Annotated in this window: 46 protein-coding genes and 2 pseudogenes (1 of these 48 running past the window's edge); 31 read left to right on the forward strand and 17 right to left on the reverse strand. The window is 54.2% G+C overall.

The features are described 5' to 3' along the window. Positions 1-463, forward strand: the 3' portion of a protein-coding gene (locus RYH74_RS08135) for an OprD family porin (protein WP_317409253.1). It extends 821 nt beyond the left edge of the window; the window shows 463 of its 1,284 coding nt (coding positions 822-1,284); the start codon falls outside the window, past its left edge; the stop codon is at positions 461-463. Between the two features lie 239 nt (positions 464-702). Here RYH74_RS08135 and RYH74_RS08140 read toward each other — a convergent pair whose 3' ends face one another. After that, positions 703-2,340 (reverse strand): IclR family transcriptional regulator C-terminal domain-containing protein, encoded by a 1,638-nt coding sequence (locus RYH74_RS08140; RefSeq protein WP_317409223.1) that lies wholly within the window; start codon positions 2,338-2,340, stop codon positions 703-705. A 98-nt stretch (positions 2,341-2,438) separates the two neighbouring features. Between RYH74_RS08140 and RYH74_RS08145 the strand changes: the two genes are divergently transcribed. From RYH74_RS08145 to RYH74_RS08190, 10 genes are all read left to right on the forward strand, one after another. Further along, positions 2,439-3,248 carry a demethylmenaquinone methyltransferase gene (locus RYH74_RS08145; protein WP_023663170.1) on the forward strand — a complete coding sequence of 270 codons (810 nt, stop codon included), beginning with the start codon at positions 2,439-2,441 and terminating at the stop codon, positions 3,246-3,248. A gap of 3 nt (positions 3,249-3,251) precedes the next feature. Then, the gene (locus RYH74_RS08150) at positions 3,252-3,698 is read left to right on the forward strand and encodes a nuclear transport factor 2 family protein (protein ID WP_023663169.1); all 447 of its coding nucleotides are present in this window, start codon (positions 3,252-3,254) and stop codon (positions 3,696-3,698) included. Positions 3,699-3,784: 86 nt separating this feature from the next. Then, positions 3,785-5,191, forward strand: coding sequence for an aldehyde dehydrogenase (NADP(+)) (locus RYH74_RS08155; RefSeq protein ID WP_317409224.1), 1,407 nt, complete (start codon positions 3,785-3,787; stop codon positions 5,189-5,191). A 13-nt stretch (positions 5,192-5,204) separates the two neighbouring features. Then, positions 5,205-5,498 (forward strand): Dabb family protein, encoded by a 294-nt coding sequence (locus RYH74_RS08160; RefSeq protein ID WP_023663167.1) that lies wholly within the window; start codon positions 5,205-5,207, stop codon positions 5,496-5,498. An 87-nt stretch (positions 5,499-5,585) separates the two neighbouring features. Then, positions 5,586-6,875: an MFS transporter gene (locus RYH74_RS08165; RefSeq protein ID WP_023663166.1), complete on the forward strand. Its 1,290-nt coding sequence runs from the start codon at positions 5,586-5,588 to the stop codon at positions 6,873-6,875. A 67-nt stretch (positions 6,876-6,942) separates the two neighbouring features. Further along, positions 6,943-7,752 carry an NAD-dependent epimerase/dehydratase family protein gene (locus RYH74_RS08170; protein WP_023663165.1) on the forward strand — a complete coding sequence of 270 codons (810 nt, stop codon included), beginning with the start codon at positions 6,943-6,945 and terminating at the stop codon, positions 7,750-7,752. Next, a complete protein-coding gene (locus RYH74_RS08175) occupies positions 7,749-8,837 on the forward strand; it encodes a mandelate racemase/muconate lactonizing enzyme family protein (protein ID WP_317409225.1) in 1,089 nt (362 codons plus the stop codon). The genes RYH74_RS08170 and RYH74_RS08175 overlap by 4 nt, the downstream gene beginning before the upstream one ends. A gap of 92 nt (positions 8,838-8,929) precedes the next feature. Continuing rightward, a complete protein-coding gene (locus tag RYH74_RS08180) occupies positions 8,930-9,799 on the forward strand; it encodes an aldose 1-epimerase (RefSeq protein WP_317409226.1) in 870 nt (289 codons plus the stop codon). Between the two features lie 52 nt (positions 9,800-9,851). After that, positions 9,852-11,132, forward strand: a complete 1,281-nt coding sequence (locus RYH74_RS08185) for an OprD family porin (protein ID WP_317409227.1) — start codon at positions 9,852-9,854, stop codon at positions 11,130-11,132. A 66-nt stretch (positions 11,133-11,198) separates the two neighbouring features. Then, positions 11,199-12,122 carry an alpha/beta hydrolase gene (locus RYH74_RS08190; protein ID WP_023663161.1) on the forward strand — a complete coding sequence of 308 codons (924 nt, stop codon included), beginning with the start codon at positions 11,199-11,201 and terminating at the stop codon, positions 12,120-12,122. Positions 12,123-12,134: 12 nt separating this feature from the next. Here the strand turns inward: RYH74_RS08190 and RYH74_RS08195 are convergent, their stop codons facing one another. Continuing rightward, positions 12,135-13,172, reverse strand: a complete 1,038-nt coding sequence (locus RYH74_RS08195; RefSeq protein WP_031325750.1) for a LacI family DNA-binding transcriptional regulator — start codon at positions 13,170-13,172, stop codon at positions 12,135-12,137. Between the two features lie 281 nt (positions 13,173-13,453). Between RYH74_RS08195 and RYH74_RS08200 the strand changes: the two genes are divergently transcribed. The 7 genes and pseudogenes from RYH74_RS08200 (at position 13,454) to RYH74_RS08230 (ending at position 20,859) form a co-directional block, all read left to right on the forward strand. Continuing rightward, positions 13,454-14,839 (forward strand): MFS transporter, encoded by a 1,386-nt coding sequence (locus RYH74_RS08200; protein ID WP_317409228.1) that lies wholly within the window; start codon positions 13,454-13,456, stop codon positions 14,837-14,839. A gap of 16 nt (positions 14,840-14,855) precedes the next feature. Next, positions 14,856-16,043 carry an L-talarate/galactarate dehydratase gene (locus RYH74_RS08205; RefSeq protein ID WP_397461222.1) on the forward strand — a complete coding sequence of 396 codons (1,188 nt, stop codon included), beginning with the start codon at positions 14,856-14,858 and terminating at the stop codon, positions 16,041-16,043. A 63-nt stretch (positions 16,044-16,106) separates the two neighbouring features. Then, entirely contained in the window at positions 16,107-17,639 is a 1,533-nt protein-coding gene (locus RYH74_RS08210) for an altronate dehydratase family protein (protein ID WP_317409229.1), read from the forward strand. A gap of 108 nt (positions 17,640-17,747) precedes the next feature. Next, the gene (locus tag RYH74_RS08215; protein ID WP_317409230.1) at positions 17,748-18,992 is read left to right on the forward strand and encodes an OprD family porin; all 1,245 of its coding nucleotides are present in this window, start codon (positions 17,748-17,750) and stop codon (positions 18,990-18,992) included. A gap of 363 nt (positions 18,993-19,355) precedes the next feature. Continuing rightward, positions 19,356-19,646, forward strand: coding sequence for a hypothetical protein (locus tag RYH74_RS08220; protein WP_128637372.1), 291 nt, complete (start codon positions 19,356-19,358; stop codon positions 19,644-19,646). A 325-nt stretch (positions 19,647-19,971) separates the two neighbouring features. Further along, positions 19,972-20,511: pseudogene (locus tag RYH74_RS08225) on the forward strand (DUF4113 domain-containing protein); the annotation flags it as partial. A 138-nt stretch (positions 20,512-20,649) separates the two neighbouring features. Further along, on the forward strand, positions 20,650-20,859 hold the full coding sequence (locus tag RYH74_RS08230) for a hypothetical protein (RefSeq protein WP_139657732.1): 210 nt from the start codon (positions 20,650-20,652) through the stop codon (positions 20,857-20,859). Positions 20,860-20,897: 38 nt separating this feature from the next. Here RYH74_RS08230 and RYH74_RS08235 read toward each other — a convergent pair whose 3' ends face one another. Genes RYH74_RS08235 through RYH74_RS08245 form a run of 3 tightly spaced genes read right to left on the reverse strand, consistent with a single transcriptional unit; the run spans position 20,898 to position 24,249 of the window. Next, a complete protein-coding gene (locus RYH74_RS08235; RefSeq protein ID WP_023663152.1) occupies positions 20,898-21,803 on the reverse strand; it encodes a plasmid partitioning protein RepB C-terminal domain-containing protein in 906 nt (301 codons plus the stop codon). Further along, positions 21,800-22,696, reverse strand: a complete 897-nt coding sequence (locus RYH74_RS08240) for a ParB/RepB/Spo0J family partition protein (RefSeq protein ID WP_023663151.1) — start codon at positions 22,694-22,696, stop codon at positions 21,800-21,802. The genes RYH74_RS08235 and RYH74_RS08240 overlap by 4 nt, the downstream gene beginning before the upstream one ends. Beyond that, positions 22,696-24,249 (reverse strand): recombinase family protein, encoded by a 1,554-nt coding sequence (locus tag RYH74_RS08245; RefSeq protein ID WP_280044337.1) that lies wholly within the window; start codon positions 24,247-24,249, stop codon positions 22,696-22,698. Before RYH74_RS08245 ends, RYH74_RS08240 begins: the two co-directional genes overlap by 1 nt. Positions 24,250-25,057: 808 nt before the next feature. Between RYH74_RS08245 and RYH74_RS08250 the strand changes: the two genes are divergently transcribed. Beyond that, positions 25,058-25,267, forward strand: coding sequence for a hypothetical protein (locus RYH74_RS08250; protein WP_135192852.1), 210 nt, complete (start codon positions 25,058-25,060; stop codon positions 25,265-25,267). A 210-nt stretch (positions 25,268-25,477) separates the two neighbouring features. On the opposite strand, the gene RYH74_RS08255 is transcribed toward RYH74_RS08250, so the two are convergent. Next, positions 25,478-25,810 (reverse strand): hypothetical protein, encoded by a 333-nt coding sequence (locus RYH74_RS08255; RefSeq protein ID WP_280044338.1) that lies wholly within the window; start codon positions 25,808-25,810, stop codon positions 25,478-25,480. Positions 25,811-26,098: 288 nt separating this feature from the next. On the opposite strand from RYH74_RS08255, the gene RYH74_RS08260 reads away from it, so the two are divergent. The 3 genes from RYH74_RS08260 (at position 26,099) to RYH74_RS08270 (ending at position 28,092) form a co-directional block, all read left to right on the forward strand. Next, complete coding sequence (locus RYH74_RS08260) at positions 26,099-26,425, forward strand: hypothetical protein (RefSeq protein ID WP_317409231.1); 327 nt, start codon at positions 26,099-26,101, stop codon at positions 26,423-26,425. A 258-nt stretch (positions 26,426-26,683) separates the two neighbouring features. Further along, positions 26,684-27,049, forward strand: coding sequence for a histone-like nucleoid-structuring protein, MvaT/MvaU family (locus RYH74_RS08265; RefSeq protein ID WP_121161486.1), 366 nt, complete (start codon positions 26,684-26,686; stop codon positions 27,047-27,049). Positions 27,050-27,858: 809 nt separating this feature from the next. Beyond that, positions 27,859-28,092: a hypothetical protein gene (locus RYH74_RS08270; protein ID WP_317409232.1), complete on the forward strand. Its 234-nt coding sequence runs from the start codon at positions 27,859-27,861 to the stop codon at positions 28,090-28,092. A gap of 83 nt (positions 28,093-28,175) precedes the next feature. Here RYH74_RS08270 and RYH74_RS08275 read toward each other — a convergent pair whose 3' ends face one another. Then, a complete protein-coding gene (locus RYH74_RS08275; protein WP_317409233.1) occupies positions 28,176-28,511 on the reverse strand; it encodes an XRE family transcriptional regulator in 336 nt (111 codons plus the stop codon). 634 nt (positions 28,512-29,145) lie between these two features. Between RYH74_RS08275 and RYH74_RS08280 the strand changes: the two genes are divergently transcribed. Both RYH74_RS08280 and RYH74_RS08285 read left to right on the forward strand, forming a co-directional pair. Further along, positions 29,146-30,504, forward strand: coding sequence for a DUF4041 domain-containing protein (locus RYH74_RS08280; protein ID WP_317409234.1), 1,359 nt, complete (start codon positions 29,146-29,148; stop codon positions 30,502-30,504). Between the two features lie 20 nt (positions 30,505-30,524). Then, the gene (locus RYH74_RS08285) at positions 30,525-31,700 is read left to right on the forward strand and encodes a restriction endonuclease (RefSeq protein WP_317409235.1); all 1,176 of its coding nucleotides are present in this window, start codon (positions 30,525-30,527) and stop codon (positions 31,698-31,700) included. Positions 31,701-31,858: 158 nt separating this feature from the next. On the opposite strand, the gene RYH74_RS08290 is transcribed toward RYH74_RS08285, so the two are convergent. Further along, positions 31,859-32,506, reverse strand: a complete 648-nt coding sequence (locus tag RYH74_RS08290; protein ID WP_317409236.1) for a hypothetical protein — start codon at positions 32,504-32,506, stop codon at positions 31,859-31,861. Beyond that, on the reverse strand, positions 32,507-33,706 hold the full coding sequence (locus tag RYH74_RS08295; protein WP_317409237.1) for an ATP-binding protein: 1,200 nt from the start codon (positions 33,704-33,706) through the stop codon (positions 32,507-32,509). Positions 33,707-34,826: 1,120 nt separating this feature from the next. On the opposite strand from RYH74_RS08295, the gene RYH74_RS08300 reads away from it, so the two are divergent. Together RYH74_RS08300 and RYH74_RS08305 are read left to right on the forward strand one after the other, a co-directional pair. Further along, entirely contained in the window at positions 34,827-35,219 is a 393-nt protein-coding gene (locus RYH74_RS08300) for a hypothetical protein (RefSeq protein ID WP_317409238.1), read from the forward strand. Then, positions 35,219-35,770: a hypothetical protein gene (locus tag RYH74_RS08305; protein ID WP_317409239.1), complete on the forward strand. Its 552-nt coding sequence runs from the start codon at positions 35,219-35,221 to the stop codon at positions 35,768-35,770. The genes RYH74_RS08300 and RYH74_RS08305 overlap by 1 nt, the downstream gene beginning before the upstream one ends. A gap of 232 nt (positions 35,771-36,002) precedes the next feature. Here RYH74_RS08305 and RYH74_RS08310 read toward each other — a convergent pair whose 3' ends face one another. Beyond that, the gene (locus tag RYH74_RS08310) at positions 36,003-37,610 is read right to left on the reverse strand and encodes a hypothetical protein (RefSeq protein ID WP_317409240.1); all 1,608 of its coding nucleotides are present in this window, start codon (positions 37,608-37,610) and stop codon (positions 36,003-36,005) included. An 831-nt stretch (positions 37,611-38,441) separates the two neighbouring features. Here RYH74_RS08310 and RYH74_RS08315 point away from each other — a divergent pair. Both RYH74_RS08315 and RYH74_RS08320 read left to right on the forward strand, forming a co-directional pair. Continuing rightward, positions 38,442-40,595, forward strand: a complete 2,154-nt coding sequence (locus RYH74_RS08315) for an AAA family ATPase (protein WP_317409241.1) — start codon at positions 38,442-38,444, stop codon at positions 40,593-40,595. Positions 40,596-41,060: 465 nt separating this feature from the next. Continuing rightward, positions 41,061-42,059 carry an abortive infection family protein gene (locus RYH74_RS08320; protein ID WP_317409242.1) on the forward strand — a complete coding sequence of 333 codons (999 nt, stop codon included), beginning with the start codon at positions 41,061-41,063 and terminating at the stop codon, positions 42,057-42,059. 356 nt (positions 42,060-42,415) lie between these two features. Here the strand turns inward: RYH74_RS08320 and RYH74_RS08325 are convergent, their stop codons facing one another. The 6 genes from RYH74_RS08325 to RYH74_RS08350 all read right to left on the reverse strand — a co-directional run bounded on the left by RYH74_RS08325 (position 42,416) and on the right by RYH74_RS08350 (position 48,292). Beyond that, positions 42,416-43,117 (reverse strand): HEPN domain-containing protein, encoded by a 702-nt coding sequence (locus RYH74_RS08325; protein ID WP_317409243.1) that lies wholly within the window; start codon positions 43,115-43,117, stop codon positions 42,416-42,418. A gap of 249 nt (positions 43,118-43,366) precedes the next feature. After that, positions 43,367-43,918 (reverse strand): hypothetical protein, encoded by a 552-nt coding sequence (locus RYH74_RS08330; RefSeq protein ID WP_317409244.1) that lies wholly within the window; start codon positions 43,916-43,918, stop codon positions 43,367-43,369. 43 nt (positions 43,919-43,961) lie between these two features. Further along, positions 43,962-45,134 (reverse strand): phospholipase D family protein, encoded by a 1,173-nt coding sequence (locus RYH74_RS08335; RefSeq protein WP_317409245.1) that lies wholly within the window; start codon positions 45,132-45,134, stop codon positions 43,962-43,964. A gap of 647 nt (positions 45,135-45,781) precedes the next feature. Further along, positions 45,782-47,002 (reverse strand): hypothetical protein, encoded by a 1,221-nt coding sequence (locus tag RYH74_RS08340; RefSeq protein ID WP_317409246.1) that lies wholly within the window; start codon positions 47,000-47,002, stop codon positions 45,782-45,784. Between the two features lie 214 nt (positions 47,003-47,216). Then, on the reverse strand, positions 47,217-47,966 hold the full coding sequence (locus RYH74_RS08345) for a hypothetical protein (RefSeq protein WP_317409247.1): 750 nt from the start codon (positions 47,964-47,966) through the stop codon (positions 47,217-47,219). Positions 47,967-48,097: 131 nt separating this feature from the next. Next, positions 48,098-48,292, reverse strand: a complete 195-nt coding sequence (locus RYH74_RS08350) for a hypothetical protein (RefSeq protein WP_317409248.1) — start codon at positions 48,290-48,292, stop codon at positions 48,098-48,100. Positions 48,293-48,475: 183 nt separating this feature from the next. Between RYH74_RS08350 and RYH74_RS08355 the strand changes: the two genes are divergently transcribed. Further along, a complete protein-coding gene (locus RYH74_RS08355) occupies positions 48,476-49,159 on the forward strand; it encodes a metallophosphoesterase (protein WP_317409249.1) in 684 nt (227 codons plus the stop codon). A 123-nt stretch (positions 49,160-49,282) separates the two neighbouring features. Continuing rightward, the gene (locus RYH74_RS08360) at positions 49,283-49,570 is read left to right on the forward strand and encodes a hypothetical protein (protein WP_317409251.1); all 288 of its coding nucleotides are present in this window, start codon (positions 49,283-49,285) and stop codon (positions 49,568-49,570) included. Between the two features lie 400 nt (positions 49,571-49,970). Here RYH74_RS08360 and RYH74_RS08365 read toward each other — a convergent pair. Further along, a pseudogene (locus RYH74_RS08365) lies at positions 49,971-50,224 on the reverse strand (IS30 family transposase); the annotation flags it as partial. Positions 50,225-50,846: 622 nt separating this feature from the next. Here RYH74_RS08365 and RYH74_RS08370 point away from each other — a divergent pair. Then, positions 50,847-52,394: retention module-containing protein (locus RYH74_RS08370; RefSeq protein ID WP_317409252.1), on the forward strand; the 1,548-nt coding region annotated here is incomplete at its 3' end.

The raw sequence follows: 52,394 nt of genomic DNA on the forward strand, positions 1-52,394 counted from the left end.
CTTGAGCACCAACTTCGGCTACAGCTGGCACGGCCATACCTTCAGCGGCGGCTACCAGAAGGTTATTGGCGATACCGCCTACGCCTACGTAGGCGGTACCGATACCTACCTGTTCAGCGAACAGCAGGTTAGCACCTTCGCCCTGGCCAAAGAGCGCGCCTGGATGTTGCGCTATGACTACAACTTTGCTGCCTTGGGCATTCCGGGTCTTACCTTTAACGTGCGATACGTGAAGGGTGACCAGGTTGATCCGCAGCGCATTGCCACAGCCAAGGGCAGGGCGCTCAAGGCGCGCGGTGGGGAGGGCGAGGAATGGGAGCGCACCACAGATATCACATATGTGGTGCAGTCAGGAGCCTTGAGAAATTTATCCCTACGTTGGCGCAATGCAAGCATGCGCTCAAACTTTGCCGACGCAGCGGATGAAAATCGGTTGATCCTTGGTTACCTGATCGAATTCTGATGATATTGCCGTGTACCATGGACGATGCGTGTTTGCTGACAAAAGCAGCGCAGGAGGGCCTGGAGCTGGTGTATCGGAAGGGCTTCCGCTGTAGCAAGGCGGAAGTGTTGCTGCTCGACCTCAGCCAGCGGAACGAAATTACCTTAGACCTATTCGGTGGAGAGCTTTGACCGACAGAATCGAGCTACTCCAGAGCGTTGATACCACTTATAACAAAATCGCACACACGCGCCGCTCGCTCAGAGCTGCATTTGCAGCAGACAACCAGCATCTGGAGCACTCGCAAGGGCTTCCAACTGCAGCGAGTGCCGGGCACTGGTGATGTAGAGCGTTTTTCCATCTACACCACCTATGCACAGATCGGTAGGGGTGGGTACTGGTAACCCAACCATGCGATCCAGGTTCCCATCAGCATCGAAATGAGCAAGGCTCCAACCGTCTAACTGAGTTGTCCAAACCCCGCCGGCACTATCTATCGTCAACCCTCCAAGCCGACCCCCGCCTCGGGGAAGGGAGGCTAATCTGCGCACATGGCTACTCCCAGTGTTCAACATCAGAATATTGCCCGACGCTGATGCCAAGGCGTACACAGATCGGCCTGACGCGTCCCAACTGAACGCACTTACCAGCTCAGGAACGGCCCAACCATGCCGTAATTCACCCTCAGCGCTGAGTTCGCCAATCAGGCACCCGTTTGCCGCCTTGGCGCAGGCCCACAGTGCACCGGAAGGATGGCTGGCTAACGCGAGTAGACGGCTACCCATTAGGTCTTGACGTGGATGCTCCTGGCCTTTCCAGTCAACCAACGACCAGCCACCAGTTTGTGCCACCAATAATCCATCCGGGTGTAGCTCCATGCCACGTATTGGAAGGTCGAGCCTGGCCACCTGGCGGCTGACGTGCCCGTCCCAACAGTGAATCGCCGGTGCTAGGGTATCGGCCCAGTACAAACGTTTCTGTTCGGCATGCCAACGCGGAAAGGCACCATGAAAAGCCCAAGGCCCTGGCACCACCCCAAGTTCGGTGGCAGCTTGTGGTACGTGATCGGGGCGTAACTGCTCGCCTACCCGACGCGCTGCTTCAGCCAGCTCCGGGCCAAGCAGATTCAACCGCTCCAACGTCAAACGGTAGGCGGGGCCAGCTACGCTGAGCGCACCTCGTACATGTCCTTGCTTATCGATGATTGGAGCGGCAACACATCGCACCCCTAAGCGAATTTCTTCATCATCCAGCGCATAGCCTCGTGCTTGAGTGATCTGTAACTCGGCCAACAATCGACGGCGGTCGGTGATGGTCAATGGCGTTAGGGGCGTCAGCACCAAACCTTTGAGGATCTCGTCGCGCGCTGTAGGAGAAAGCGCTGAGAGGATCGCCTTGCCTTGCCCGGTACAATAAACGGGCTTGGCCTGACCGAGGCTGGCTGCTGAACGCTGCGTATGGGCTCCGTCGCACCGCTCCAGGGAGAGGACTTGGTTGCCATCGAGCACAGCCAAGTAAGACGTTTCGCCGGTCAAATCCCGCAGGGCCCGAAGTTCTTCACTGGCCGCAGATACCAGATCAGGCTCCAAGTAAGCGTTACGCACCATTTCCAGGTAGTTGAATCCCAGCCGGTAGACCTTACGTGTCGGATCGCGGCGGATCATGCCGCGATCAACGAGCGTGGCGATGATGCGGTACAGAGTCGTACGGGGAAGGGGAACCTGTTCGGCCAGCTGAGCCTGGCTGATGCCGCTCGCGCTCGCGCCGATGGCCTGCAACACATCCAAAGCCTTCTCTAAGGCGGCTGTCCCTTCACCTGTTTTCACAAATTTCCCACCATTTGGAACTGCAAGTTGTAGGAGCGCATTCTGGCCCTTTTTCGAGCAGATTTCTCCCATAAGATCGCTAGCAGCAGGGCCTCTAATCGATATGTTTCCCACATCATGGGACTTGCCCTGGTCACTAATTGGATGAACCGCGAGGAGAACCTAGAACAATGTCCGTCATCCACAATTATGCCGATGCTCATGAAAGCGTTTCGGGGAAGCAGATCGAAGTCAGCGACGAAGTGCTGGCCAAGCTGGCTACGTGCAGCAGCGGCTCGCTGACCACCCAGTTATTCAAGCGCGGTTTCCGCCAACCGGCGCTTGTCGGTCTGCGCAACATGACCCGTGACATCAAGCCGTTCGCGGGACGTGCATTCACCATGCGTTTCATCCCGGCGCGTGAAGACATCGACACCTATTCGACCATGACCACCAAGCCCAACGATGACAACCTGCAATGGGTTGGCGTTGAACAGATCAAGCCGGGCGACGTGCTTGTGATCGACAGCCGCAATGACCCGGCAGCCGCTTCGGCTGGCAATATCCTCGTTACGCGTTTGCTCGCCCGTGGCGCCAAAGCCATTGTCACAGACGGTGCCCTGCGTGACGGCAGCGAGATTGCCGCCATGAGCCTGCCGGCCTATGCCCGCGAAATCACGGCAACCACGCGCATTTCCTACCACCACGTGGCCGACCTGCAAGTGCCAATCGGCTGCGCCGGGGTAGCCGTCTACCCCGGTGACATCATCGTAGGCGACGCCGATGGTCTGACTGTTGTGCCTGCTCACCTAGCCGAAGAACTGGCCGAAGTCTGCAGCGTCCAGGACGACATCGAAAACTACCTGGCCATGCGCATTGCCTCGGGCGAAGCCCTGTGGGGTGTGTATCCACCGAGCCCGGCGTCGGTATCCGATTACCACGCCTGGGTTGCTGCCGGTCGCCCGCCAATCCCATCGATCATCGACAAGAAGGAGAGCTGATTAATGGCTGAGCACAAGCATGCGCAACTGATCCGCCGCTACTTCGACGCCTGCAACGAAGGCAACTACGAAAAGCTGGTGTCGTGCTTTACCCCCGACGCGGTGCACTACTTCCCCGCAGGTCTACCCGAGGTGCCATGGCGCACGGCCGACACCATTGCTCGTAAATGGGTTTGGTGTGTGGAAAACCTGGGCTCGCAGTGGACGATCGAGAAGATCTTGGTAAGCCACGACAGTAACGAAGCAGTTATCGAGTGGACGCACTGGAAAAGCAAGCTCGGCACGGCACTGCGCGGGGACGAGTGGTATGTCTTCGATGAGCAGAGCGGGCTGATCAAGGAAATCCGCGCCTACTACGCATCGCCTGCCGACAAAGAAGTGCCCATCAACGAACTGGTTGATTTCGACTACGTGGGCCGGGGGTATCACTTGGAGCCCAGGGCGCGCTAACGCCTTAGGTCGTTTACCTGGCGAGATCGCCTCTACTGAGGCGAGCTTGCTCGGGATCGCCACCTCGTAATAATCAAGGAATTCCGATGAGCACCCCGCATAATCACGATTTCGCTGCCGTTGATGCAGTCGTTGCCAAATCAGCTTCCACTGCCGACTTCTGGGCCGAGTCCAGCGCCGACCAGCGCGCAACCTTGCTGCGCGGCCTGGCCACGGCCCTCGAACGGAACCAAGTTGAACTGGTCGCCATCGCCGACCGCGAAAGCGGCTTGGGCGATGGGCGTTTGAACGGCGAAGTGGCACGCACCGCCTTCCAGCTGCGCGGTTTTGCTAGTGAAGTGGAGGCTGGCGTGCCGTATCGCCAGGTCGATGATCAGGCCATCACGGGCGCGCCGCCTGCAGGTCGCCCACGCTTGACCCGCATCCAGCGTTCACTGGGCCCGGTGGCCATGTTCTCGGCCAGCAACTTCCCATTCGCCTTTTCGGTACTGGGCGGTGACACCGCCTCTGCGTTAGCTGCAGGTTGCCCGGTTGTTATCAAACCACACTCCGGCCACCCTGAACTCTCTCGCGCGGTTTTCGATCTGGCTGCAGGCGTCGTGCAAGCCCAAGGCCTGCCAGAAGGGCTGCTGACCTTGGCTGAGGCTCCTAATCGCACCGCTGGCACCTATCTTGTGCAGCATCCGTCCATTGCCGCTGTGGCGTTCACTGGTTCATATCAAGGTGGCAAGGCTTTGTGGCAGGCAGCCAATGCTCGTTCCCGTCCGATTCCATTTTTCGGCGAGCTGGGCTCGATCAATCCCCTGGTTGCTTTGCCCGCAGCGTTGGAGAAGGACAGCGAGAATCTGGCCAAAACCTTGGCTGCGTCGATCACTCTGGGTTGTGGCCAGTTCTGCACTAGCCCTGGCGTAATCGTGCTGCTCGAGTCACCGCACAGCCAGCTGTTTGTCGCTCAACTGGCGGAGGCCATCGCGCCAATAGCCACCCACCGTATGCTCACACCGGGGATGCAGCAGGGCTTCGAAGCCGCCGCTGCCACGGTAGCCGCCAACGCTACACCTCTGTTCATCCCTCAGGCCGATGGCGCAGGCCCGGCGCCGCGGCTGTACGCGACAGATGCCGCCTCGTTCATCGCCAACGCTCATCTGCGTGAAGAGATGTTCGGCCCAGCAGCCTTGATCGTCACCGCCAAATCGGTTGCCCAAGTTGTCGAAGTCCTCGACGCCGTAGCCGGCACCCTGACCACCACGCTGTGGGGGCTGGACACTGACAGCGATGATAACCGCCAGCTGCTGCGCGCGGCCCAGCGGGTCTCGGGACGGGTGCTATTCAGTGGCGTTCCAACCGGCGTTGCCGTATGTCACGCCCAGCAGCATGGCGGGCCATGGCCGGCTTCAACCGCACCGCAGACCACCTCGGTGGGCTACGCCGCCATCGAGCGCTTCCTTCGCCCCGTGGCTTTGCAAGACGCCCCGAACTGGGTGCTGGATTGAGGAGAACAGTACGATGATGCGACATATCGTGATGTTTCGCCGTCTGCCCGGCGTCGAATTCCAACCAGAGCGGGAAGCAGGGTTGGTGGCGCAGATGCGCGACCTCAGGGAAGAAATCGACTTCATTCGCGACTGGCGAGTTGCTGCGAACGAGCTGGATCGGCCCATTTGCTGGGATTACATCCTGGAATCCAGTTTCGACGACGCAGATGCGGTTGCGCGTTACCTGCCACATCCAGCGCACCAAGCGCTGGTTGCCGACCTCAAGCAGTACTTTGAGTGGGTGGCGGTCGATTACAGCGTTTGATTGACCCCGGAGGTGCTTGACCCTCTGGCAGGGTCAGGCGCTATAACAAAAAAGATCCGGCATCACGTGTGCCGGACGGAGTCGCACATGAACAAGAAAAAAAATTATCGCTGGACGATCCTGACCATGTTGTTCTTGGCCATGATCATCAATTACGTCGATCGGGCTGCCCTGTCGATCGCCATGCCTTTCATCACGCAGGAATACCACCTCACGCCTGCTGAAAAGGGCATGATCTTCAGCAGTTTCTTCTTCGGTTATGCCCTGTTCTGTTTCGTCGGTGGCTACTTGGCTGACCGTTTCGGCCCCAAGCGCGTGCTGACCTGGTCGATGAGCTTCTGGTCAGTGCTCTGTGGCTCTACAGCGCTGGCCTTTAACTTCTGGTCGCTGTTGATCGTGCGTGCACTGTTTGGCGTAGGCGAAGGGCCGGTGTCGACCACCGCCAATAAGACCGTGAACAGCTGGTTCCCAATCAAGGAGCGTGCCCGCGCTATCGGTATTAACCAGGCCGGCGGCCCTCTGGGTGGTGCATTGGCAGGCCCAATAGTGGGCTTCCTTGCCTTGTGGCTCGGTTGGCGCGTTGCATTTGTCGTTATCGCCGTGATCGGCGTGCTTTGGGCCATCGCCTGGTGGCGCATGTCGGCCTCCACACCGAAGGAACACCCTCTCGTGTCCGAAGAAGAGCTGGCGCTGATCAACGAAGGGCGCGAGGTGCCGGTTACTGCTGCGCAAGACGCGCCTCGCACGCCGGTCTTGCAGATCATCCTGCAGCGCTCCGTACTGGTCACCGGTGTTTCGTTGTTCTGCTACAACTACATCCTTTACTTCTTCATGACTTGGTTCCCGAGCTACCTAATTGATGCCAAGGGCATCGACTTGAAATCCATGAGTATCGTCACCGCGTTGCCATGGTTGGTGGGCACGGTGGGCTTTGTTTGCGGCGGTCTGCTGATCGACTGGGTGTTCAAACGCACCGGCAAGCAATTGTTCTCGCGCAAAGTGGTATTGGTGACCTGCCTGCTCGTCGCAGCGGTCTGCATCGGTCTGACTGGTCAGGTGCAGAGCGTGACCAACACGGTGGTTGTGATGACCGTGGCCATTGGCTTCCTGATGCTGACAGCTCCGGCGTACTGGTCACTGATTCAGGACGCCGTGCCAGATCACCAGGTAGGCACTGCAGGTGGCTTTATGCACGGCCTGGCCAACCTCAGCGGCATCGTCGCGCCAACGGTCACTGGCTTCATCATTCAGTCCACCGGCACGTACGCCAGCGGCTTCGGCTTGGCGGCGGGGCTCGGCATCCTGGGGGCTCTCATCGTTGCTTTGTTTGTCGGCAAGAAGCCGGTTAACCACGCTCCCGTGGCAGCCACCGCCTGACTTGCCCTGGCCTGGCGGCTAATCACCGTCAGGCAGTCGCACCACACCTGATCGCTGAGAATTTGCTATGCCTACGCTTCTTGTCACCGGCGCCGCCGGTATCGTTGGAACCGCACTGCGTCCTTATCTGCGCGAGCGCTTCAACTTACGTCTGTTGGATCGCCGACCTGTCACTGACTTGGTGAACGGAGAAACGGCGCTCGTTGGCGACCTGACCGACCCAACCTTTGTCAGCCAGGCAGCCGAAGGAGTTGATGCAGTACTTCACCTAGCCTGCGCTCACGGAACAGATATTCATTTCCAGAGCACGGTAGAGCCCAACTACCACGCCACTTTGTACCTCTTGGAAGCTGCTCAGCGCGCGGGTGCCAAGCGCTTCGTATTTGCCAGTAGCCACCACGTACTAGGGCAGTATCACAGTCAGGCGGCTACCCACTTCGATGACAGCCCTGTGGCGCCTGATAGCTATTACGCCCTGAGCAAGGTGTTTGGTGAGGCCGCGTGCGCCACGTTCTCGCAGCGCAGCGAGCTGGCCACCTTTGTTGTACGCATCGGCAATGCCGATCCTAAGGTTGCCGATGCCCGCCGCCTGCGTTTGTGGACGAGCGCCCGCGACCTTGCACAACTGGTGCTGATCGGCTTGGAGCACCCAGACGTGCGTCACGAGATCGTATACGGGGTGTCGGAGTGCCCGAATGCTTTCTTTCACAACCGTCGTGCCCGAGCGCTGGGCTATCGCCCTCAGGACAACGCTTCGGATCATTTGGCTGACAACTTCCTTCCCTATGAAGCCATGGCACCGGTCGGCTCTGGCCGCGACCACGTCGGCGGCGCATACGCCGGAGTTCCATTGGCAAGCGTCCTGGAGCAAGCATGAAAATCGTCCGTATCGATACTCAAGTTGTCGAAATCCCGTTCCAGGACGGCGGCCAAGGCAAGGGTATTACACCGACTACCTGGCACACGCTGGAAAACGTGCTGATCCGTCTGGAAGACGAACACGGAAACGTCGGCTGGGGCGAAGCATTCGGTTACTTTGTCGCCGATGCTACCAAGGCCCTGATTGACCGCTTGATTGCGCCATTGCTTCTCGATCGGCAAGTTGAAGATATTGCTGCATTCAACCGCGAGCTGCAGCTGCGCTTGCACCTGTTTGGCCGCTACGGGGTGACGATGTTTGCTATCTCGGGCGTTGACATCGCACTTTGGGATCTAGCTGCCCGTCGCCAGAACGTGCCGTTGCATGCGCTGCTAGGCCAAGCCAAGCGAGAGGAAGTACCAGCCTACGCTAGTCTGGTGCGCTATGCCGACGATGTCGTTGCTCCGGCAATCTGCGAGAAAGCGTTAGCGATGGGCTTCAGTGATATCAAGCTTCATGAAGTGAGCTTGCCAGAAATTGCCGCCTGCCGCCGCGCGGTTGGCTTCGATGTGCCCTTGGCGACCGATGTGAACTGCTCTTGGACTGTAGAGCAGACGCGCGAGTGGATCCCTGCGCTGGCAGACCTGCAGCTGGCTTGGCTGGAAGAGCCCATCTTCCCCCCAGAGGACTTCGCCACTCTCGCCAGCTTGCGAGGGCAGGGCGTGGCGCTGTCTGCAGGCGAGAACTGGTGCACGGCGTTGCAGTTCGAACAGGCGCTGTTGGCGGGTGCGGTGGACTCGATCCAGCCGAGCGTGACCAAGGTTGGCGGCATTTCTGAGTGCTTGCGCATTGCCGCACTGGCCGATCAGCACGATGCTGTCGTGCTTCCACATTGTCCGTATTTCGGCCCCGGTCTAATCGCGACCTTGCACCTGGCCGCGGTGCAGTCACGTGTACCACAAGTGGAGTATCTGTTTGTCGAGCCGGCGGGCTATTTGTATCCGTTGGATCAGCTGCGTCGGGGGAATCTGTTGCATATCCCGCAGGGCCCTGGGCTAGGCCTGGATATCGACCTCGCCGTGGCTGAGCGCTTCCACCGCTAACCCATACGCAGTTCCCGTTCTGCTTCCCTCCGCCGCGCTCCGCCGTGGCGGCTGGGCTAAGTCGCGTCTGAAATAGGGCCATAGGAGGTTTCATGCAACCGTTGCTGCTCACCAACGTCACCTGGTCAATTGGCTTGCTGCCCGCTTGGGGAGGACGAATTGCTCATCTGCAGGCCGACGGACTTGACGTACTGTTGCCGATCAACGCCGAAACGTTCGACCCGCTCGATTGGCCGAGGGCCGGCGCTTACCCGCTGATCCCTTACTCCAACCGCATCCGCAATGCCCATTTGCACTTTGCAGGGTGCGACTACTCTTTGCCAGCTCATCCAGCTGCACGGCCGCACACCTTGCACGGTGTGACTCACACGGTGCCATGGCAAGTGGTGGAGCAGGGCGATCAGCAGTTAACGATTGCCTGCAACTACCAAGGCGAGCACTGGCCTTGGGCGTTCCGTGCAGAGCAACGCTACCTGCTTGATGGGCACCGTCTGCGTATCGAGCTGGTGTTGATCAACCTAGGCAATTCGACAATGCCCGCTGGCCTAGGGCTTCACCCGTATTTTCAGCGTCACTCAGGATTGAAGGTGCGCTATCAGGCGGGCCGTGAATGGCAGATCGATGACCATTATCTGGCGACCGGCGTCTCCCGCGAAGTGTCACAAGCGCAGCTGATTGATGCCGATGACACCCAGGCAATGGCGCATTACCAATCAGGCTGGGATGGCCTACTGCAGCTCGACTATCTCAGCGGCACTCTGTTGCTGAAGGCGAGCGAGCCGTTGAGCCACTTCGTAGCTTTCGCTCCCGCCGGCAGCCCGTCTCTCTGCCTTGAGCCGGTGTCACACCTCGCTGATGCATTCAACCAACCGTCGAATAGCTGGGCAGACAACGGCACCCTGGAACTGGCACCTGAGGGACGCCTGCAGGCCACGCTCGAATTTACCTGGCAAGGACGCTGAGTTTCGACTCGATTGCTGTACCCGATACAACCAATAACTGAGAACAACAATAATGAAAGACTCCTCGACTGGAGCGGGCTTCGCTCGCGCTGCAAAACCCTTGTCGCTGCTGTTGGGCCTGGGGCCGTTGTGTGCTCAAGCGGCCCTGCTGGACGATAGCAAAGCCAATCTAACGTTTCGCAATTTTTACTATAACCATGACTTGCGCGACTCAACCAAGCCTGCGCAGTCCAAGTTGGAGGAGTGGGCTCAAGGTTTCATCTTCAAGGGTGAGTCCGGTTATACCGACACCACGGTCGGCGTGGGGCTGGATGTTTACGCAGGGCTTGGCTTGAAGCTCGATTCGTCGCCATCGCGTAGCGGTACTGCACTGCTCCCGGGCGCTTACGACCGTGCCGGGGGGCCGCGGAATGCCGACCCGCGCTCGGTGGACGAATACTCTGAAGCTACGGCTGCGATTAAGCTCAAGTATTCGAAAAGCGAGCTGAAAGTGGGCGGTCTTTTTCCGAAGATTCCTCTGGTGAGCTCTGGCGATGCGCGCTTGCTGCCCCAATTCTTCGAAGGCGCCATGCTGGATATCCGCGAATTCGCCGATTTGGATCTCGGTGTGGGTCAAATGCGCAAGGTGAATCAACGCGAGTTCGCCGGCGCTCGCGATATCCAGGTCGGCAACTATTACAGCGTTTTCAGTGATCGCTTCGACTACTTGGGTGGAACCTGGCGCGCTACTCCGCAGACCTCGCTGGGACTGTGGACGGGCCGCCTGCAGGATGTCTATCAACAGACACTGTACACAGGCACCCAAAGCCTGCAGGCAGGTGATTGGAAACTGTCCGGCACCCTTAATTATCTCGACACCGGCGAGTCCGGGAGCGAAGAGGCCGGCAAGCTAGATAGCCGCATGACCTCGGCGATGCTCAGTGCCAACCTTCGAGCGCATACCTTCCGCTTGGGTTACCAGTACAACGCTGGCGACAGTGCATTGCCGTTCATTCATGACACCGATCTGCCAGGGGTGGCCAATGCCGTTCAGGTACTGCGTTTCGATCGCGCCCAGGAGCGCTCCTGGCAGGCTCGTTACGATGTGGATTTCGCGGCGTTTGGCGTGCCGGGTTTAACGGCGTTCGCCCGCTATGTGCGCGGAGACAACTTCAAGGTGGGCGGAGAGGATGGGAGTGAATGGGAGCGCAACCTCGATGTCACTTATGTAATCCAGAGCGGCCCGCTGAAAAACCTAGCGCTGCGCTGGAGAAACGTCGAGTTACGCGGCGATGCAACCGGGCGACGGGATGAGAACCGCGTAATCGTTGCCTATACCCTACCGTTGTTCTGAGACCACGCCGGGATGCAATGCACCCCGGCAACTTATCACCACGAATTGATGACGAGGAACCCAACGATGCCTCCCCAATTAAATCCAGCCATGCAGGCCTACATCGACAGCGGCCAACGTTTTGCCCCCAAGGCGAACACACTGGCTGCTCGCCGTGCGGCATTTTTGCAGGCTTGCCGACATTGCACTCCACCGGTACCTAAGGGCTGGCGCATTGACGATATAGATGTTGAAGGCCTTCGCTTGCGTTGCTATCAACCTACTGGTGAGGTACCGGAAGGTGGCTGGCCAACCCTGTTATACCTGCACGGTGGTGGCTGGGACTTGGGCAACCTCGATACTCACGACTGGTTCGCATACGCCCTGGCTCAGCGGGCACAACTAGCCATTGTGGCCGTGGAGTATCGACTTGCACCCGAACATCCTTTTCCCGCACCACTACATGACTGCATCAAAGCTTGGACGGCACTGCGTAACGGCGAGGTAGATGCCAACCTAAGCCAGAGTGCGTTGATAGTTGCCGGCGACAGCGCGGGGGGCACCTTGGCAGCCGGGCTGTGTAGAGCGCTGCTTGAGGCTGGCCAGCCGCAACCGTTGGGCCAATTGCTAGTTTATCCGGTACTTACTGCACGCCAGGATCTCGCGTCGATGCGGGAACATGCCCAGGCTCCGATGATGACCGTGGCGGGCTTGATGCAATCACTGCAAGGCTTTCTTCCCGATGAATCCGAACGAAGCGACCCACAGGCGATGCCACTGGAGGCCGATGATTTTGGGGGGCTGGCACCGGCGCTGGTGATCGTCGCGCGGGTAGACCCACTGTGCGACCACGGAATCGCCTATGCCGCTTCACTGAGGGCGAGCGGCGTGCCCGCCGAAGTGTGGGTGGGAGAGGGCATGGTGCATTCGAGCCTACGCGCGTTTGGGGTGGCCGAGGTTGAGCAGGCTTGGGATCGTATGGCTGCGCAATTACAGCGCTGGATCGACTGACGATCACAGCGTTCAGGTGCTCTCGCGCACCACAAGATTGAAGCCTACATCTTCTGCACATTCGCCGCGCGCCAGGCTGCCGTCTATACGTTGGAGCAGCAATTCCGCTGTACGCAAACCGATCCGCCCGCCGTCTATGTTTACTGTGCTAAGACGCGGGTGAGTGTGGGCAGCAAATTCCAGGTCACCAAACCCCATCACCGCAATATCGGTGGGAATGCTCAGTCCTTGAGCCTGTGCCTCGGCCATGACCCCTTGGGCCAACAGGTCGATGCTGCAGATCACAGCATCCATCTTCACATTCGCGGCCAATAGTCGAGCCATGGCCTGACGGCCATTACCCATGTTCACCGGCGCGGACTCCAGTTCCGACGCAACAATCTCGACTGCTGCGTGCTGCAAGGCGGCGATACAGGCCTGGCGACGCCGGCTGGCACGGTCGTCATCGCTCCAGATCAGGCCGACTCGGCGGTAGCCACGGCTAATGATGTGATCGGCCATGGCTGTGCCAACCGCCTCATGCGAAAAACCCACCACGGTATCAATCGGCTGATCGCTTAGCTCCCAGGTTTCGACCACTGGGACACCCCGAATCACAAGCTTCTCCCGCGCGGCCTCGCTTCGCAGTCGGCGTGTGAGCACGATGCCATCGGGACGCCGGGCAAGAATGGCATCAATCAGCTCGGACTCGTGGCTTTCACTGAGGTCAGACTGGCTTAGCAGCAGTTGGTAGCGCGCGGTTGCCAAGCGCTTGCCCAGCTCGGTAACGGTATCGACAAAAGCGCGGTTCGACAGGTTGGGTACGACCACTATGACCAGACGGCTGCGCTGCGAGACGAGGGCGCCGGCGAGCATGTTGGGCACGTAACCGGTCTTGCGGATAGCACTGCGTACCTTCTTCTGAGTTTTCTCCGACACTAGCTCCGGTCGGTTGATGACTCGCGAAACAGTGATGGGGGATACCTTGGCCATTTTGGCCACATCATCGAGGGTGGCAGGCGCGACGACGAGGGGCTTCGGGTCGGCTTCGGTAGTGGGCGTTTCCAGCATCGGGGGCCTCTGAACTGGCGCGTTAAGCGTGATGGCAAGTGTACCGGATTGGCCCTTTTTTTCGCACTTCTTCCCCATTCCCAATCTATGGGAATAAGCACCTTTAGACGATTTGCAAAGCTTATACGATCAGGCCTAGGATGAATGACAGCGCTGTCATTTGCTAGCGCTGTCATTGGTCTTAAGCGGCCCGAAGAGGGGCTGCGAAATGCCAGAATTCGAAGCAGGTGCCAGTAAGAGACTCTGCACGACATCAATATAAAAACAATGAGGCAACCGCGATGCACAACCACGATACCTACGCCGCCGGGCCTGCCCCTGGCGCCGTGGCCGCGTCCTCGACAGCCACCCGTTACCGCTATTTGATACTGGCCCTGATTACCATGGTCTTGGCCCTAAGCAGTGGTGATCGCGCGGCTCTGTCGGTAGCAGGGTCGGACATGAGCAAAGAGCTGGGCATTAGTTCGGTGGAAATGGGCTACCTGTTCTCCATCTTCAGCTGGGCCTACGTTATCTTCCTGATCCCGTCGGGTTGGCTGGCCGACCGCTTCGGCTCGAAGAAAACCATGGCCCTTGCAATCTGCGTCTGGTCAGCTTTCACCTTGTGCATGGGCCTGGTTCATTTTGTCGGAATGATAGTGCCGCTGCTGCTGGGCCTGCGTTTTCTGCTCGGCGTAGCCGAGGCTCCGGTGGGGCCTGCATCCACCCGTGTGATCGCGTCCTGGTTCCCGTCGGCGGAGCGGGGCATGGCCGGTGCCATTTTCAACAGTGCGCAATACATCTCGCTGGCCTTCTTTACGCCGTTCATGGGCTGGCTCTGCTTCGCCTTCGGCTGGGAATACGTGTTCATTGTCATGGGAATTGTCGGCTTCGGCATTGCTGCGATCTGGTGGAAGAACTATTACCTGCCAGTCAATCATCCGAAGATGAACAGCGACGAGCTCGACTATCTGCGCAAGGGCGAGGCCTTGGTCGACCTTGAAGCCCAGGCCGCACTGCCCAAGGAAGATCGGCGCAGCTCGCTGGCCGAAGTAGGCTTGCTGTTCAAGAGCCGCATGCTGCTGGGCATGTTCATCAGCCAGTACTGTGTCAGTGCGGTCACCTGGTTCTACGTAACATGGTTCCCGATCTACCTCGTGAAGGAGCGAGGCTTCGACATCCTGCAGGCTGGCCTCGTGGCATCGATCCCAGCCTTGTGCGGTTTGATTGGCGCCGTCTCTTCGGGCTTCTTCTCCGATTACCTGTTACGCCGTACCAAGTCTCTGAGCATCGCCCGTAAGACGCCGATAATCACCGGCGTGCTGCTGAGCTCGACCATGATGCTCTGCAACTACGTGGATGCCCAATGGCTGGTTATCGCCGTGATGAGCCTAGCCTTCTTCGGTAAAGGCTTCGGCAATCTCGGATTCAGCGTGGTGGCCGACACCGCCCCGCGGGAAATGATCGGGATGACTGGCGGCGTGTTCAACGCCCTGGGCAACACCGCCGGCATCGTCACCCCCGTGGTTATTGGTTACCTGCTGCACTCCAGCGGCTCGTTCAATAGCGCACTGATCTACGTCGGCGCCCACGGTTTGCTCGCTGCTTTCTCCTACCTGGTCATTGTTGGTCGCATTCAGCGTCTGCAGCTGTCTGACCTAACTGGCAAACGTTCCGACGCTCAGTGATAACGAGGGCTTACTCATGATCAAAAGCAACGTTTACATCGACCCCAAGATTGCCGCAATGCAACCTGGCCCAGCCACCACCGACAGCATCGAATGGATCAAGCTGTCTTACACCGTACTGCCGTTGGGGGCGCCGATCAGCGATGCCAAGGTACTGACCGGGCGGCAGAAGCCGCTGACGGAAATCGCCTTCATTTTTGCCGAGATCCGCACCCGTGAGGGCCATGAAGGCATCGGTTTCGGCTACTCCAAGCGTGCCGGCGGCCCAGGCATGTACGCCCACGCCCAGGAAATTGCGCCAACGCTGTTAGGTGAAGATCCGAACGACATTGCCAAACTATATAACAAACTCATGTGGGCCGGCGCTTCGATGGGTCGCAGCGGCCTCACTACTCAAGCCATTGCCCCGTTCGACATCGCTCTGTGGGATTTGAAGGCCAAGCGCGCCGATCTTCCGTTGGCCAAGCTGCTGGGAGCACACCGCGATTCGGTACAGTGCTACAACACCTCCGGCGGCTATCTGTCGACGCCGCTGGAAAAGGTGCTGGAGAATGTGCAGACCTCCCGTGCCAATGGCATCGGCGGCATCAAGATCAAGGTTGGCCAGCCCGACACCAGCATCGACTTCAAGCGTGTGCAAGCGGTTCGCGAGCAACTGGGCGAAGGTTTCCCACTGATGGTCGACGCCAACCAGCAGTGGGATCGTGTCACCGCTCAGCGTTTCTGCCGCAAGCTTGAGCAGTTCGATCTGACTTGGATCGAAGAGCCGCTAGACAGCGCTGATGTCGAGGGCCATGCCGCCCTCGCTGCTTCGCTGGATACCGCCATCGCCACCGGCGAGATGCTGACCAGCTTCAGCGAGCACGCTCAATTGATCACGGCCAATGCCTGCGACTTCATTCAGCCTGATGCACCTCGGGTTGGCGGCATCACGCCGTTCCTGCAGATCATGAATCTGGCCAGCTTCAAGGGCTTGAAACTAGCGCCACACTTCGCCATGGAGATTCACCTCCACCTTGCAGCGGCTTACCAGCAAGAGCCTTGGCTGGAGCATTTCGAGTGGCTCGAACCGATGTTCAACGAGCGCCTGGAACTACGTGAGGGTCGTATGTGGGTACCAAATCGTCCGGGCTTGGGCTTCTCCCTCAGCGAGCAGGCACTGGCGTGGACTGAACACAGCTGCGAATTCGGTAAGCGTCCCTGAGTAATCGTGGCGGCGGTGCTTATGCAACCACTGCCATGTCTGTTGCCATAATAGGAAAACACCATGAGTCACCGTGAAGCCAGCCCTGTCATTCGCCTGGATGCAGCCGACAATGTTGTAGTCGCTCGCATCGAGATTCCCGCCGGTACCGCCATCCCTAATGAAGGCGTCACCACCCAGCAGCCTGTTCCACTGGGGCATAAGGTTGCCGCCCGGCTGATCGCCAAAGGTGAGCCGGTGCTCAAGTTCAACACGGTGATCGGTTATGCCTCCGAAGACCTGCAACCAGGTACATGGATGCACAGTCACAATATCGTTTTTGGAGAGACCGGTCGCGACTACCGCTACGGTTTGGATTACGTTCCGACTGATTTACTTCCGCCTGATCAGCGTGCAACTTTTCAAGGCATTGTTCGCGAGGATGGTCGGGTCGCCACGCGTAATTATCTGGGGGTCTTTGTAGTAGGTAACTGTGGCGCCACTGTGGCGCGAAAGATTGCCAACCACTATGACGAACGCCGGTTGGCTGGCTTCCCGAACGTTGATGGCGTGGTGCCGTTCGTTCATGAGATTGGCTGCGGGATGGAAATGACCGGTGAGCCGATGGATTTGTTGCGTCGCACCATCGGCGGCTACATCAAGCATCCCAACACTGTCGGGGCAGTGGTGATTGCTTTGGGTTGCGAGCGAAACAACATTCACGGGTTCTTCGAGCAGGAAGGTTTGGTCGAAGGCGACATGTTGAAAAAGCTGGTGATCCAGGACGTCGGTGGTGTGAAAAGCGCTACTGATCAAGGCATCGCACTGATCAAGAGCATGCTGCCCAAGGCCAACGAAGTGCGACGCCAACCCGTATCGGCTGAACATCTCATGATCGGTATGCAGTGTGGTGGTTCAGACGGTTTCTCAGGTCTCTCGGCCAACCCAGCCTTGGGTGCAGCAGTCGATATCCTGGTGCGTCATGGCGGCACCGCGATCCTCTCAGAAACCTCGGAAATCTTTGGTGTCGAACACACCCTAACCGCGCGCGCTGCAACGCCGGAAATAGGGCGCAAGTTGATCGACCGCATCGAGTGGTGGCTGGAGTACAACCGTGGTCGAGACACCCAGATTAATGGTCGTGTCAGCCCTGGCAACAATGCAGGGGGGCTGGCCAACGTACTGGAGAAGTCGCTGGGCGGTGCCAAGAAGGGCGGTAATGCGCCTCTGATGGATGTGTATGAATACGCACACCCGGTCAAAACCCGCGGCTTGGTGTTCATGGACACCCCAGGATATGACCCGGTTTCAGCCACAGGCCAGATCGCTGGCGGCGCGAATATGATTGCGTTCACCACAGGCCGTGGCTCGTGCTTTGGCTCAGTACCGGCGCCTACTTTCAAACTTGCCAGTAACTCACCGATGTACAACCGCATGGCAGACGATATGGACATCAACTGTGGCCAAATCATTGATGGTGACAAGACTATCGCTGAAATGGGCCAGGAGATCTTCGAGCGGCTGCTCGCCCATGCCTCGGGAGAGCCGACCAAGAGTGAAGAGAATGGCTTGGGTGAGGACGAATTCTGCCCATGGCAGATTGGCGTCCTTGCGTGAGTTGAACCTGCATTAGCCGCCTTTGGGTAGAGACGTCTCTGTCCAACGCGCTCCACCCATTAACATCAAGGAAACCGGCTCGTGCTCAGCGGGCCGTGTGGATCAGTCATGCACAAAAACAACAAAATGCTTCCGACTGCAGTCCTGTTGTCGTTCACCTTACCAGCGCAGGCCGAAGGCTTTTTCGAGGACAGCCAAGCCTCCCTCAAAGCCCAGAATTTTTATTTGAACCGGGACTTTCGCGAAGACCCAGGTGTGTCAAAGCGCGAGGAGTGGGCCCAAGGCTTCGTCCTCGACTTCCGCTCGGGTTACACCCCGGGAGTGGTTGGCTTAGGCGTTGATGCCATCGGCATGCTTGGCATCAAGCTCGACTCCTCTCCCGATCGCAGTGGTACAGGTCTGCTCCCGGTAGGTGCCGATGGTCGTGCCCCCGACGAATACAGCAAGTTCGGTCTGACTGCTAAAGCGCGGCTGTCCAAGACAGAGCTCAAGATCGGTACGCAATTGCTCAAATACCCTACTATCGCATCTAGCACCGGACGGATTCTGCCGCAGACCTTCCAGGGCGGCGTGCTGACCTCTAAAGAGTTTGACCGTCTGACATTTACGTATGCCCAAATAGACCGCACCACTAAGCGCGATTACTCCCATAGCGAGGCGATGAGTCTAGTCAACAAGAATCGACGCTTCAGCGGCACGCCGCAAACAGACGACTTTCGCATGGGCGGTGTCGACTACGTGGTCAATCCCAACCTAAGCCTGAGCTACCAATACGGCGAGCTCGACGGTATCTATGGTCAGCACTACCTCGGTGTCATCGGCAATACCGCCATGGGCCCAGGCAGGTTGGCTTTGGACGCACGCTATTTCGCCAGTAACGACTCAGGTCAGGCTCGGGCGGGCGAGGTCGATAATCGCACCGTCAACGCGCTGCTTACATACAGTCAGGCTGGCCACAGCGTTGGCGTCGCTTATCAAGGGTTGTCTGGTTCGACCGCCATGCCTTACCTCATAGGTACCGATGCCTACCTTACTAACTACATGATGGCAGCCGACTTCATGGAGGCTGAAGAGCGCACTTGGCAGCTGCGGTATGCCTACGACTTCGTTGCGCTAGGTATTCCAGGGTTAACCTTCTCCACACGCTACAACCGAGGCGACCATGCCAATCCGGCTACCTATGCGGGTGAAGGGCGAGAGTGGGAGCGTGACACCGATCTGGGCTACATCATTCAGTCTGGCCCACTCAAGAATGTCAGCATGCTCTGGCGCAACGCCTCGCTGCGCTCCAATTACCAGCGCGATATCGATGAGAACAGATTGATCCTGAGCTACACGCTGCCATTGTTCTAGACGTCTAAGTCATGTGCGAGGAGTGACCGCTTATCATTGGCGGTAAGGCCTGCAAGGAATTGTCGGCCTTTTTTTATTTTCACTAGCCGACGGACAGCCGGAAAATGAAGTTCCTGCATGCGTGAGGGGGCTTTGATATGAGCTGGCTAGATCAGCAGGCTCACTCACTGGACAAGTTTGTCGATTACCTGCTCTGTCCGCCTGACCACAGCTGGAAAGATGTACAAGAAAATTTATTTGTATCGAAAATCAGGCCGGTTGTCTGATACTCGCGTTACTACCTCCTAAGTCATTGAACTCCCTCTTTGCTTTGCTTTGCTATGGTTAGGTCTCCGTATAAGACTAAAGTCGAAGGAGGGCGGCATGCGTATTCGAGGTGATGTTTTTTGGGATTGGGCGGATCCAGTGCTTCATCATCGTATCCATGACGAGGAGCTCGATGACGGCACCACGATTGATGTCCAGGTCAGGCTCTCGCGCACTGGTCAGACGCAAATGTTCATCGGTGTGTACGCTGGCTGCGGAATGGCATTGCATGAAGAATCCTTCGATTCTCGCCCCGGTGAATCCATGACTCGAGCTCTGGCCTGGGGTGTTGGTCGAGCCAGGCGTCTCGCTACAGTTCAACGGCCAGCAGCGAAACAAGTGGCCTAGACACCACGTATTTCAAGATTGGTCGTTAAGCGGAGATGCTGACGGCCAAGTGCTCAACGCAAACTGCTCCATCTAACATCCAGGGCTATCCGTAGCCCTGGATAGTTGCTCAGCGGCTGTCTTCCGTCATCCCGCTGTCTTCATCCTGAATAGCTTGCGACACTTCATCCATGCCTTGCTCCCGGTCAGCTTTGCTGCCAGTGGTATGTCCTCTCTGGCCATCCCGTTGGATTGCGCCACCGGCACGCTGAGGATCATCTTCCTGAAAGTCACTGCCGCTACCTTGCCCTATGTGTTGATCCTCAGATCTTCCCCCGGACATTTTAAGGAGATCTGCTGCAGTCGTATGTTCGGTACCCCACTGACCGAGCTGGCTCCAATCAAAGAGGCGGTTGCAACTTACACGTCCAGAGCTGCCGAGAAGCTGTGGGCCCAGCAGTCGCTGTGCAAACGGCTTCGAGTGAGCATCCGCACGGGCATGTTTAATCCGGATGAGGCCAAATACGCCAACGGCATCCTGGTCGAGCTGCCATATCCAACGGACGATACGCGTTTGCTGACAAAAGCTGCGCAGGAGGGCGTGGAGCGGGTTTTCCGTGAAGGTTTCCGTTACAGCAAGGCATGAATAATGCTGCTCGACCTCAGCCAGCCAAACGAGATTACCGGTGACCTGTTCGCGGTTGCTCAGCCTGTGGCGAGCGAGAAGTTGATGGGCGTGCTTGATGCGGTGAATGGTAGTTGGGGTAGGGGGACGATGCGGCTGGCAAGCGTGCCGGTCGATCCAAGCTGGGGTATGCGCCGGGAGATGATGAGTCAGAGCTTTACCACTCGAGTTGATGAGCTCTGGACTGTTTACTGTAAATAACGCTGTTCCAATCTTTGAGCGCGAAGCGGTCAGAAATAGGGTACACGCGGTTGCGTCACATCGCATATCCCCCGAAGGGGCTAAGAGTCATACTATAGAGCGCGACATTGAATGATTTAACGACGCAGAGGCAACCAAATGAAGCGAACACTGCTGGGAATGGCTGAAGCAGGTGAGCCTCTTCTGAAGCAAGCGCTGGAGGCCATCAGAGCCTACAACCAGGCAATGGCCCAGGGCAGACCCGAAGCCGAGATCGAGCGCCTTCGCGTTGCAGCGGATCACCTGTATCAGACCGTGGTCGATTATCAACTGTACAGAGCCGGTACGCTAGGTGAGTCGGTACATTAGAGAGACATGGGGCCATAGGAAGCTGAACTGTAGGGCCCTTACTCCCGCTCTAGATTTCTCGCATCTGCTGTGACTGCATCCATGATTCCCATTAGTTCTCGAGCTAAGTCAGGCTCGAAACGTTGCAAATACGCCGAAATTGAGTCGTTGCGTAAAATTCTAGTCAAATAGCCTTTTGCTACAACCAGAACCAACATGGTTTCTCCCAAAGTATCCTCAACAAGCCGGTAATCATGGTAAAGTCTCTCCATTTCTCTTTCCATTTTCACGATATTTTCAGGAGATACACCTTCGACTGAGGTCTTAGTCTCCAATAAGTCCTCAGGTCTTGTTGCGGTCAATACCATCTGCGCGTAACGTCCGGTATAGCAGTTTGCAGAAATCATCATTTCTGCAGCTTCGATCTGCCGCATTGGCTTCATTTTTCTAAGTGCATGGAAGACCGGCTGACTAACCATTCTTGTTTTTAATAATTCGATGGCCTCTTTCGCTATTCCTTTTAATAGGTTTTGCCTCAGCTGGATCCGATCAAGGCTAATGTTGAGGACTTCAGCGATTCGCTCGGCAGAAACTCCTCTCTCGATAGCCTGAGTTATCATCTTACTTTCTTGAATGGGAGTTAGTCGACTTATTTGTCTATTATACGTGAATCCCTCGTCATCGGTCGAAAGCATACAGAGTGCATGTTGTGCGCCTAGCTGTTTTAACGCTGCTAGTCGTAGGTGCCCGTCAAGTACTAAGTATCTCGATGGTTGCTCATTCAAGTCAATTGGCTCATGGTGTATAGCTATTGGCTCAATGATTCCGAGCTCTCGTATGGATGCTAGAATCGTTAAATACTTAGGCGAGCTGAGAGTTGATGCCGGGATAATTCGTGATGGCAGCAATTGAGATGTTGCCAAAGTTAATAGCCTGCCATCAAACGCGCTTTTAATTTCGTTCATATTTCTCCCTTGACGCGATCGGCTAAAACCTGTGGCATGTCCTCAATGCCTTCACTCTTCAACAGGGAGCAAAAATACTCATCAGAGAGAAGCCTTCTTAATGCTGTGACGATAAATAATAGACGTTGTTCGCCAATGTCTGCTTTCTTTACCATCAATCTTTGTCTGCGCACCTCAGATTGATACGCATTAAGAAGCTGGCGGGAAGTAGTAATCTTCTCAGGTGTTTTCTGATGTTTGAAGCATTTCCCGCCAGCGCGACGATTGTCGATTAAGCGGCGGACTTTCATTAATTGCTCGCCTTTCAGTAAGCCATTTTCATATGCCTCGAGCATGGCTGCTTGAGTTACAGTATCATCTGAGCGTGCGACTGTTATAGCAATTTTAATTGGTAGCCAGCCTTTTTCTACAGCGCTGATTAATCGCTCTTCACCTTGCCTTAGTAAAATTAGTATTCCGCCAACATAGTTATAGTCTAGGCACGTCTTCTGTGATATTTGTTTGGTGGTGTATCCGCGATCATGTAACGAATTTATTGCTTCTAGCAGGTCGCGGTTCGAGTGCTTTCGCCGCGCGAGATTTTCTACTAGACTGATCAGATATCTGTCCACTTCACTAGCGGTTATCACCACGCAAGGGATTTTTCTCTCTCCTAACACCTTAAAGGCTTCAAATCTACCTTGACCACACACTAGGTCGAAGCCTGCGTTAGTGCGGGCTACAGTTATAGGTCTTTTTAATCCTAGATTTGCTATATTTTCAACTAATCTGGCGAAAACTTTCTTATTGCGCTGCCTTGGGTTAATAACCTTGATGAGCTCTAAGGGGATTTGTTCAATAGACGAAGCTCGGGCGACATGTAGTGTCAGCGGAGCTTCCTGAGGCGCGTTCATTACGCGGCGCTCGTCAGGTGGAATCGCTTGCTCAGCGTGGACAAGATTTCCAAACTTTCGAAGCGATACAATTCCAGTTCTCGGGGGTTTGCGTCGCCGAGCCGCAAATTAGGCGCTACCAGATCAATCATAGGAAACAGATAGTAATCAAGAACTTCTTCTTCCCCTGGGAGCATGCGTACGGCGACAGTGATGTCGGGGAAAAGGCTGAAGTCGAATCTTACTTGCCAGCGTCGACGATCCGCTCCTATTTGCTGGCAACGGCAGAGTACAATGGAAATTGTAAACTCATCATTAACAAGTACTAGTTGAGTGCTCGGATCTATGGATATTCGTCCTCCTACAGCCTCAATTTTCTGCTGCGTATCAGTGAGTATCTCAGGATAACGTTCTCGTAGATGACGATTGGCTTCAATGAAACTATAGTCCCTAGCCGGCTCATATCCGATGAGACGATAGCTGTCAATCAGACTGCCAAACCGCTTTCGGTAACAGCTGCTTGATGGTATGTCCTCCTGTTCGTCAATGATAAGGCCTGAGAGACACCCTCGCTCTAGAAATAAGTCTTTTAGACTCGTCAGCATTTCTTCGTTTGACCATAAGCGAGTACGAGCCTGAATTATTGCCTGGGCAGCAATAAATAGCGAGCGGTCAACTATTGCTGGAAATGCTGCGTCGGCTCTTATCCATTCAGTCGCGGGGTTGGCGATGCGAGGCATCTTTAGTTTTGCTGATGTATGGTTCCAAACGTTGTTGCCGATATATTTTTCATTCACAAGAATTTGATGTACAACACCGCGCGTCCATGGCCTGTTTAGGTCAGTAAGTAGCCCGCGCCTGTTTAGTGAATCGGCAATTTCTTTTTCTGTCAGAGCCTTTTTAATAAATGAGTTATATATCTCTAGCACTACTTCTCGCTCAGCGTCTGGCCCAGGCGCTAGAACTACCCTGTCGGTTTGAAGACTTTTGTATTCTTTGCAGGAAAGCGTTGCCTTAGGTCTGCCAGCTTGGTCTATGAGGTGGCGTCGTAGGCCGTAACCTGCAGTGCCGCCCTGCCTATACCCTAGCTGAATCAAACGTGACTGGCCGGCAAATACCTTCACAGAAAGTTCGCGGCTGTATTCGCCAGCCATCATTCTTTTCATGCTTTTTATGATGCTGGACACGGGGGAGCCGTCATTTACAAATTGTTCAGCACAATATTCTACTCTAACGCCTGCTTGCCGGCAGCGTACTTCATAACTTGCGCTGACGTCTGGGTCTTGAAAGCGCCCCCACCGACTGACGTCATAGACGAGCACGGTGGCGAAGTCGCAGTTTCTATATTCTACATCCGCAAGCAGACGTTGAAGAGCCTCGCGCCCATCTAGACTGAGTCCACTTTTCCCTGCATCCGTATAGATTTTTACAACATTGAGATTGTGGGTCTGCGCGTAAATGTTGATAGCGTCCAGCTGATTTTCTGTGGAGTACTGCTGATGCTCAGTCGACATCCTGACATAAGCTGCCGCCCTGTTAGTGGTTTCTGCGCTAAATGATGTGCTCGGTCGCATTTGGCAGGCCTATCAGTTGGTTTGTGGCATACCTATTACCCTAGGCAAGACTGCTGTATGCCTATCGGCGCATATCAAATAATAAATTTGGGAGGTGGAAAAATGATCGCGAAAATGGGCAATTCTTTTCCAATAAGCTCTGACGTGTACGCCCATGCGTTGGCGTCAGCGCTGCTGAACGAGCTTGGCACTTCACACAGAGCTATTAAGACCCTGCGAAATTGGACTAACGCGAGTGAAAGAACGACCAAAAATTGGATCTCTGGAGCCAACGGGCCTAGTGGGCTACATTTGATAGAAATCATGCGGCACTCCGATGCCGTTCTTCATATCGTCCTTGAACTCGCTCAACGAAGATCTATCGTCGCAGTGACGCTTCTCCCAGCTTTGAGCCAGCGACTGATCGAGACTGCTCAACTCATTGATGCGTGTCTTGCACCCAGCTTCCACCCAGCCACATCGTGACTTTTACGGAAACGCTCTGCCGGAATGGCTAAGTGAAGCAAGCGCTCGGGGCGATCCGTGTCTACAGTGAAGCGATCGCCCTAGGCCGACCCGGCACAAAGTCCGAGCGCCTTTACGTTGAGGCCTATCACCTGACCGTGGCCGGCTATCACCTGCACGCAGTCGGTACGTTAGGTCAGTCGGTACATTGAGTTGAGATGTGGCATCGGAAGGCCGCTGATTCGCAGCCATGCGGATTGCAGTGCGCTCCTCAGCCTCCATGGAGTGCGAAGCTGGTACCGCAGAAGCTGACGTATTCGAGGCTATGATTCATGTAATCGTATAGGCCCTAGGAAATACCACGATGATGAAGGATCCCAATAGCGTCCTGCTTCCTGATCATCCGATGTACACCGATGCCGTGGAGGCTATGAAACGTTATCACCAGGCGCAAGCCGACGGTGTCAGCGGGGCGGAGCTCGAGCGCCTGCGGCTGTTGGCAGAGCATAGGTTTCAGGCCGTTACTGATTATCAGCTGCGCGCACTTGGCGGCCCATCCGAGACTAGTCACTAGTAATGGCCACTTAACGCCACACTTGGTCAAGAGGTGCCGCTTGGAAGGCCAAGTCGTTCTAGCGGCATAGAGTCATTTGAGAGGATAAAAAGTGAGAAATCGTGGGCAGAGCGCGGCGGCGTGACGGATGGAAGCCCGAAGGGCCGAGACGTCGCTAGGCGATGGCTCGGTTCACGACAGCCGGGCCTAGTAAGGCACGCCCTAAACGCTCTACAAGGCTTTTAACATGCGCTCCAGGCTCTGATGCTCCCATGTCGATAACAGGGCAACCGGATCTGTCCGGTCACCAGGATCGAAATCCCAGCGCTGCCCATCCGGGCTAACGCACCGCTCGCAATAGTCCAGCTCATCACAGTCGTTGTAGATCGTGATCCGCCATCCCTCTATATCCACTTCGAAATGGCAGGCGTACACCTGCTCCCAGGACTGGCTGCCAATCTTGGTCATTGTCCGGCGCCCGAACACCGCCTCTCGCAACACTTGGCAGACGTCCCGCGCCGTCAAAGCGCCTGACGGTACGTCGTGCTGGTTATGTTCAGTCATACGCTGCCTGTGTCTCTCAGTGATCAGCCATCGATAATACCCTGTGTCAAAGGGGCGCCGGAAAACACGCAGGTAGGGGTGGTTCGTGGATGTAGTGACAAGAAGAGGTTGGAGTACAAATGTGCTCCATGGCTCCAGAGAAGGCTGACTTGCTCTCTCGTGTATTCAGCCGGCAGGTTGCGCTGCCTGCACGAATGACTGTTCAGGTTGTGTGGCGATCTATCCCCTTACATGCAGTCTTTGAGTCATCTCTGGTGTCGTTGATGTATCGCTCACGAGATCTTCGCTATGCATCCAACGACACCAGACGGACGCTATTTTGTTGTCAAAGGTCAGCTCTGGCGCTGCACGAATCCTTCATTGAGTGAATGCGAGCGGCAACGCCTTGTGTATGCCCTGATGGATGCTCGACGAGATGTCAAAAAGGCCAAGCGCGCTGACGATTCGAGCATGCTGAAATCTGCGCGTGCGCGAGTGAATGCTGCCAAAGTGGGTCTGGGCGAGCGGGGGCCCGTTTGGTGGGACGACGGCAGCCCGGACTACAATCGCTGTCGGGTAGACCTTTCGCCATACGCTGACTGGTACAAGGCTTTGGATGCCACAGTAGCTGAGTAATGTGCTGTAAATGCGCGCGCTTCGGGACTGCGCCCCATATCCTCATGGCACCATATCGTCGCCCTTGGAGTTGGCTGTATGGGTTACAAATTGGAAAAGTTGAGCTGCTGGATCCATTTAAAGTAGATGTCTCGGAAGTTTTCGAGATGTCCATAGACCCGCCGAGCTCAGAATGTGCTTGCTGATTTTCATTTGGGTTTGAACTTAAACTGCGTTAGGATTCTCTTAAGACCAACTGCACATTACGGAGTGATGCACATGTCGCGATTGGCCGAATTTCGTCAGCTTGAGCAAAAATTGGCAGCCCAGTTGGCTGAGCTGGAAGCTATGAAGGGCAGCAGCGAGCTTCAGAAAGAAATCGAGTTTGAGACTAAACTGCGCGATTTGCTGGCCAAGTACGGCTTCAGCTTGCGTGACATCATCAACCTACTGGATCCGCAATCTGGTCGCCGTGCTGCGCCTGCAGTGGTTGAGAAAGCTCCGCGTCGCGCTCGCCAGGTCAAGCAATATAAGAATCCCCACACGGGCGAAGTGATCGAGACCAAAGGCGGCAACCACTCGAAGTTGAAATCCTGGAAAGCTGAATACGGTTCTGATGAAGTAGAAAGCTGGCTCTCTAAGTAAGTCATAAGAACTGAAGAAACCTCCGCTTTCGGAGGTTTTTTTATGGTTTGCGAACGGGGTTTTATCTGCTGAGCCCACCAGTAACGGCACCTCATGCGTGCCCTGCTGACTATGCAGGATCGCGAGTCTGCTTTCGGTAGGGCGGATAGGAAGAGGCTCCAGACGATCAATGACTCCATGCTCTTCAAGCGGAGGGACGTACTGACTCGATGCCGGTTTCGAAACCGCCATCAGTTCAGAGCCTTTTGAGCCCCCCAAGGCGGGATGTGAGCGATGCCTGATCGTGTGCGGCTAGAGCTGGTTCGCCCAGCAGAGCAGGCATTTTTGCGTAGATGACAAGGGATTGGAAAAGGGCTCACGAAAAATAATTTCAAAACACCCCCTTGAAATTTTTTTTGCGAGACGGAGTATATATTTTGTAATCAACAAAAAGCAGCGAGCTCTCGGGCTCCCTCGCCAAATCACGCTTCACTCCTACCGCTTCCGCTGTTGCCATTCCTTTACGCTCTGAAAATCCTGTCTATTTTTTGACCATCAGCACGCGTTGATCACCTGACTTTGGGTAGGATGCTTGGTAAAAGTCGCTTTCTTCGGCCGTTAGGCCGGCTAGCTTTGCCCTCGTGAACAAATTTAGAGCTGCCCCCAATTTTTTTGAGGCGAGACCAGGCAGGTTGCGATATGCAGGCGGCGCTGAAAAGAAGTGGGTCGCACGAACACAAGTCGGTTACTCGCATAGATCCTGAACAGCTTTGAGGTTCTTCTACCCAGCATGCAAACGGGTAGCCGCCGGCGCACATAGAGGCCTTTTCATGCAGGACGACTACAAAGCTCAGCTCACAAAAGCCACAGAAGGGCTGCACTACTGTGACTTGATCCTGACAGCTCAAGAGGCTGAGGATCTGCGTGCGCTCGTCCAAGTACTGCAAGGGACGGGGAGATACCCAGGGCTCAGTGACGTGTTCAGAACGATCCTTGAAGAAACCTGGAGCAGTGACGAACCTTGGCCGACCATCTCATCACCAGCGGCGTCCGGGCGCGATTGAGGTTATGCGACACCCAGCGGGCGACTCGCAGGAATACTGCCTGTGATTCATGATGCTGGAGGGCACATCTGTGTTAGCCGTGCCTACGACGCCAGCGGTATGCATGGTTGACGGGCAGCCTGTTGTAAGCCCGGCACATCCCCATCGCGTTCCAATCTCTCAATTTCTGAGCGGACGTCATCGATGAGTTCTGCGGCAGTTCTACCAGACTCCTGGCTCAGGGTAAGGGTCAGCAACGTCAATGAGCTCAGTTCAAGCCGGTGGCTCACCTGCTCAAGTTTGTCCAGCGTTAGGCTTGATCGGGCGCCTTCCAGTTTGGAAAGGAAAGTCCGGCTGGTATCTCCGAAGTCGCGCTGCGAGATTTTTCGCCTGGTGCGAAGCGTCCGCAGCACGATGGCGAATGATGACTTCAGTGACATGTGCAACTCCTCCATATGTGCTCGTCCTCAGTAACGCCACGTAGAGGTCACGGCCTGCCTCAGTCTGAATGTTCCTCTGTTCAGGACAGCGAGGAGGTGTGACGAGCGTTCCCCTGCGTCGACGCACTGTTGATGCATACAGTGTATCTCGCTAAGCTCAGAAGGAGAACATTTGTACTCCATGCGGTGACGAGCGCTATGAAGAATTCACACGAGACCCAGGACGACTGCTTCGGGTTTTTCTCGAGAGAGGAGTTGCTCGAGCACCAGTGCCTTCTACTTGAGAGTGAGCTGCTTGTGATGGGCGAGGAGTTAAGCGCCTCTCGCGAAAAAATTGCCACCTTGGTTCTGATGTGGACGGGCATCAAGAATGAGCTACGGCAAGCGGAGGTGGAGTTGAGTGAAGCTAGGCAGCAGCTTGATATGAGCACCGCTGGTCACTCGTAAACCTATTCACCCTAGCTGTCTTCATGATGGCTTTCTGATTTCACTCCGGTTACGCTCATTCGCAGCAGGGAAGAGGTGCATTGAGCTAACGCCAGAAATGCTCCGCACGGCAGGTCGTTGTAGGGCGATCCATATCTACCTCGTGCTTTCCCACTCAAAGCATTCGACTCAAACGAGGAAGGATCCCATGTCGTTTAGCGACTATCTGAAAGGCCCAGCCCATCGACAGCGTGCTGAAGCTCTTGAAAGACAGCTTGCAGAGCTTCAGGTACAGCATTCGCAACTGCAAGAGCTCGTCACGAAAATCGGCGCCATGGACGTAGTGAATATCCAGCAGCTGATTGAGCAAGAGCAAGCCAGGCTCTCGGGTATACGCGAAGAGACCCAACGTGCGCAGAGGGAGTTGGCTGCTCTCGCACAGCGCTCCACAGATCTGCAGGGGCAGATACTCGTTTGGGAAGAGACGTTGCTCCTGGAAAGCTTCGCCCTCTATGAGCCCAAGTTCAAGCTAACCAGCAGCCAGGAGTACAAGGCTCGACTGGATTACGTTCGTGATCGTCAGAAAGTCCTGATCAAGAATGGGCAGGCGGCCACCGGCAACATGAACTGGACGGTGAACAACAGCCAGACCCAAGGCCGGAAGCTGGTCAACGACATGATCAAGCTGGTGATTCGCTCGTTCAACAACGAAGCTGATGTCTGCGTGGCGAACGTGAAATTTGACAACGTCGAGCTCGGCGAAAAGCGAATCCTCAAATCGTTTGAAGCTTGCAACCGGCTAGGCAAGATCATGAGCGTAGAGATTTCTGGGGTCTACCTCGACCTTAAGCTCGATGAGCTGCACCTTGCCCATGAGTTCCAGATCAAGAAGCAAGAGGAAAAGGAAGAGGCGAAACGCGCCCGGGAAGAGCTGCGGGAGCAGCAAAAACTCGAGCAAGAGATTCGCGCGGCGCGAGAGAAAATCGCCAAGGAGCGGAAGCATTTCACGTCTGCAATGCGTGACCTGCAGGCTCGCCTTGAGCAAGTGCAAACTGATGAGGAGCGTTCAGCGCTGCTGGTGAAGCTGGCCGAGGTTGAGGCCGGTCGAGCCGAGCTTGAGAGCGAAGAGAAGCTCATAGATTATCGCGAGCAGAATGCCAAAGCCGGGTATGTGTATGTGATCTCTAACCTCGGCGCATTCGGCGAGGGCATTTACAAGATCGGTATGACACGTCGCCTGGAGCCAATGGATCGAGTCGATGAGCTGGGTGACGCATCGGTGCCATTCTGGTTCGACGTTCATGCGATGGTGTTCTCGAACAATGCGCCCGCGTTGGAAGCAAAGCTCCACGACCACTTCGCTTCTGGTCGCCTCAACAAGGTCAACGGGCGCAAAGAATTCTTCCGAGCTGACATTGCTGAGATCGAGAGAATCATCCGGGAAAACTATGATGCGGTCGTCGAGGTCACCCATGAGGCGCCGGCGGAGCAGTATCGTGAAAGCCTTCGTATGGCATTGCCTAAGCCAGCAATTCAGCAAGCAGAGCGGGTGGCCGCGCAAGGCTAAAGACACAGGGACGACATACCGTGATCTATCAATGTAATCATTGCCATCGCTCGACCTTTGAGACCTATTGTTCCCGATGCGGGACTTCAGACCCGGCCAGACAGCCTCAGCATACCCAGCAAGGTATGACGCCGCTTGACCCATCCTTCTACCCCGATTTCCAGTACCAGTCGAAAGGGTTCCTGAAAGACATCTGGGGGAAGAAGAAGGAGCAGGCTCAGCTGAACGACTTGCTGAATAGCGTTCTCAGAAAATACGCAGAGCTGAAGCAGCCGTATTTCACCAACTTCATTCACACCACCCGCAATCCAGTAGGTGGCGGCGGTGATGAAGCAGCGGTACCAGGTGCACGGATGAATGGCGTTTACTCCGAACGTGAGCTTTTCAGGGAGGTGCTGATTCGCAGGGGCTTTGACGAGCTTGAACAGCTACCTACCTTGCTAGATAAATTACTGCTCACGACTGCATTCAACTCTGTGTACGCCGGCTTCTCTCGAGAGGTCAGCCGCCACATCCGATCCGACCTGGCCAGCTCGCTGAGGTCTTGGATCGAGGAAGCCGGAACCACATTCAGGGCTGACCTAGCGCTGTTTTACTTCTACCTGTGGGAAAGCGACGCTTCGTTCCCTGGACTGCAGTTCAACCCTCAGGCTGCCAGCACGACCGGCGTTCCTTTGCTGCCGCTTCAGACTTTCCAGTCCGGGTTGGGGTTGTGCGAAGAAATCTACTTCGACATCCTGGTTGAGCGCTTGGGAAGCCAGCTTGAGCACTTCAACCCGAATCGCTTCATCACCATGTATCTGGTCGATGCGATGGATGGATTCCAGTTTGAGGCGTTCCTGGTCGAGATTTTCCAGACTATCGGATACGACGTCCGGGAGACACATAAGACCGCTGATCAAGGCGCGGATCTGTTCGTGAGTCGTTTCGGTAAGACGATGGTAATCCAAGCCAAAAACTACAGCGGCTCGGTGGGCAACGCTGCTGTGCAGCAAGCCATCTCTGCCAAAGCTTTCTACGGCTGTGATGAAGCGATGGTTGTCACCAACTCCTACTTCACCAAGTCAGCCAAGGAATTGGCAGCTACGGCGGCGGTGCGACTGGTCGATCGCGAAGGTCTCCAGACTTACCTCGACGACTACAACCAAAAGCTCATCGAGGTGTTCCAGGCAGAGGCAGAAACAGAAGAGATTTAAGGCTCTGGTACTGCTGGCGCTTAGTCTTTGTAAGCGTCCGGCGAACTCACCTTCCGAACTACTGCATTAAGGGTGATTGTGTCCGCGTATTTTTAAGCGGACACCATGATCCTCGCCGCCAGCGCTATCCTTGGGTCAAATTTCCATACGGTATGGGCTCACAGCTGTCCGAATGCTTCTGCGATTGCTCGGGCCTCAATTGCACCTTCACTCGGATCTGGAGCGGGATTTTTTATCCCTTGAGCCGCATTCAAACTCTCTATCTCAAGATCTTTTAGCTTAAAATATTCGTATGTGTATTGCCCTTTAGTGCTATTGTCGATTATCGCGTACTTGACGAATACGAAGCGACTTATCTGGTGCGCTTCCCGGGTTAAGTGTTTTTCCCATTCGTCAAAATTTGGGTGTACAAATAAGTAGTTGCTGCTAAGTTTGAGCTTCGAGGCGTCCGTCTTATCGATGACGAAATTGTCATCTTCACCTTTAATTTCCATGTTGCATCTTTTGCAGGAGCTTGAAAGATTCCAAGGCTCATAGCATAAGATCTTGTATTTGGCATTGCCCTTAGGGAGTATGTGCTCACGGTCGATCATGAAGTGACCACTTCCCTGAAGTATGATTCGACAGTAGCAACACGTTTGACCATGGCGCTCTAGGTGATGTTCTCGGATTTTGTTTTTTACGTTTTTTATGTGCTCGTTATCTACTCCCCAGGGTTTTGGCAAGGAAAGGGCTGCTTTGATAGCATCGGCTTCTTGGGCGGTGAACTTTAATTCAGAAAGCGCCGGCAAGTAGGCGTCGGTCATCTATATTTCACTCTTCTGGCCGGTTTGATTGATCTTTCGCTTCTCCACTTTATCAACGAGTTCTATCAGTGCCGAGAAGAACTTGGTTTGATTGTCGTCAAAACTGCGTTTGCGCATTTTTTGAATTAGTGAGGTTACTTGGTTTTTGGTTATCTCGTCGCGTTCGTATTGGTTTATTGCGTCGATGATCTCTTCGCTAACAAAATGGCTTTCCGGCGTGACTACTTCAAAAACCTTCCATAGAATAGCTTCGATACCACTTGATTCGACATCGATTCTATCAATTTCTATAGGGCTGTTGTCTTTTGTCGATACTTCATAAACTGTAACCAAATCAGGTCTCTCATTCACTGCGCCGGTCACCAATAGGGGCGAGTGGGTGGCAATTATTACGGATACTTTTCGGTATCCCAGCGCAGCGAAAATTTTGCCTACGTACTCCCGTTGCCAGCTTGGGTGCAGGCTGTTCTCGGGTTCGTCTATGAGGATGATCGAATTATCAGGTACAGTCGAAGAAATAAAAATCAAAGAACTTATTAGCGAGAGTTCACCGGAGCTTGCGCCGCTGATTTCGAAAATACCTCCATCTTTTTTTGATAGATGAACTTCAACTTCGTCTAAAAGTCCAAATTTTTTTAGGAGCTTTTCGCAGCGGAGTAATGCGGCAAAGTCTCGGCTTAAAGAATACTCATGAGCCGTTGAAGATTGGTCTATCCAAAGAATTTTGCCAGGCGTCCATCTTTCGATAAAGTTGCGCGCAATTTGGTAGTCTTTCATTTCTTGAGCGGACTTGAGAAAACGTTTGGGGTCTCCCACTAAATTTTCAAAGCGTTCTGGCCAGCTTGGGTTACAGCCCTTCAAGCTGAATCCGAAACGTGGATAGTAATGGCAATAATCCAGAATCGCGCTCAGCTGATAAAATTCGGATGTCTCGCTGTCTAGTGTTTTGGATATAGCATTTTTAATTACTTTGCTGGGTGAAGGGCCATTACGTCCTACTGTAAGTCGATTTACGTTCCTTACGCTGTTAAGGCGTCCATACGCGGTATTGGAAACGACGGTGATATTTCGCTTGGTGCGATAACTCTCGGCTAAGCTGAGCATGTAGAAACTCTTGCCGGCTCCGTTAGGGCCGACCAGTATCGCGACACCGCCATCAGTAGCGGTGTGCTCATCAAAGCCTAATTCTTTTAGTGACATAGAGATAGCTTACGGTAAGATGTGGGCTCTCAGCGGAGGGGGTTGCCGTTAGGAAACGGCAGGGATTACGAACCTGTCTCGTCCTCTGAAAGCGTACGAGTATTCTTGATGATACCCCCTTTTGGTTGTCCTTTGCTATGAAAATGCAAACTTAGAGTGTTGCACGGAAACGACCATGCCATTGTCGTTGCATCTAGGTCACAGCTTCAAACTTCGAGCGGTAGCTCAATGAGCGAATGTTTAGCGCACACTAAGCTCTTGCTTTTATGTTGGTAAATCAAAGCTTGAATAAAAAAGACCGCTGCGTCTCTAAAACGACTTTTTGCACTTAGCCCCGTCAGAAAAGCGCTACCCCCCCCCCCCCCCCCCCCCCCCCCCCCCCCCCCCCCCCATTGGTCGATCGTATGATCAACCAATGACATTCTTATGCCAATGAAAATAGCGACTGCTCCGTCAAGGTTAAAGGGATATTGCTCTCTAAGCGGCTCGCGCCTCATGCCTAACGCTATCTGGTATCACTGCCTGACAGATGCAATATAAATTGATAGTGAGACATCAGCTTGAGAAGCTTAGTCATGCTCAGAAGCTGCGTCATTCGCGAAGGCGTTACTCAGGCTGCTGGAAAACTAGCCCATGTTCGTCAAGAGCAGGCCTTCAGTATCCACGACTCGAGCGGCTCCGAAGGTGTCTAGGTAGAAATCTATTGCCTGAAAATTTCAATATCAGTCGGCGTGCTCGGAGACGACCAGCTTGGCTGACCCACGGAGGGCCGCTGCGACGAAGGTTCGCATGATTGGAATGGCAACGTTCAGATGGAACGGCGCACGTGCTCTAGCTGTCGTAGCTTATGAGCGATTGCGAGGTTCAGAACCCTGGAGTTTCGTTAACAAGGATGAAAAACTTAAGCCCGAAATCGTATGCTCGACGTGACTAGTGGCGAAATCGGTATAAGCGATGGTTTCGAAGTGAATCAGCACAGGAGGAACATGGTAAGTCATCTACAATGATAACCATGGTAGGCTGGACTCGTTGAGGGCTATAGGCTATCTTCACGGCCTGGGCCGAGGCTTATCTGTATGATACTGCTGAGGGAGCGTGAATTTTAAGAAGTCACGAGTCAATGTACCAAGTTATCACGTATGGTTTTCCGCTGATTCTCGTAGCCTTTGAGTGGGGGCTAAAATTTGTGATGAAAGTTGAGAATACTTCATTTGCAGGGCCCGCACTGGCGGCTGCGGCGTTATCATTTCTAATGCCGTTGACTAAGCCAAAAGTTATTGAGGTCAATATTCAAGGGCATCCTAATACATTTTTGACAACTAATCGAGATAGTCAAATTGTGGGGTTTACTTGGATATTGGTATTTGCATTTTTGTTTTTGTGGGCTATTAGTTGTTTTCTGACTACAGAGGTTCCTATAAGGAAAATTTGGAAGCTGGATATGCCCTTCGCGATAGGAGCTGGAGTGTATTTGCTCAGCCTTGTAATGACCTGGATTAAGGAGAAGTTTTGATGGAAGAGCTTATTATAACGACTGCGGTCGCTGTACTCATTCCTGTCATTGGGGCTCTCCTAAAAAAGGTAGTAGGGAAGGCTGCTGTTAAAAATATGCAGCTTACCATCAAGGATATTAATGGGAAGGAACAGAAAATTGAATATAGCGGCGAGCTTGATCTAGATGTGGTTCAAAGGCTGGTCGAAAAGGAATATGAGCTTGAGGCAAAGGTTGAAAATATTCTAAAAAGATATAAGAAGCAGAACAAGAATTTTCACTACACAAAAAATCATAGTGTGGACTTTCTGTTGAGATTCTCAAATCATGTCGTCGGTCTTGAGGTGAAAAGAAATAATAGTCTACCTTCTAAGAAGTATTTTAATTCTGTGAAAGAAAGTCATCCAGAGCTTGAGCAGCTACTTTTCTTGTTCGATTCTGAGGTGCCGCAGAGATATCTCCATGCCTACGAGAATGATAGCTTTGTGAAGTTTATATCCTCTCCCCGAGAGAAGAATTTGTCAGAAAAGCTTACGTCGTATCTTAATAAGATGATGTCTAGCCTAGCCTAGCCTAGCCTAGGTAAATTAGTTCGCTGAGCTCAATGAGCTTCATATTTGAATTGAGCTCGGCGATTCAGAGGTGAAACACAAGCGACCTGCAGCTGAGATTTAGCGCCTGCGCGTTGAGGCAGACCATCTCTATCAAACAGTAACCGACTACCAGGTTCATAAAGCCGGTTGCCTAGGTGAGCCGGTGCATTGAATTGAGCCTCCGCGACAATGAGTCCAAGATCTCCATCGCTCATCCAAGTTCTATATTCGGCCCATAGGTCAGGATATCTACCAGACGAAGTGCCTTTCGTGCATCCGTTTTTAGGTTGGCAAGCACCGGGTCTCGCAAGGCGGTGATAAGCATTGAGCGGTCACTGGCATCTGTTGCTGCTGTGAGCAACTGACGAGTCCAATACCTTTTTGAGTCAGGGTTCTCGATCGCATACACCGCAGGAAAAGCCTGGCCGGCAGTGAATTCACCGGCGTACAACGCCGCGAGTGGCAGCATCGCCTCCAGAGAGGCTTCGCGGACAGTTCCTTCGTTACGATCCACCAAGTCGGGGATGTTTTCTCGTACCGACTCAGCTGCTGTATTTTGTGTGACAGTGAAGGTTGCTATCTCAGTAATGGGCGATAGAGTGCGCTCTTGCCTTTTAGCTTCAAGGGCTTTGAGGGCAGCGCTACAGCGCTCTTTGAATTGATCCTGTCGGGATACGGCCATAGCTCGGCGTAGCTGGCCGATTAGCTGGCCGATGTCGTCGACCATCGATACAAGGAACCAGTATGGGCGTTCTGTTCCCTGCTGGTTCAGTGCGGTGGCAACGAAAGGCCAGACCTCCTGTCCTGTGAGTGTTTGCCTCTGCAGGGTCTCGCGCAGTTGCTCCGGGCCCTGAAGACACAAATCGAGCAGGAATGATTCAGGGGGCAGATCCAGGTTTCCTTGGTCAAGTCGACCATTAGCATTCCCCACATCTGCGCCAAATTGCTCACGTGCATGTCCAAAGGCTTGCCGCATATCCTGCACGGCAATAGGCAATGCGTTTGCCTCATTTGGACGGACGACTACTGGCAGCGCCTGACCCTCTGCATTGATGCGGCGGAACCTCATGGGGGCTGCGTGTTGAAGGGTTTCTAAGAGCAGAGTGATGTCGGCGGGGCGGGGCGCGACTACGGAGCGGTCAAATGCATCAAGCCACTCCGGTGCTTCTCGAGGCACTTCAGGTAGGATCAGGAACAGAGACCGCAAGGCATTAACTCGCTCAGTCATGGCATCGTTGCTTTGGAATTTTTGTACCAGGTCATCAATCAGCACATTCTGATCGATGATTTCATCCGGCGGTATTGGTAATCGATCCATGTAAGGCCGGATACGAGTTGACATAGCTATGAGCTCGAGGAAACCGTGAACCTTGAATGCTTGTTTCAGCGTTACTGTACGAGAAACGCCAAGGCCAGCATGGAGACCGGTGGCCCTGTAGGTGAAGAGTACCGAAAACCCCTCCGACGCCTGAAGAATCGCCTCGCGATGTTGAGCAGGGTTGTCTACACCTGCGGTGAGAAATGAGCTAGCAGGGATGGGAGCGCGCAGTAACTCCCTCATGTCCGACAATATCTGTCGAGCACTTTTGTACTGGGTTGGAGAAGTCGCCAACGCTTCGTCGCCCCGAACCTGCACAATAATGGCAGCTAACGCCTGCTCTGCGGCGGCTCCGATTAGTCCAATCGCGGGTGAATATCTGGCCACCTCAACTCTTAAGCTTCCTCGGTTAGGAGTGCCGAGGCAATGCAGTGCTAAGGCTAAGGATTCTTGGCTGGCTTCCAAGAGACGTATTGCGCTGTTGCTGAGGTATCTGGGCATAGCGGATCCTTGCACTGCTCATGTGGTGGGTCTGCGCAGGATGGCCACTAGGGCACCCGCTAGCGTGAGCCCCGGCATTCCGATCGCAGAACCGGTACAACCTGATTCTACTGTGGATTACAGATTTGAGTGGCCGAAGCTAGGATTTGAGGCTCATGGTGTGGCGTTCAGATCCATAATGGCCATCGATGGCTCGGTCATCAGCTAAGGTATGGTGCCGCGAAGCCCCCAGGAACTGCTCGATCATATGTATCGAAGCTTCGGGCTCGAAGAGGCCGGCTGAATCGTCGCTAGGTCTTCTATCTTGAACTTGTAGGGTAGGGAGCGAGCAGTTGCGTCAGGTGATCGTCGCGAAGTGGGGTGAGTACATGAAGGTCGGTGATTTGATTCAGCTCCTGCAAGCGTTCGATCCGGAGATGAAAGTGCTGATGACACTTTCAGATACGGGCCTGGAGGACGTTGTCGCGTGCTATGAAGACTTGGTTTGCCAAGGGCGGGTATGCAAGTGCGATCGATCTCGAATAGCAGGGGAATGTCATTCTGACCCTTGCATCAGCGTTTAGATGCCTCGTGTACGCTGAGCGCAGGTTATGAACCTATCGCCAAACTGGACTCGAAGAGGCCGGCTTGATCTTCTTAAGTTGTGGGGCTCGGGCAAAAGCTTGATACGGCCAAGAGCACAAATGTACTCCTTTGGGAAATTGCTTACCACCGAGGTGGGCGGGAGAGTGCGGGCAGCCCTTCCGTTGCCACTATAGTGCTATTAACATCAGCGGATAGCTCCATATCATTGATCCAAACCAGATCGGCCGGTTGCCAAGGACTGCCCTCATGCTGCTAAACGTGTCGTTGTGTGATGTCTCCAGCTACTCCCCAGTCGCTCCAGTGGTGCTTGGGCCACTGAAGAAGATAAACCTCATCTACGGCCAAAATGGGGCGGGGAAGTCAACGATCGGTAACTATCTGCAGACCCTGGATCATCCGTCGTTCGATCGCTGCAGCATTTCAGAGCAAGCCGTAGAGCCTGATATCTGCGTTTACAACCAAGTCTTCATCGAGAAGAATTTTCATGGGGGTAGTCAGCCAGGTGTATTCACTCTCAACGAAGACAACGTTGAGGCTGAGAAATTGCTCAGGGAGGCTGAGGCCGCGATTCAAACATTGGAAGCCGACTACCAAGCAGAAATGACGGTAGGGAAGGAGTCCAAAGCCGCTCAAGAGGCCTTGGAGCAATCCTTTAAGGACGGAATCTGGGCCCTGCGTAAGCAGGTAGAGTCGACGGCGCTAGCCTACTGTCTGCAGGGCGTCCACACCAAGGATCGCATGCATGATAAGGTCACTAGTCTGGCGTTTTCGGAGACCCCAGACACCTTTGAGTTACTAGCAAATGAGGCGAATGAGCTGGTCAAGGCTAATGACCAGCCCATCCCCTCCATCCAGAGCGTTTCCTTCTGGGCGAATGTGGTCGAGCAGGATCCACTGCTCCAGGAGCAGATCATCGCTTCGGACGAGTCCTACCTCTCAGGCCTGATACTTGCCTTGGGTAACTCCGACTGGGTGAAGCAATCTTTCGGCTACCTCGAACTAAACGCCGAGCAATGCCCGCTCTGCCAGCAAAGCCTGCCCAAAGATTTCTACGACGACATCAAAAAGGTGTTTGACAAGACCTATGAGGAACGGCTCGGCCGGCTGCAAAAGCTACGGTCGCAGTACAGTTCCGGAATGCAGACACTGGTCGCCCAAATTGATGGCGCAGAATACCCCACTCCAAAACTGGCTCAGCTGACTGCCGACCTCAAAGCGCTACTGATCGATAACCTCTCCTTGCTCGATAAGAAGGTTTCGAATCCATCTATCGTGGTCACGCTCTCCTCAAGCGACGATCTGATCGCAGACCTCAATCAGCTGATTGAGGTGGAGCAGGTTCGTATAAACGCTTTCAACGACAAGCTTCGTGAGAAGAGTAGGCATCTTGCGATGATCACAGAGCGTTTCTGGTACTGCTATCGAGACGCTTGCGATGAGCTGATACGAGACACGCTTCCAAAAATTGAGGAGTTCAGAGAGGTTCGCAATAAAAAGCGCGAAAGCGTGCAAGCCATGCGTGAAGAAATCATCGAGCTTCGCAGGAAAAAAGCAGAGTACACATCCCAAACCACCAACATTGATCAGGCTGTCGAGAACATCAACCGTTGGCTAGGGTTGCTTGGATTACAAGGCTTCGAGCTAGTTAAAGAGGAGGGCCCTATCCCTCAATACCGACTGCAGAGGGCAGGAGCGCGAGAAAAGGTTTTCAACACTCTCAGCGAGGGGGAAAAGACGCTGATCTCGTTCCTATACTTCCTAGAGGTGTGCAACGGAGAACTGGACTCCGCGTCGAAGAAGCTCAGAAGCCAGCGTATCGTCGTGATCGACGATCCAATTTCCAGCCTGTCTCACAATTACGTCTACGATGTCGCCTCGCTCATCCGCAAGCACGTTCTCCTGCCGACCAATCGCTTCAAGCAGGTCATCGTCATGACCCACAACTTGTTCTTCTACCATGAGCTGATCAAGCTGATCGAAGATGACCGGCGCGACAATGAGATGGCTTTGTTCAAAGTCTCCAAGGCCAATCACAGTTCTATCCAGCCCCTTCAAAGGCGGGACATTCGGAACGACTACCATGCATTCTGGCACACGATGAAGGATGCCCTTGAAGGCAGGGCCTCCCCAGCTCTTATCCCAAACATGATGAGAAACATTCTGGAGTACTACTTTGGCTTTGTGCAGCGGAAGGAAAAGCTCTGGAAGGTGATCGATGAATTGTCGGATGCTAATCCTGAGTTCCGAGCTCTGTACCGCTACATCAACCGGGAATCACACTCGGATCCCGTCAATCTCGGTGAATTTGGGGGCATTGATCCTAGGAAATACCTGGAGCAGTTCAGGAAGATCTTTGTCGCTACAGATTTCGAGGATCACTACAACCTTATGATGACCTGACGCTGTGGTCGCGTGGAAGCAGCGTTTCGCACCTGGCAGGCGCCATTCAAGTCTCGGAGAGATGATCCATTTGTGGTGGCCAATGGCCTTCTCAAGCGGCTCTGACCTTGCTAGTATTCCCGTCGCAGCTACCCCCAAGGATCTCTAGTACCGCCGCGCATTCAACGTGCACTGCTTCGCATACGGAGTGTGAAGGCGCTCAGCAGCCCGCTGAGGACGGATGGAGAAACGGATCATGAGAAATCGTGAGAAGGTAGTGCCTGTAAGGCAATACGAACGTTTCCGCCTTGGTCGCTGGGAAACGGTGTGCAACCACCGTCGCTCGCTTCCACAGCGGTAATTTCTAAAGCCTTAGGGGGTAGCTGCATCCCCTTATTTCTCCCTTCTCATGCGGCTACACATCTCTCCTAGGTACTGCTCTACGCCTAGATAACGCCAAGTCTTGCTGCTAGTCGGGAACTTACCTTGACCATAGAGTCAGAATGCTTCGGTAAACATCAGGGGGCGCTTAGGTTTGGAAGCTGTACCGCTCTTTCACTTTACCACCAGCAGGATGACAATGTGTTAGGGAATATCTTCAATGTATTTTCGCGCAGGAAGGAAAACCAATCGGTTGCCAGGAAACCGCTGACCGCCGAGTTCAGACAGCGGACGCTTATGCTATTACGTGACGTCGGTGATGGGAGCCTGCACGAAACTCTCGAATACTTACATGGTAAGCTCGCATACCTAATTGGCCGAGTACCTTTGAGCCAGAAGAATGTAAATTCTGTGACAGAGGATGCCGTTGAGTTTCTCCGCACCTGTAGTGACGCCCATTTCCTCGATGCGGTGGAGTACATTCTCCACACAGACTCCCACCCGTGCTTGCGGGGTCAACAGAACGAAGTAGTGGGCCGGCTCAACGAATTTATGAGCATCGATGACTTACCCTACTTCATAACAAAACAGGTCTGGGAGTCTAGTGAAAGTGAAGACTTTCGCCTTAGAAGCAGCTGGATAATTGAAGAGTCCAAAGTCATATCCAAGGATAGCCAAGTCATCCATGAGATGGCTTTTGAACCTGCGCTTCAGCTCCTTCGCCAACCTGCATTCCGCCACGCGAACACCGAATTTATGGCTGCGCTCGAGGATTTCAGGCACCACAAATTTGGCGACTGCGTAACCAAATGCAATGCGAGCTATGAAAGCGTTATGAAGGTGATCTGCGGCCAGAAAGGCTTTGAGTACTCTCAGGGTGATACCACTTCGAGGCTGTTAAAGTCGATCATGGGTAAGACTCAAATGGACAGCTTCTGGGAGTCGCCTCTGCTCATTGTGGGCACGCTCAGAAACAAACTAGGCTCTGCCCATGGGGCAGGGGAGAATGCGAAAGTCGTACCTGAGCATGTCGCAAGGTACACTTTGAATATGACTGCTTCCGCAATCGTATTCCTTCACGATCAGGCCTACAAAGGCAAGTAGTACCGACCGATCCCGCCGATCAAAATAGCTCCGATGGGCACCGGTACCAAATCTGGATTCAGCGCCGAATGGTATTAGGCAGGCCTTTTGCTACAAGGGAAGGGATGATCCAAGCACTTACAAGCCTCAGTTTGGAGCCTTTTCCCAGGTGCGGCTTCAAGGGCAGCGCTTTAAGGTGTTGGGGAAATCAGCCCGATCTCTGTAAGAGCTCTGATACCCTCTCGGTATGTCAGCGCGCAGAGTAGTTGCGCCTTTTTGACGACGTATTAGTAGCCTTCGGTAGCCTAGGTTGATCCATGCGAAATCGATACTTTACATGAATTGAATTTTCTGGGTTAAGTTATATGACACGCCGCTTAATCAAATGTGTCGATTCTTTCTTGAATTGCGTCGCTGAATCGAGTAATTAGATTAAAGATTAAGTTATATACTTTAATCACGGATTTTGGTGTTAAGATGTCCTTTGATCCGTTTATTATCCCGTTGTTGTGTGTGTAGGCATTTCTAGTACGCAGCAGGGCTTGACATAGGGCGTCAGGAAGCTTAGGGATGTCCATGTCGAAAAGTGACTTTACTATGCGGCTGATCTGATTAGGGTCGTGTAGCGTTTTGGTTCTAAGCTTATTTCTGATTGATTCCTGATTCAGCTGTCCTTTAATTTTTAAGTATCCTCGATCTGCAGTTGTTAATGAAGGCCATCTGGAAATTGCCGATTCTAGTAGGCTGTTATTGCTTAAAATCGCATCCAGTATATCGTGAATGCATCCTTCGTAGGCTGAAATTATACCGCTACAAATTATTCCGGTTAAGAAGTTTGTGGGTTCTTCTGGTTTCGATTCTAGGGTGGCAAAGCTTAGTGAGAGTGATGACATGTTTTCATGAAAGGTATTGAGTATATCCATCATTGCTAAGCACAGGTCTATTGCCTCGTCCGCCTTAATTAATTCTGCATTGAATTGGTGGTGCTCCCTCTCGAGTTCATCAAAAAGTTTTTCAAAATCATCGTCAGGTATTTCGTCCGGGATTGTGCAGTCTTTTTCAACGTTGTTCTTTGTCATCTTTTGGTCGGCTTTGTTGAATAGTTGATTGGTAGCTGTATTTTTTGCTCTTTTGTAAAAAATTTTCTTTGCGCTTAGAGTGATCTCTGACGCTGCTGGTGTGTGTGACGGCAAAGAAGTTCCTGCGATAGCAGAGAGGCTATCCGGGACACAACCCCTAAACCTGCCTTCCCTCTTCTAGCAAGCGGTACCTAGAGGCGTACACAACTTGCAGTGAGTTTTCCACTGAATGGTAGGTTGGGCCACACTCTACTTGCCACGACGCTTCGACATCTCTCCGACGCTCTGGCTAAGCGACGCGAGTGAGCGCTGGATGACCGCGAAGCCCCCGTGCGCTTCTGCATCTGCTGCCAAGGCTTGTTCGTTTTCACGGAGGTCAAGCAGCGACTTCTGCGCAGCAGCAGACAACCCAGTGTCGGGTGAACGCATACAAGACACCTTAAGCAGGTGGTACAGCCGGTCTTCATTGACCGTCGCTCGTTTCACATGGTGGCGAAGTAGTCCAGAGACGAAGAAGAGCATCAACACGAAGCCACTGAGCATGACATACCCCAAATTGTGTTCCGCGGCCAAATTTGTGAAGTCCACGGGTGAGGGCTGTTCCATTCCAGCTGACTTTGCGGCTGTGATTGCTCCAGCGGTAGTTTGGAGGAGCTGAATGAGATAGCTGCCAAAGGCTAGCGAGCCAATGAACACCATCACGGCGAAGAAAAGCATCGTGAAGAGGTGAACTCTTGCTCGAGATCTATGAAACCGCAATGCGTTCCGAACCTCCCGGATAACCGCTTCAAGATCGTGCATAGGGACTCCTTGTGACACGAGTGTTATTTGGCTGATCTGAGCGTCAATTTGCCGTATCTGGATTGCGGTGGCGCCAGATTACGGCATCAAGCTCGGCCAGGTTTTTAGCTGGGTATTTTTTGGCACGGCTTAGGGCGATGCGGAGCAGGCGAGCTGAGCGGATGTAGTTGGCCCCCTGAGTCGCCCCCCTGACTTTTGAAACACCTGTCCCTTGCAACCAATGACGAATAGGGGAGTTGAGGACGTAATAGTCATCCGGAAAAAATTGACAGAGCATTTCTGAAAACAGGGCTCCTCGTGTGCTTACCCCTTCGGTCGCTAAGCGATCAATCTCAAGTCTCACCACTCGATCCCGAGAAATTTCGGAGGCGTCTAATACGCGCACTACGCTTCGAGCGAGCTCTTGAAAATTGCTGCTTCGGCCCTGGCGCTCCCAGCCCGCCCCTTGAAAGCGATTCCCCTTGTAGTAAGACCAGAGGCTGTTAAGTGTGTCGTAGAATCTCAAGCTGTCGCTGTCGTTCCAATTCTTTTTCCCCGAGGCAGTGCGGAACGCCGATTCCAGTTTTGCGCGGGTTGTAGCGAACTGAAGCATTTGTTCTCGACGTCTTTTCAGGACATCCTTCAGACCAGAGAGAACATGCGGATCTGGGAGTACCAGGTCATATACGCCTCCGTTATCGCCTTCGTCGTTTTGGGCCGGGCGTTTAGGTTTAGGAGGTTGTATGGCCTCTTGATAGCTGGCAAGCCAGTTGGCGTCCAGCGTTGCACAGTTGTGAGCGAGCCCCTCGATCCACTCCTCTGCGGCTTTGAAGCTTGTCTTTGAAATCAGTGAAAAGCCGTTTGCTTCGTGGTTCGATGAGAAAGCAGCTTTAGATAGATTCGACGAGCCCACAAGCGCATAGCACGACCCACCTAGCTCACGCCAGAACATAGCCTTTGGGTGGAAGCCTTCGATGCCCTCAGCAACTAAAAACTCCTCGTGCCACTTTTCAGGGAGCCATGTGAGCACCTGTAGACAGGCAGCCTTGCGTGTAATGCCAAAATCCTTCCCCACGATGAAGGTGAAGGTCTCGCACTGCTTTCCCAGCTCCTCCTGGATATCCCAATTAGTCAGATACGCGCTGACGATATAGAGGTGCGTCGACCTGCGAAATGCGCGTCTGTAGACATCCGCGAGTGTCGATTTCGATCTATCAGGTAGCAGCAGTAAATCCATTCGGTGTGCATCCATGGCTTTTGATTGACAGTGGAGGGGCCTTGCAACGTGAACCGCAATGGTAGGCACCGTCCGCCGAAGGCGTTCGAACCTGATCTCATGGGGTGGTCGCAGGGTGATGGCATCTGGCTATCTATGGTGGGGTGCTAGCTGCATCTTTTCAAGCATGCGATATGAGGGGGAGGACTTTGCAGCGGACGCCGGCGTAAGGCCCCCTGACGGGCATAATGCTGCGCTAAGAGCATGTGAGATGCACCAGGCGCTACGTGGAGATGGGTTTTGAGATTTCACTGACGTCGCCTGGACTGCAGGTGCGAGGTAGGTGAGCCATTTTGAAACGGGAGGCCATGCTGTGTTACGAGCATGTCTCCCGTAGACTGATTGATGGTGCTTCTACTTATCCCGACCGGGATGCTCCAGAATCGGTCTCGCCGATGGAGCCGAGTCGAGTAAATGCCGACTAAATGTCAACGAAACCGTCTCCGCCGCACCAGCTGCATTCATCCTCCTCAATTTCACCTTCTCCATAGCATGTATGGCACTGGCCGTAAGGGTTCTCGTCATTAGGGCACATACCGGTGCCTTCACAATCTGGGCAATCGATGACTACATTGCGTCCACGGCCCCCGCACACTGAGCATACTGACCTAGTCATGGAGGTCACCCTGGATAGGGGTGTTCGACATAATGTGATTGAGGAGATGGAGCATGCGCCTGTTTTTCCAGATTTCCCTAGCTGTCGGATGGCGCTGAATTGCTCTACGTATTGCGGCGACGGTGCCCTGTTCGACAGGCGAAGAATAAGCGTCCGATCCGCGAAATAGCTCATCGAGCTCTTCCGACCATCCCTCATATCCTTTCAGTGATGCAGCAGCATAAATTTCCAGCAGTTCAATGGTTGCTTGAGCCGCAATGCTATCGTCATCGGTGCGCGTGATGGTATCTATCCTACCTTTGGCTCGCATGCGGCAAAGCATCTCCACGCTGCTTTCCTCTAGGAGCTCGGCTGGATTATTTTCCAGCAAATGCCAAACGTGTTCAGCTACTTTGGCGCCGTATTCTGTGTACTCGTCATCCTTGAGATGGTACGAGCACGTTTGGGCTAGGTGTAGCCCAGCCACGACGTGACCATGGGCCCAGAGCATTTCAAAGACTCTCACCCCCTGTCTGATGCTTGCGGGGGTCTCTTTGTTAACCAGTTTTACGGCAGCGATGCCAAGGTTCTCAGTCAGCAAGCGGAACAAAGTAGGCATCTGGTTCACGCTGTACCCTGAATAGAAGTGCTGAACAACAAACGCCAAGGCTTTTGAGACATCCCTTCGGACAGGAATTGCAGCTGACGTGCAGGTGTCCTCCATAAGCTGTGCGAGTCTCATCAACTCGTCAGCATTGAGCTCCGAAGGCGTCAACAAAAATTCAAAAAGGTAGTCGTTCTCTTTTGCAGTGGGCTGCCAGGCGGCAATGAACGCTCGGCAGTGTAGCAGCAGGTCTATAGGAGAGGACTTAGGGTCAGTCGCGAAATCCGTGTGGTCTACTACTATCTTGTGCAGGCGCTCGGCTTGCTCATCCCGCCGGGTGCTCAGCTGACTTGGTGTCAGCTCTTCGTCGAGAAGTATTCCGCAGTTATCAAAATCGCTGAACGACTGCAAACCAGCAACTAGAGCGGTGATCAGCCTGAACGCAGGCCAATGCTTTTGCCCCTTTTTAAGAGGAGTCTCTTGTCGGGCTTGTTCCTGTTTCCCAAGCACTATCGCCGCTGAATCGACTAGGCGGAAGAAACCAAATTCTGAGCTATTGAGGTATCGAAGGCGTTCTGCGCGAGACGCAGCTAGCTTGCGATCAAGGAAGGAAGGTGAGGGTTTGTCCATTTCTTGCTCCATACCAAAACAGAAAAAAGCGCATGAGTACGCTTAAATTAGGTTTGGCACGTTGCGCCAGATGGCGCTTTCATGGACGTGCGATCGCGGAAGCAAAGCTAAAGGTGTCGCCCGCTAAAGTCAAGAGCGAGCGATTCAAATCCACAACAATTCGGCCCAATCCCTTTCCAAAACAATCTATGTGAAGGTCGGTACGGCTCAGCGGTCAGATCGTAGATTCAAGATGCGGCCGTGGGAGGCTGGCTAGCCTGACCTTAAGGTCTTTTACCAAGTTATCGACCTCAATCGTAAGTAGCTTCAAGGCGTCAGCAGTTGAGCCCATTCCCATCACCCGTGAGATTCGAGAGCTTTCGTTCTCGTAAAATTCCTGAAGCTTGCTGGCTTGTTCCGAGCTAGTGAGTGCTTGCGTATCAAGCTGTGCCTGAAGTCGCAGCATTTCTGTGCGTGCGTGTTCAAGTGCCTTCTCAGAGTCAGCGTTGTTCATCTCGACCATGGAGATGATGCCCTTAGCACGCATGTAGAATCGGACGATCTGACGTGATGTCTCCGGGGGGAGTTCAGCTAAGCACTCAGGCGCAGAGTCAAAAATTGGGAATGGATTCTGGCCGATCGGAAACACCGTGACGTAGGGGGATCCCTCCTCAAGCTCAAGGAGATCCTTTGCGTACTCGGCTGAATAGACTTCCCAGGCAGTCGATACCTCTACCAGAATCAGCTGGCTGGTATTGAAGACGATGACCTGCCTATCAATGTGAGCCTTCTGGTCTGCTATTTCACGTGAGTTTTTCGCAGCAAGCTCGGTACGTAAAAAAGTCTTGTGCGTGGCTTTCATTGTGAAATATCCACCAATCAGAGCACCGACCATCGCATGCACGAAAGGACTGGAGATTACGTCAGTGACCGCATCCCAAGCTATTTGAAGAATCATTTCTTTACCTTTTATAAACTCGAACATTCAGCATCCTGCGATGCTCGTTGGCATCCACCCCAAAGGGGCGCAAAGCTTCGGTCATCCCCGAAGGGGCTTGTTGTCAGGCAGGGAACGCCGAAGGAGTGTAGCTAACAGGGTGACGCTACCCTGGGCCATCACTTCACGCTCGCGGCTACCAACTCAGCGATCCCATTACGCACTGCATTTACGTTGGGCCAGAGCTTGCTGATGATCGTGGTTGCTCCTCGTTCAACATCCCATTTGGCTAAATCCTCAACTGCGGCGAGCAGGGCATCTTGGTTCTGGCTCAGGCGTTCGAAGACTCCTGCTGTTGTCCGTAGCTCTTCCATGGTTCGCATGTCCATGTGATGTATGTTGAAGACGTTGTATCACGCTTTTGCATCTGCAAGAGTAGGATCGGTTTCTGGTTGATAACCTGCCCCGTTTGCCGGGTCTGAGCCGTCGCCAAGGCTACATCGTCGAAGGAGTGACCTATGCACGATTCAATTGAAAGCTGCAGCGGAATATAAGAAATGATTTGGTTTCTCGGCGACGTCCACGGGCGCTTTAATCATGTCATCAGGCAGGTAAAGCTCCATCGCCCCGAGGCAGTGGTGTTCCTGGGTGACCTTGAATGCAGTTTGCCCCTGGACATGATCCTGCGTCCGATCCTAGAGCTGACAGAGATCTGGTTCATCCATGGCAACCATGACACGGATCGTCCAGCCTACTGGCATAATCTCCATGGTTGCGGCCTTGCCGAACGCAGCCTGCATGGCCGGGTAGTGGAGATTGCTGGCCATCGCATAGCAAGGCTGGGTGGCACGTTCGAGTCGCAAGTCTGCCTACCAGGTAGCCCTGATACCGGTATCCAGAATTACGGAGACCTCCTTGAACGCCTGGCACTCAGGCCTCAGCCCGCTGACATTGTTGCGACGAAAAAGCAGCATGCTCTTTCAGCGATCTATCCAGACGACTACTTCACGCTCGCTATGGAGAAGGCGGATATTCTGATTTGCCACGAGGCTCCCAGCTGCCACCCGCACGGCTATCCAGAGATCGATGAACTCGCCCGTGCAATGGGCGCAAAAATGGTTGTGCATGGACATCATCATGATTGCCTGGATTACAGGTCAGAGTGGCCCATGCTCGGTTTTGAGGCTCATGGCGTGGCATTCAGATCCATAATGGCCATCGACGGCTCGGTCATCAGTTAAGGCTTAGTATCTGCACGGTGCCGCAAGCTGCCTGGGGATAGCCATCGGCGTTTCGGGCTCGAAGAGCCCGGCTGGATCGTCGCGAAGCCTTCTATCCTGAGCTTGTAGGGTAGGGGCAACCAGTTGCGTCAGGTGATCGTCGCGGAGTGGGGTGTGTGCATGAAGGTCGGTGAGTTGATTCAGCTGCTGCAAGCGTTCGACCCGGAGATGAAAGTCCTGATAGCACGCTCGGATACGGGCCTGGAGGACGTGGTCGCGTGCTATGACAATCTGGTTTGCCAAGGGCGGGTAGCTGGGTACGACCAGCTTGATGAGTACGTTCTGTCAAAGGACGCAGACGCAAGCACTACTGAGAAAATGATCGTGATTGATATGTGCGAGCGCCTTGAGGACTGCCAGAACAAGCAGTGAGCGCTGAATCGCTGGCTGCCTCGATCAAAAAAACCGCCGTAGGGAGTGGCATTATTTGTCCTTTGTCTACCTGCCTAGATGTTGCGCTCCACATTGAGTCGGACTCTCACATCAACGGAGGCTATCGAACTTGGAGAGGGTAGGCCTAGCTGGAGTCGATAGGGCAAGCATGCATCTGACTGCACGCTTGCCACGCCACTGAGCAATTGCGGAAAAGGCCCGGATTTGTTAGGCTTAATGGACATTAGCGGTAAGGGATTAAGAACGCCAGAATCCCTGAAAAGGGGGAGGGCCTTGGATAACGGTTCGAATCTCTACGCTTCCGCCACCATTCCTCATTAAAGCCCTGATTATTCAGGGCTTTTTTGTTTTCTGTGCCCTTGCCCCTTCGCCCGGAAGCAAGCCCCTGGCCTCTCTCGCGAGGCAGATGGACGAGCACTGTGAATCGGGCTGAGCGCTCAATCAGCGTTCCAATTGCAGAACGGTTCAGGCCTATGAGCTTGCCGCTTGTTCACGTTTGAGGGCCTCTCGTGCCTGAATCTAGAGAGCCTGACAAATTGCTCCCTCACAGAGCGGCATAAACTTATCGTCCGGAAAATCGATCGGTAGACGGTTGATAATCTATTCGGGTGACCAGTCGTTGACGCATTTACGATAACTATGCGCGCCAGTTCCCGCTGGATTGTTAAGGGGTTTCGTAAACGACGGCGAGCAGTTCTACGCGCGACAATATTTTGTGCTCGGAGCAAGCCAATATCTTGTCGGGCCGCGAATGTTAAATCTCTTCTCTGGATGCAGCGGACTCGCAAGATGCTGGGGAACAAGCACCCGATGTAAAAAGTTGCAGGTCTGTCGGCTTACCTGAACAGGCATGAAGCTGTTTCAAAACCTGACACTTTGGGCAGGCTTCGGGCTGCCCCGGAGGGAACTAGGACAAACGGGATAGAGGAAACGAGTGACGCTCGCATTTATCTTTCTCTATAGCCGCTGGTACCAATGTTTCAGATTGCGAGTAGGGTGGCTGTAGCTTGCAGGTAGAAGCAAAAAATATCTTCTTTAATATCGAAATGTCATTAGGCCATTATTTGTTTTGTTGTTTATTATTGGGTAACTGATATCAATAGCGGTGTTATATAAAGGTTGAATCACGAAGCCTGATAGTTGGCGTCAAAAAATAAACACTAATAAAAATAAACCATCCTTGTAGCCAGCCGACAACACTCGAAGCATGGCCGAGCATGGAAGCCAATCGCACACGTTACCCGGGAGAGCCGCCTTGAGCATCGCCATAGTCAAAAGTATTGTTGGCCAGGTAATCGCCATTTCCCCAGAGGGCACCCAGCGTGTGCTTGTGGAAGGGGATCGAGTGTTCGCGGGTGAACAGATCCAGACCGGCCCTGGTGGTGCGGTGAGCCTGGAACTGGCCGATGGGCGCATCCTCGACTTGGGGCGCGACACCCAGTGGAGTGCCGATGCCCCAGATAGCGTGGCCGACTTGAGCGCCGCCACTGCGCAGGCCGCACCATCCGTTGACGAGCTGCAACAAGCCATCGCCGCCGGCGCAGACCCGACAACCGCACTCGAAGCGACCGCGGCAGGCCCAACCGGGGCAGGTGCGAACCCTGGTGGCATCGGGGGCGGCCACTCGTTTGTGATGCTTGAAGCAGTGGGCGGGTCGGTCGCCCCTACCATTGGTTTCCCCACCGGGCCACTTGGCGTTGCTGTTGAACCGGCTCGGGATTTCGTGGGCAATTCAACACCGGCACAGCAGGCGCCAGTACCTGAGGCACAACCCGAGCCTCAGCCCATTGCGGCCACGCTGACCCTTAGCAGCAGCAAGGTGCAGGAAGGGGGGCTGACCAGCATCACCGGTACCCTGAGCCAGCCGGCAGGCAGGGATTTCACGGTAACCCTGAGCAATGGCCAGACGTTGTCGTTCAAAGCCGGTGAAACGGTCGCAACGACCGGTGAGTTCGCTGCCCAGAGCGATGATGTGTTCCAGGACGGTGAAATCCAGAACATCACCGTCACCAATGCGGGCGATCATGGCTTTGGCAGCCTCAATACCGGTGCAACCTCTACCCTCACTGTGACCGACACCGTCGATACCGTGAGGGCCGAGCTGAGTATCTCGCCGAAACCGGCAGTGGAAGGGCAGGCGGTGACTTACACCATTACCCTGACCGGTCCTGCCGGTGCCGATTTGACTCAACACGGTGGTCTGTCCATCGCCCTGAGCAACGGCGAGGTGATCAACATCCCTGCGGGCCAGGTCAGTGCGTCGCAAACCGCTAACCTGGCGAACGACGTCTATGTGGGCAGTAGTGCTCCGAGCATCGCTATCTCTGGGATCACCGAGCAAGGCACCGGCAAACAGGTCTTTGAGAACCTGGTCAAAGGTGAACCGGTGACCCTGCAGATCACCGACGAACCAGGCACGCCAGGCAACCCTGGCATTCCAGGCACGCCGAATGGCGGCGATGAAGTGACGCTGACCCTCTCCGGCAATGCCGTGCAGGAAGGCAATACCACGACCATCACCGGCACCCTGAGCCACCCGGCAGGCCAAGCGTTCACCGTCACCCTGAGCAACGGCCAGACCCTGACCTTCGCCAAGGACGCCACCACCGCGACCACTGCACCGTTCGTGGCACAGAGCGATGACGTATTCCGTGACGGCGAAACCCAGACCATCAGCGTGACGAATGCGGGCAACCACAACTTCGAGAACCTGAACACCAGCGCGACCACCATCGTTACGGTGAGCGACACCGTCGACACCGTGAAGGCCGAGCTGAGCATTTCGCCGAACCCGGCGGTGGAA

It is taken from the genome of Pseudomonas sp. LSJ-87 (genome assembly GCF_032971465.1).
Lineage (GTDB): Bacteria > Pseudomonadota > Gammaproteobacteria > Pseudomonadales > Pseudomonadaceae > Aquipseudomonas > Aquipseudomonas putida_Z.

Bases quoted from the DNA above. Each gene is read 5' to 3' on its own strand.
- RYH74_RS08140 (WP_317409223.1), bottom strand. From the start codon at position 2,340: ATGGGAGAAATCTGCTCGAAAAAGGGCCAGAATGCGCTCCTACAACTT.
- RYH74_RS08145 (WP_023663170.1), top strand. From the start codon at position 2,439: ATGTCCGTCATCCACAATTATGCCGATGCTCATGAAAGCGTTTCGGGG.
- RYH74_RS08150 (WP_023663169.1), top strand. From the start codon at position 3,252: ATGGCTGAGCACAAGCATGCGCAACTGATCCGCCGCTACTTCGACGCC.
- RYH74_RS08155 (WP_317409224.1), top strand. From the start codon at position 3,785: ATGAGCACCCCGCATAATCACGATTTCGCTGCCGTTGATGCAGTCGTT.
- RYH74_RS08160 (WP_023663167.1), top strand. From the start codon at position 5,205: ATGATGCGACATATCGTGATGTTTCGCCGTCTGCCCGGCGTCGAATTC.
- RYH74_RS08165 (WP_023663166.1), top strand. From the start codon at position 5,586: ATGAACAAGAAAAAAAATTATCGCTGGACGATCCTGACCATGTTGTTC.
- RYH74_RS08170 (WP_023663165.1), top strand. From the start codon at position 6,943: ATGCCTACGCTTCTTGTCACCGGCGCCGCCGGTATCGTTGGAACCGCA.
- RYH74_RS08175 (WP_317409225.1), top strand. From the start codon at position 7,749: ATGAAAATCGTCCGTATCGATACTCAAGTTGTCGAAATCCCGTTCCAG.
- RYH74_RS08180 (WP_317409226.1), top strand. From the start codon at position 8,930: ATGCAACCGTTGCTGCTCACCAACGTCACCTGGTCAATTGGCTTGCTG.
- RYH74_RS08185 (WP_317409227.1), top strand. From the start codon at position 9,852: ATGAAAGACTCCTCGACTGGAGCGGGCTTCGCTCGCGCTGCAAAACCC.
- RYH74_RS08190 (WP_023663161.1), top strand. From the start codon at position 11,199: ATGCCTCCCCAATTAAATCCAGCCATGCAGGCCTACATCGACAGCGGC.
- RYH74_RS08195 (WP_031325750.1), bottom strand. From the start codon at position 13,172: ATGCTGGAAACGCCCACTACCGAAGCCGACCCGAAGCCCCTCGTCGTC.
- RYH74_RS08200 (WP_317409228.1), top strand. From the start codon at position 13,454: ATGCACAACCACGATACCTACGCCGCCGGGCCTGCCCCTGGCGCCGTG.
- RYH74_RS08205 (WP_397461222.1), top strand. From the start codon at position 14,856: ATGATCAAAAGCAACGTTTACATCGACCCCAAGATTGCCGCAATGCAA.
- RYH74_RS08210 (WP_317409229.1), top strand. From the start codon at position 16,107: ATGAGTCACCGTGAAGCCAGCCCTGTCATTCGCCTGGATGCAGCCGAC.
- RYH74_RS08215 (WP_317409230.1), top strand. From the start codon at position 17,748: ATGCACAAAAACAACAAAATGCTTCCGACTGCAGTCCTGTTGTCGTTC.
- RYH74_RS08220 (WP_128637372.1), top strand. From the start codon at position 19,356: ATGCGTATTCGAGGTGATGTTTTTTGGGATTGGGCGGATCCAGTGCTT.
- RYH74_RS08230 (WP_139657732.1), top strand. From the start codon at position 20,650: ATGAAGCGAACACTGCTGGGAATGGCTGAAGCAGGTGAGCCTCTTCTG.
- RYH74_RS08235 (WP_023663152.1), bottom strand. From the start codon at position 21,803: ATGAACGAAATTAAAAGCGCGTTTGATGGCAGGCTATTAACTTTGGCA.
- RYH74_RS08240 (WP_023663151.1), bottom strand. From the start codon at position 22,696: ATGAACGCGCCTCAGGAAGCTCCGCTGACACTACATGTCGCCCGAGCT.
- RYH74_RS08245 (WP_280044337.1), bottom strand. From the start codon at position 24,249: ATGCGACCGAGCACATCATTTAGCGCAGAAACCACTAACAGGGCGGCA.
- RYH74_RS08250 (WP_135192852.1), top strand. From the start codon at position 25,058: ATGATGAAGGATCCCAATAGCGTCCTGCTTCCTGATCATCCGATGTAC.
- RYH74_RS08255 (WP_280044338.1), bottom strand. From the start codon at position 25,810: ATGACTGAACATAACCAGCACGACGTACCGTCAGGCGCTTTGACGGCG.
- RYH74_RS08260 (WP_317409231.1), top strand. From the start codon at position 26,099: ATGCATCCAACGACACCAGACGGACGCTATTTTGTTGTCAAAGGTCAG.
- RYH74_RS08265 (WP_121161486.1), top strand. From the start codon at position 26,684: ATGTCGCGATTGGCCGAATTTCGTCAGCTTGAGCAAAAATTGGCAGCC.
- RYH74_RS08270 (WP_317409232.1), top strand. From the start codon at position 27,859: ATGCAGGACGACTACAAAGCTCAGCTCACAAAAGCCACAGAAGGGCTG.
- RYH74_RS08275 (WP_317409233.1), bottom strand. From the start codon at position 28,511: ATGTCACTGAAGTCATCATTCGCCATCGTGCTGCGGACGCTTCGCACC.
- RYH74_RS08280 (WP_317409234.1), top strand. From the start codon at position 29,146: ATGTCGTTTAGCGACTATCTGAAAGGCCCAGCCCATCGACAGCGTGCT.
- RYH74_RS08290 (WP_317409236.1), bottom strand. From the start codon at position 32,506: ATGACCGACGCCTACTTGCCGGCGCTTTCTGAATTAAAGTTCACCGCC.
- RYH74_RS08295 (WP_317409237.1), bottom strand. From the start codon at position 33,706: ATGTCACTAAAAGAATTAGGCTTTGATGAGCACACCGCTACTGATGGC.
- RYH74_RS08300 (WP_317409238.1), top strand. From the start codon at position 34,827: ATGTACCAAGTTATCACGTATGGTTTTCCGCTGATTCTCGTAGCCTTT.
- RYH74_RS08305 (WP_317409239.1), top strand. From the start codon at position 35,219: ATGGAAGAGCTTATTATAACGACTGCGGTCGCTGTACTCATTCCTGTC.
- RYH74_RS08310 (WP_317409240.1), bottom strand. From the start codon at position 37,610: ATGCCCAGATACCTCAGCAACAGCGCAATACGTCTCTTGGAAGCCAGC.
- RYH74_RS08315 (WP_317409241.1), top strand. From the start codon at position 38,442: ATGCTGCTAAACGTGTCGTTGTGTGATGTCTCCAGCTACTCCCCAGTC.
- RYH74_RS08325 (WP_317409243.1), bottom strand. From the start codon at position 43,117: ATGACAAAGAACAACGTTGAAAAAGACTGCACAATCCCGGACGAAATA.
- RYH74_RS08330 (WP_317409244.1), bottom strand. From the start codon at position 43,918: ATGCACGATCTTGAAGCGGTTATCCGGGAGGTTCGGAACGCATTGCGG.
- RYH74_RS08335 (WP_317409245.1), bottom strand. From the start codon at position 45,134: ATGGATTTACTGCTGCTACCTGATAGATCGAAATCGACACTCGCGGAT.
- RYH74_RS08340 (WP_317409246.1), bottom strand. From the start codon at position 47,002: ATGGACAAACCCTCACCTTCCTTCCTTGATCGCAAGCTAGCTGCGTCT.
- RYH74_RS08345 (WP_317409247.1), bottom strand. From the start codon at position 47,966: ATGTTCGAGTTTATAAAAGGTAAAGAAATGATTCTTCAAATAGCTTGG.
- RYH74_RS08350 (WP_317409248.1), bottom strand. From the start codon at position 48,292: ATGGAAGAGCTACGGACAACAGCAGGAGTCTTCGAACGCCTGAGCCAG.
- RYH74_RS08355 (WP_317409249.1), top strand. From the start codon at position 48,476: ATGATTTGGTTTCTCGGCGACGTCCACGGGCGCTTTAATCATGTCATC.